The 57,134-nt window shown below is 72.4% G+C and carries 50 protein-coding genes (2 of these 50 cut by a window edge); 8 read left to right on the top strand and 42 right to left on the bottom strand.

Features of this window, described 5'->3' with window-relative positions; translation table 11 throughout:
* Positions 1–125 carry the beginning of a helix-turn-helix transcriptional regulator gene (locus CD790_RS08920; protein ID WP_144382487.1) on the bottom strand. Its footprint begins 715 nt before the window's first position, so 125 of the gene's 840 nt are visible here — the first part of the coding sequence; its start codon is at positions 123–125; its stop codon lies beyond the left edge, outside the window.
* 560 nt (positions 126–685) lie between these two features.
* Between CD790_RS08920 and CD790_RS08915 the strand changes: the two genes are divergently transcribed.
* A complete protein-coding gene (locus CD790_RS08915) occupies positions 686–1,375 on the top strand; it encodes a DUF5995 family protein (protein ID WP_144382486.1) in 690 nt (229 codons plus the stop codon).
* Positions 1,376–1,497: 122 nt separating this feature from the next.
* On the opposite strand, the gene CD790_RS08910 is transcribed toward CD790_RS08915, so the two are convergent.
* From CD790_RS08910 to CD790_RS08900, 3 genes are all read right to left on the bottom strand, one after another.
* Positions 1,498–3,204, bottom strand: a complete 1,707-nt coding sequence (locus CD790_RS08910) for an NAD(P)/FAD-dependent oxidoreductase (RefSeq protein WP_144382485.1) — start codon at positions 3,202–3,204, stop codon at positions 1,498–1,500.
* Between the two features lie 58 nt (positions 3,205–3,262).
* Entirely contained in the window at positions 3,263–4,060 is a 798-nt protein-coding gene (locus tag CD790_RS08905) for a carbon-nitrogen hydrolase family protein (protein WP_144382484.1), read from the bottom strand.
* A gap of 147 nt (positions 4,061–4,207) precedes the next feature.
* A complete protein-coding gene (locus CD790_RS08900; RefSeq protein WP_144382483.1) occupies positions 4,208–5,155 on the bottom strand; it encodes a LysR family transcriptional regulator in 948 nt (315 codons plus the stop codon).
* A 121-nt stretch (positions 5,156–5,276) separates the two neighbouring features.
* On the opposite strand from CD790_RS08900, the gene CD790_RS08895 reads away from it, so the two are divergent.
* A complete protein-coding gene (locus CD790_RS08895; protein WP_144382482.1) occupies positions 5,277–6,794 on the top strand; it encodes an MFS transporter in 1,518 nt (505 codons plus the stop codon).
* 62 nt (positions 6,795–6,856) lie between these two features.
* On the opposite strand, the gene CD790_RS08890 is transcribed toward CD790_RS08895, so the two are convergent.
* Positions 6,857–7,834 (bottom strand): antibiotic biosynthesis monooxygenase, encoded by a 978-nt coding sequence (locus tag CD790_RS08890; protein ID WP_144382481.1) that lies wholly within the window; start codon positions 7,832–7,834, stop codon positions 6,857–6,859.
* Between the two features lie 251 nt (positions 7,835–8,085).
* Here CD790_RS08890 and CD790_RS08885 point away from each other — a divergent pair, with 251 nt between their 5' ends.
* Positions 8,086–8,652 carry a nucleoside deaminase gene (locus CD790_RS08885; protein ID WP_144382480.1) on the top strand — a complete coding sequence of 189 codons (567 nt, stop codon included), beginning with the start codon at positions 8,086–8,088 and terminating at the stop codon, positions 8,650–8,652.
* Between the two features lie 182 nt (positions 8,653–8,834).
* On the opposite strand, the gene CD790_RS08880 is transcribed toward CD790_RS08885, so the two are convergent.
* Both CD790_RS08880 and CD790_RS08875 read right to left on the bottom strand, forming a co-directional pair.
* Positions 8,835–9,290: an Lrp/AsnC family transcriptional regulator gene (locus tag CD790_RS08880; protein ID WP_144382479.1), complete on the bottom strand. Its 456-nt coding sequence runs from the start codon at positions 9,288–9,290 to the stop codon at positions 8,835–8,837.
* A 300-nt stretch (positions 9,291–9,590) separates the two neighbouring features.
* On the bottom strand, positions 9,591–11,099 hold the full coding sequence (locus CD790_RS08875) for an amino acid permease (protein WP_186318932.1): 1,509 nt from the start codon (positions 11,097–11,099) through the stop codon (positions 9,591–9,593).
* Between the two features lie 377 nt (positions 11,100–11,476).
* Here CD790_RS08875 and CD790_RS08870 point away from each other — a divergent pair, with 377 nt between their 5' ends.
* Entirely contained in the window at positions 11,477–12,526 is a 1,050-nt protein-coding gene (locus tag CD790_RS08870; protein WP_260867433.1) for a DUF2637 domain-containing protein, read from the top strand.
* A gap of 222 nt (positions 12,527–12,748) precedes the next feature.
* Here the strand turns inward: CD790_RS08870 and CD790_RS08865 are convergent, their stop codons facing one another.
* From CD790_RS08865 to fmt, 5 genes are all read right to left on the bottom strand, one after another.
* On the bottom strand, positions 12,749–14,197 hold the full coding sequence (locus CD790_RS08865) for a GuaB1 family IMP dehydrogenase-related protein (protein ID WP_186318931.1): 1,449 nt from the start codon (positions 14,195–14,197) through the stop codon (positions 12,749–12,751).
* 389 nt (positions 14,198–14,586) lie between these two features.
* Entirely contained in the window at positions 14,587–15,576 is a 990-nt protein-coding gene (locus tag CD790_RS08860; RefSeq protein ID WP_144382777.1) for a sugar-binding transcriptional regulator, read from the bottom strand.
* Positions 15,577–15,705: 129 nt separating this feature from the next.
* Positions 15,706–16,392, bottom strand: coding sequence for a ribulose-phosphate 3-epimerase (rpe, locus tag CD790_RS08855; RefSeq protein ID WP_144382477.1), 687 nt, complete (start codon positions 16,390–16,392; stop codon positions 15,706–15,708).
* Positions 16,393–16,529: 137 nt separating this feature from the next.
* Positions 16,530–17,966: an RsmB/NOP family class I SAM-dependent RNA methyltransferase gene (locus CD790_RS08850; protein ID WP_144382476.1), complete on the bottom strand. Its 1,437-nt coding sequence runs from the start codon at positions 17,964–17,966 to the stop codon at positions 16,530–16,532.
* Between the two features lie 256 nt (positions 17,967–18,222).
* On the bottom strand, positions 18,223–19,155 hold the full coding sequence (fmt, locus tag CD790_RS08845) for a methionyl-tRNA formyltransferase (protein ID WP_144382475.1): 933 nt from the start codon (positions 19,153–19,155) through the stop codon (positions 18,223–18,225).
* Between the two features lie 310 nt (positions 19,156–19,465).
* Here fmt and CD790_RS08840 point away from each other — a divergent pair, with 310 nt between their 5' ends.
* Entirely contained in the window at positions 19,466–20,017 is a 552-nt protein-coding gene (locus CD790_RS08840; RefSeq protein ID WP_144382474.1) for a hypothetical protein, read from the top strand.
* Between the two features lie 539 nt (positions 20,018–20,556).
* Here CD790_RS08840 and CD790_RS08835 read toward each other — a convergent pair.
* The 14 genes from CD790_RS08835 to pyrR all read right to left on the bottom strand — a co-directional run bounded on the left by CD790_RS08835 (position 20,557) and on the right by pyrR (position 37,369).
* The gene (locus tag CD790_RS08835) at positions 20,557–22,710 is read right to left on the bottom strand and encodes a primosomal protein N' (protein WP_144382473.1); all 2,154 of its coding nucleotides are present in this window, start codon (positions 22,708–22,710) and stop codon (positions 20,557–20,559) included.
* A gap of 181 nt (positions 22,711–22,891) precedes the next feature.
* Positions 22,892–24,115 (bottom strand): methionine adenosyltransferase, encoded by a 1,224-nt coding sequence (gene metK / locus CD790_RS08830; RefSeq protein ID WP_144382472.1) that lies wholly within the window; start codon positions 24,113–24,115, stop codon positions 22,892–22,894.
* A 366-nt stretch (positions 24,116–24,481) separates the two neighbouring features.
* Positions 24,482–25,723 carry a bifunctional phosphopantothenoylcysteine decarboxylase/phosphopantothenate--cysteine ligase CoaBC gene (gene coaBC / locus CD790_RS08825; RefSeq protein WP_260867430.1) on the bottom strand — a complete coding sequence of 414 codons (1,242 nt, stop codon included), beginning with the start codon at positions 25,721–25,723 and terminating at the stop codon, positions 24,482–24,484.
* 128 nt (positions 25,724–25,851) lie between these two features.
* Positions 25,852–26,124, bottom strand: a complete 273-nt coding sequence (rpoZ, locus tag CD790_RS08820; RefSeq protein ID WP_030360466.1) for a DNA-directed RNA polymerase subunit omega — start codon at positions 26,122–26,124, stop codon at positions 25,852–25,854.
* Positions 26,125–26,162: 38 nt separating this feature from the next.
* Entirely contained in the window at positions 26,163–26,759 is a 597-nt protein-coding gene (gene gmk / locus CD790_RS08815; RefSeq protein WP_144382471.1) for a guanylate kinase, read from the bottom strand.
* A gap of 38 nt (positions 26,760–26,797) precedes the next feature.
* Complete coding sequence (locus CD790_RS08810; RefSeq protein ID WP_026246651.1) at positions 26,798–27,121, bottom strand: integration host factor; 324 nt, start codon at positions 27,119–27,121, stop codon at positions 26,798–26,800.
* Positions 27,122–27,325: 204 nt separating this feature from the next.
* Positions 27,326–28,171 carry an orotidine-5'-phosphate decarboxylase gene (pyrF, locus tag CD790_RS08805; protein ID WP_144382470.1) on the bottom strand — a complete coding sequence of 282 codons (846 nt, stop codon included), beginning with the start codon at positions 28,169–28,171 and terminating at the stop codon, positions 27,326–27,328.
* A complete protein-coding gene (locus tag CD790_RS08800) occupies positions 28,168–29,277 on the bottom strand; it encodes a quinone-dependent dihydroorotate dehydrogenase (protein WP_144382469.1) in 1,110 nt (369 codons plus the stop codon). The genes pyrF and CD790_RS08800 overlap by 4 nt, the downstream gene beginning before the upstream one ends.
* A gap of 84 nt (positions 29,278–29,361) precedes the next feature.
* On the bottom strand, positions 29,362–32,670 hold the full coding sequence (gene carB, locus CD790_RS08795) for a carbamoyl-phosphate synthase large subunit (protein ID WP_144382468.1): 3,309 nt from the start codon (positions 32,668–32,670) through the stop codon (positions 29,362–29,364).
* Positions 32,663–33,802 (bottom strand): glutamine-hydrolyzing carbamoyl-phosphate synthase small subunit, encoded by a 1,140-nt coding sequence (gene carA / locus CD790_RS08790; RefSeq protein ID WP_144382467.1) that lies wholly within the window; start codon positions 33,800–33,802, stop codon positions 32,663–32,665. Before carA ends, carB begins: the two co-directional genes overlap by 8 nt.
* Entirely contained in the window at positions 33,799–34,386 is a 588-nt protein-coding gene (locus tag CD790_RS08785) for a hypothetical protein (protein WP_186318930.1), read from the bottom strand. Before CD790_RS08785 ends, carA begins: the two co-directional genes overlap by 4 nt.
* Entirely contained in the window at positions 34,383–35,669 is a 1,287-nt protein-coding gene (locus tag CD790_RS08780) for a dihydroorotase (protein ID WP_144382466.1), read from the bottom strand. The genes CD790_RS08785 and CD790_RS08780 overlap by 4 nt, the downstream gene beginning before the upstream one ends.
* A 2-nt stretch (positions 35,670–35,671) precedes the next feature.
* Positions 35,672–36,664, bottom strand: coding sequence for an aspartate carbamoyltransferase catalytic subunit (locus tag CD790_RS08775; protein ID WP_144382465.1), 993 nt, complete (start codon positions 36,662–36,664; stop codon positions 35,672–35,674).
* Between the two features lie 93 nt (positions 36,665–36,757).
* On the bottom strand, positions 36,758–37,369 hold the full coding sequence (pyrR, locus tag CD790_RS08770; RefSeq protein ID WP_144382464.1) for a bifunctional pyr operon transcriptional regulator/uracil phosphoribosyltransferase PyrR: 612 nt from the start codon (positions 37,367–37,369) through the stop codon (positions 36,758–36,760).
* Positions 37,370–37,590: 221 nt separating this feature from the next.
* Between pyrR and bldD the strand changes: the two genes are divergently transcribed.
* Positions 37,591–38,091 carry a transcriptional regulator BldD gene (gene bldD / locus CD790_RS08765; protein ID WP_135337455.1) on the top strand — a complete coding sequence of 167 codons (501 nt, stop codon included), beginning with the start codon at positions 37,591–37,593 and terminating at the stop codon, positions 38,089–38,091.
* A gap of 561 nt (positions 38,092–38,652) precedes the next feature.
* Here the strand turns inward: bldD and nusB are convergent.
* The 14 genes from nusB to CD790_RS08695 all read right to left on the bottom strand — a co-directional run bounded on the left by nusB (position 38,653) and on the right by CD790_RS08695 (position 52,251).
* A complete protein-coding gene (nusB, locus tag CD790_RS08760) occupies positions 38,653–39,087 on the bottom strand; it encodes a transcription antitermination factor NusB (protein ID WP_144382463.1) in 435 nt (144 codons plus the stop codon).
* Between the two features lie 2 nt (positions 39,088–39,089).
* Positions 39,090–39,656 (bottom strand): elongation factor P, encoded by a 567-nt coding sequence (gene efp, locus CD790_RS08755; RefSeq protein WP_144382462.1) that lies wholly within the window; start codon positions 39,654–39,656, stop codon positions 39,090–39,092.
* A gap of 65 nt (positions 39,657–39,721) precedes the next feature.
* Entirely contained in the window at positions 39,722–40,849 is a 1,128-nt protein-coding gene (locus CD790_RS08750) for an aminopeptidase P family protein (protein WP_144382461.1), read from the bottom strand.
* A 202-nt stretch (positions 40,850–41,051) separates the two neighbouring features.
* The gene (locus CD790_RS08745) at positions 41,052–41,924 is read right to left on the bottom strand and encodes an AAA family ATPase (protein ID WP_144382460.1); all 873 of its coding nucleotides are present in this window, start codon (positions 41,922–41,924) and stop codon (positions 41,052–41,054) included.
* A gap of 160 nt (positions 41,925–42,084) precedes the next feature.
* On the bottom strand, positions 42,085–42,567 hold the full coding sequence (gene aroQ, locus CD790_RS08740; protein ID WP_144382459.1) for a type II 3-dehydroquinate dehydratase: 483 nt from the start codon (positions 42,565–42,567) through the stop codon (positions 42,085–42,087).
* Complete coding sequence (gene aroB, locus CD790_RS08735; protein WP_144382458.1) at positions 42,564–43,661, bottom strand: 3-dehydroquinate synthase; 1,098 nt, start codon at positions 43,659–43,661, stop codon at positions 42,564–42,566. The genes aroQ and aroB overlap by 4 nt, the downstream gene beginning before the upstream one ends.
* On the bottom strand, positions 43,658–44,140 hold the full coding sequence (locus CD790_RS08730; RefSeq protein WP_144382773.1) for a shikimate kinase: 483 nt from the start codon (positions 44,138–44,140) through the stop codon (positions 43,658–43,660). The genes aroB and CD790_RS08730 overlap by 4 nt, the downstream gene beginning before the upstream one ends.
* 41 nt (positions 44,141–44,181) lie before the next feature.
* Positions 44,182–45,366 carry a chorismate synthase gene (gene aroC / locus CD790_RS08725; protein WP_144382457.1) on the bottom strand — a complete coding sequence of 395 codons (1,185 nt, stop codon included), beginning with the start codon at positions 45,364–45,366 and terminating at the stop codon, positions 44,182–44,184.
* Between the two features lie 217 nt (positions 45,367–45,583).
* Positions 45,584–46,435 (bottom strand): shikimate dehydrogenase, encoded by an 852-nt coding sequence (locus CD790_RS08720; RefSeq protein ID WP_144382456.1) that lies wholly within the window; start codon positions 46,433–46,435, stop codon positions 45,584–45,586.
* A gap of 20 nt (positions 46,436–46,455) precedes the next feature.
* Positions 46,456–48,030, bottom strand: coding sequence for an endolytic transglycosylase MltG (gene mltG, locus CD790_RS08715; RefSeq protein ID WP_313956486.1), 1,575 nt, complete (start codon positions 48,028–48,030; stop codon positions 46,456–46,458).
* A gap of 268 nt (positions 48,031–48,298) precedes the next feature.
* Positions 48,299–48,763 (bottom strand): Holliday junction resolvase RuvX, encoded by a 465-nt coding sequence (gene ruvX, locus CD790_RS08710; RefSeq protein ID WP_144382771.1) that lies wholly within the window; start codon positions 48,761–48,763, stop codon positions 48,299–48,301.
* Positions 48,764–48,776: 13 nt separating this feature from the next.
* Positions 48,777–51,446 carry an alanine--tRNA ligase gene (gene alaS, locus CD790_RS08705; RefSeq protein ID WP_144382454.1) on the bottom strand — a complete coding sequence of 890 codons (2,670 nt, stop codon included), beginning with the start codon at positions 51,444–51,446 and terminating at the stop codon, positions 48,777–48,779.
* Positions 51,446–51,772, bottom strand: a complete 327-nt coding sequence (locus tag CD790_RS08700) for a DUF6167 family protein (protein WP_144382453.1) — start codon at positions 51,770–51,772, stop codon at positions 51,446–51,448. The genes alaS and CD790_RS08700 overlap by 1 nt, the downstream gene beginning before the upstream one ends.
* Positions 51,773–51,780: 8 nt before the next feature.
* Entirely contained in the window at positions 51,781–52,251 is a 471-nt protein-coding gene (locus CD790_RS08695; RefSeq protein WP_144382452.1) for a DUF948 domain-containing protein, read from the bottom strand.
* Positions 52,252–52,401: 150 nt separating this feature from the next.
* Here CD790_RS08695 and CD790_RS08690 point away from each other — a divergent pair, with 150 nt between their 5' ends.
* Positions 52,402–54,579, top strand: a complete 2,178-nt coding sequence (locus CD790_RS08690) for an AAA family ATPase (RefSeq protein ID WP_144382451.1) — start codon at positions 52,402–52,404, stop codon at positions 54,577–54,579.
* Here the strand turns inward: CD790_RS08690 and rpsD are convergent.
* Positions 54,567–55,178 carry a 30S ribosomal protein S4 gene (rpsD, locus tag CD790_RS08685; protein WP_144382450.1) on the bottom strand — a complete coding sequence of 204 codons (612 nt, stop codon included), beginning with the start codon at positions 55,176–55,178 and terminating at the stop codon, positions 54,567–54,569. The genes CD790_RS08690 and rpsD overlap by 13 nt on opposite strands.
* Before the next feature lie 193 nt (positions 55,179–55,371).
* Between rpsD and CD790_RS08680 the strand changes: the two genes are divergently transcribed.
* A complete protein-coding gene (locus CD790_RS08680) occupies positions 55,372–56,115 on the top strand; it encodes a DUF2470 domain-containing protein (RefSeq protein ID WP_186318929.1) in 744 nt (247 codons plus the stop codon).
* 559 nt (positions 56,116–56,674) lie between these two features.
* Here CD790_RS08680 and CD790_RS08675 read toward each other — a convergent pair.
* Positions 56,675–57,134: the 3' end of a replication-associated recombination protein A gene (locus tag CD790_RS08675; RefSeq protein WP_144382448.1), read on the bottom strand. It continues 893 nt past the right edge of the window; only the last 460 of its 1,353 coding nucleotides appear in the window; its start codon lies beyond the right edge, outside the window; its stop codon occupies positions 56,675–56,677.

Raw genomic sequence — 57,134 nt, 5'->3', positions numbered from 1 at the left:
TGGGCCACCTCCTCTCGGCGGAGGCCGGGCGTGCGGCGCCGCGCGCCCGGCCCCAGTCCGACGTCGGTGGGTGCGAGGCGTGCGCGGCAGCGGCGAAGGAAGTCGGCGAACTCGTTGCGATCCACGCGTTCATGGTCCCCTCGCTGACGCAGAGTAACCAGGGTCTGCGAATCCCCGGATCGGTAGACCCCTGATGCCACATCCTGTGATCTCGCGTCCCCTGATCCGTTGTCCGCTGATCTGCCGTCCGCTGATCTGCCGTCCCTTGATGCGGCATCTCCCGGCTGACGGTCCGCGGATCGGCGAGCCCCGGACCGAGGAGACCCGGATCGGTGAACCCTGGACCGAGGAGACCCGGATCGCTGAACCCCGGACCGGCGACACCCGGACCGGCGACACCCGGATCGGTGAACCCTGGACTAGCGAATCCCGGACCGGCGAGCCGGGGATTCGGGATCCGCCGATCGCCAGGTCTCTCCTCCGGCCGGGCCGGACCGTTCACGCTGGTGGTGCAACGGACCGCCGACGGAAGGTAGTTGCCATGCATCTCAGGCGAGCTCGACACGAGGGCGAGGGGTACGTCTCATGACGTGGGTGCGATTCCGCTTCCCGCCTGTTAGCCCGTTATGGGGAAACCGCCGCGCACGAGCGCCCGGCGGACCGGGCGGCTGGGACCCTGAGCCCCATGACAGAGGCCGACCAGCCGTGCGCCCCGCGGACCTTCGACCACGTGGTGGCACGGATGCGGACGATCGATACCGTGTTGCCGCCGCACGACGGGGTGGCGATCTTCAATCGGGTGTACCTCTCGGTCACCGAGGAGGTCGGGCAGCGACTGATCACCGGCCATTTCCACAACCCGGCAGCGACCGAGGAGCTGGCCGTGCGGTTCGGCGGACGCTATCTGGCCGCCCTCGACGCGGTGGCGGCCGGGCGGCGACCGCCCGCCTGTTGGCGGCCGCTGTTCCAACTGCGCCGCCACCCCGCGGTGCGTCCGCTCCAGTTCGCCCTGGCGGGCATCAACGCGCATATCGGCTACGACCTGGCGCTGGCGCTCATCAGCACCTGTCACGGACGGGAGTTGGAACCGGCGGCGCTGGAAGGGGACTTCGACCGGGTCGGCGAGGTGTTGGTCAGGATGGAGGAGCGCATCCGCGAGGAGTTGATGCCGGGTCCCGACCTGCTGGATGTGGCCGACCCCTTCACCCACCTGGTGGGTGCCTGGAGTCTGGAGCGCGCACGGGACGCGGCGTGGGCCACCTTTCGCACCCTGTGGGGCCTGCGTGGGCTTCCGGAGGTGGCGGAGGAGTTCTCCGATCGGGTGGACGCCGGCGTGGGGCTCGTCGGCCGCTGCCTCCTCACGCCGCTGGGCTGACCGCCCGGCGGACCGCGCTCCGGTGCCCGGACATGGATGCGGGCCGCCGCCACGCGTGTCGCGGCGTGGCGGCGGCCCGGGTCTCGGGGAGGGGGAGAGCGGCCCGAACGACGCTGGGAGCGTCAGTCCTCCGGCAGCTCCACCGGGGCGATCTCGTCGTAGAGGTCTCCGGGGCCCGGGTTGGTCGGGTCGGTCTCGCCGCCGAACTGCTTCATGACACCCCAGACCGCGTTGAGCGCGGTCTGCACGGCGCCCTCGGCCCAGCCCGCCGTCCAGGAGATGTCGTCACCCGCGAGGAAGATGCCGCGCTTGTCCTCGGGCAGGCGGTCCTGCATGAAGTGGGTGAACAGACGGCGCTGGTAGCGGTAGTGGCCGGGCAGGTTGGCCTTGAACGCGCCCATGAAGTAGGGCTCGTTCTCCCAGGAGACGGTCACCGGGTTGCCGATGATGTGCTTCCGGATGTCGACCTTCGGGTAGATCTCGCCAAGCGACTTGAGCATGACCTCCATGCGCTCGCTCGCGGACAGCGGCAGCCACTTGAGGCTGTCGTCGCACCAGGTGTAGGAGAGGCAGATGACGGCGGGCTGGTCCGGCCCGTTGTCCAGCAGGTAGGTGCCGCGGGTCATCCGGTCGGTGAGCGTCATGCTCATCGTGTCCCGGCCGGTCTCCTCGTCCTTGTCCAGCCAGAACGGGCGGTCGACCGGCACGAACAGCTTGGAGGACTCCATATAGTGGGTGCGCTCCATCGCCGTCCAGTGGTCGATGGGGAACAGCGCGTCATCACACTCGATCTTCGACAGCAGCATCCAGGACTGCGCGGTGAAGATGGCGGCGCGGTAGGTGCGGATGTCGCCGGAGGCGTCGGTGACGGTGATGCGGTTGCCCGCCGTGCGGTGCAGCCGGGTCACGGCCGGGCGCGGCGTGCCGTCGTGCAGGCTGGCCAGCGAGGTGCCCTGGGGCCAGTGCACGAGCTTCTGGGGCTCGCGCTCCCACAGCCGCAGCGGAAGCTGCTGGCTACCGCCGACGATGCCGCGGTGGTGGTCGTCCGCCTCGGTGTAGACGACGCGGAGGATCTCCAGGATGGAGTTCGGAAAGTCGGTGTCCCAGCCACCGGTGCCGAAGCCGACCTGTCCGAAGATCTCCCGGTGACGGAAGGACTTGAAGGCCGGGGAGTCGCAGAGGAAGCCGTAGAAGGTCTGGTTGTCGAGCTTCTCGACGAGCTGCGCCCAGATCTCGCGGATGCGCGGGATGTCCCGCTCACGGATGGCGCGGTTCATGTCGGAGAAGTTCGCGCCCTCCTCCAGGCAGGCGTTCCAGGCGTCCATGACCTGGCGGTAGACCTCGGGAAGGTCGTCGATGGTCTCGGCGTAGTGCGACTCACCCTTGAGGTCTACGACGGTGGAGGGGGTGTCCGGGGCCAGGGGGTTGGGGAACGGCTTGGTCTCCAGACCCACCAGGTCGATGTAGTGCTGAAGGGCGGTGGAGCACGGCGGGAACCGCATCGCGCCCATCTCGGCGTTCAGCGAGTCGTCACAGCCCTCGAAGCCGACGGTGCGCAGCCGGCCGCCGATCTGGTCGGCCTCGTAGACGACGGGCTTGAGGCCCATCTTCATCAGCTCGTACGCGGCGACGATGCCGGAGAGGCCACCGCCGATGACCGCCACCTCGCCGCCGTGCTCGGTGGCGGGTATCTGGCCCAGGCCGGCCGGGTGCGCCAGGTAGTCGTCGTAGGCGTAGGGGAAGTCCGGGCCGAACATGGTGACGGGCGGAAGGGGGGACTGCTGCGGGTCCTGGTCGTCATGGACGGCGGTGGGCACCGTGGACGTCATCGGCTGGACTCTCCTACTTGCGGGGTGATCGGAACGATCGAGGGGGTGGTGCGATGGTTCAGGCGAGCGAGGCGTACAGCTCGGGGCGGCGATCGCTCAGATAGGTGTTCTCGGCCCGGGACGCCTTCAGCGAATCGGTGTCCACATCGGCGGTGACCAGGTCCTCCGCCGCGCCGGCGCGGGCGCGGGCGGTGCCGTCGGGAGCGGCGAGGCAGCTGAGCCCGGCGAAGTGGAACTCGCCCTCGAGGCCGCAGCGGTTGGCGTACGCGATGTAGAGCTGGCTCTCCCAGGCGCGGGCCGGGAGGAGGGTCTGCGGGACGATCTCGTACGGGCGCATCAGTGCGGTGGGGACCGCCAGCAGCTCGGTACCGGCGAGGGCGTGGGCCCTCACGGTCTCCGGGAACTCGACGTCATAGCAGATCAGAAGGCCGATCCTGACGCCGTCCAGCTCTGCCTGGACGACCGGCTCGTCGCCGGGAGTGAAGTGGGCGGTCTCGAAATCGCCGAAGAGGTGGGTCTTGCGGTAGTTGGCGAGGCGGCTGCCGTCGGCCCCGAAGAGCTGGACGGAGTTGTAGAGGGTGTCGCCGTCGCGCTCGGGGTAGCCGCAGGCGATCGCGATGCCGTGCTCGGCCGCGATCCGGGCCAGGGCCGTGGCCCCGGGGCCGTCGGCGGGCTCCGCCAGCTCCGGTACCGCGTCGCCGATGGCGTAGCCGGTGAGGAAGAGCTCCGAGGTGACGAGCAGCCCCGCTCCGGCCGCCGCGGCCCGGCCGGCGGCGTCGCCGAGGACCTGGAGGTTGGCCGACACGTCGCCGGGGTGACCGGAGCTCTGGAGCAGGGCGGTGCGCAGCGACGGCATGGCAGACCTCGGGCGGGGGCGGGTACGGGACGTACAACCAGCAGGGGGACGTAAAGAACCGTACGGTTCTCGGCCGAGCACGAACAAGGCTTGACCATTGCGGACAGGGCGTCGATTCGAAACGGGAACCCGCCCCGACGCGTCGATTCATTGCGCGGGGCCGGCCAGTGTGTCGGCGACCACGTCCCGGACGAGGCCACGAAGCCAGATATGGCCACCGTCCGCCTCGTGGCGGGGGTGCCAGGCCATGGCGAAGGGCAGCGGAGGCAGCTCAAGCGGCACCTCGAAGGTGCGCAGGCCCAGCGCTGCCACGGCCGGCGCGTCGACCCGCTCCAGGGCGAGTCCGATGGCGTCGCCGCGCAGCAGAAGGAAGAGGGAGGCGGCGAAGGTGGGTGAGGAGGCGACCACGCGGCGACGCAGGCCATGGGCGGCGAGGGCGGTGTCGATGGGGCCGGACAGCCGGCCGCGCCGGGAGACCACGAGGTGGTTGGCGGCAGCGAAGCCACGGAGGGTGACGCTTCCCTCGGCGAGGGGGTGCCCGGGGCGGACCACACCGACCATGCGGTCCTCCAGCAGCGGCTCGACGCGGACCTCCGGCTCATTGCGGTCGATGACGCCGATCTCGAGGTCGACGGTGCCGTCGCGGAGGGAGGGCACGCCGGTGCTGGGCTCGGCGAGGAAGCGCAGGGTCACCCCTGGCGCGGTGCCGGCGACGCGGTCCAGCAGGCCGGCGCCGAACGCCATGACATGGGCGTCGTGCGCGCTGAGGGTGAAGGCGCGGCGGAGGGTGGCGGGGTCGGCGGGCGAGCCGGCGGCGAACAGTGCGCGGGCGTCGTCCACGAGCCGGCCCACCTCGGCCCGGATGGCCAGCGCGCGGGGGGTGGGGACCATATGACGCCCGGCTCGGACCAGCACCGGGTCACCGAGGGCACGCCGGATGCGGCCGAGGGTGCGGCTCATGGCCGGGCCGGAGAGTCCGAGCCGGTCGGCGGCCCCGGTCACGCTCTCCTCCTCGAGCAGGGCGTCCAGCGCGACCAGCAGGTTCAGATCGACACGGTGGGCCGGTAGACCGCTCTCACCAGGTTCAATGCGCATGACGCAAGTATTCCTTGCTGACGTTGCATTTGAAAGCAATAGGGGGCGTCCCTACCGTCGTCGAGGTCAGTCCCAGACAGCAGTACTCATCAGTGCTCTTCACTTCGGGGGTCTCTTCGTCATGTCGGCAACCCTGTCCGCCAAGGCGCCGCCGCGCTCCGCGGCGAGCGGGCGCCATCGCGCGGTGCTCATCGCGATGTGCGCCTGTGTGCTCGTCGCGCAGTCGCTTGTCGCCGCCATCAACCTCGCCATCCCGCAGCTGTCGGCGAGCGATCTCCGGCCGTCACCGTCGCAGCTGCTGTGGATCGTCGACACCTACGTCATCGTCTTCGCCGGACTGCTGATCCCGGCGGGGGCGCTCGGCGACCGGCTGGGCCGCAAGGGCGTGCTGCTCGCCGGTCTGTCCCTGTTCACCGGCGGCGCCGCGCTGTGCGCACTGGCGACGACCGTGCCGTTGTTGCTGGCCGGGCGGGGGGTGTCGGGCGCGGGGGCCGCCCTGATGATGCCCGCCACCATGTCGCTCCTGCTCCAGGTCACCGCCCCCGAGCGACGCGCGGCGGCCATCGCCGGCTGGAGTTCGGCGCTGGCCGTGGGAGGCATCCTCGGCAACACCGGCGGCGCGTTGATCATCGAGTATCTACCGTGGCAGGGACTCTTCTGGGCCTACGTACCGCTGGGCGCCGCCCTGTTGCTGTGGGCGGCCCGGGTCGCTCCGCGCGCCCCCCGAGGCACCGCGAACCTCGACGCCCCCGGCTCCGCCCTGCTCATCCTGGGCCTCTTCGCCCTGCTCTACGGGATCATCGAGGCCCCGGGGCACGGCTGGGGCTCGACCCCCGTCCTGGGCGCTTTCGGTCTGGCCGCGTTGCTCCTCGCGCTCTTCACCTGGCATGGGCTGCGCGCCGCACAGCCGGTGCTCGACCCGCGGGTCTTCCGGCTGCCCGCCGTGCGGGCCGGGGCGCTCGGCATCGCCGCCGCCTTCTTCGGGATGTTCGCCCTCTTCTATGTGAACGCGCAGTTCCTGCAGTACGTGAAGGGCTTCAGTGCGTTGCAGGCCGGTATCGGCGTGCTCCCGGCGGCCGTCGGCATGATGCTGGTGACCCAGCGAAGCATCGGCTGGGCGCGCCGGCTGGGCACCCGCCCCACGGTCGTCACCGGGCTGCTGCTCCTCGCCGCCGGGCTGACGGCCATGTCGACGGCCGACTCCGGCACGCCGTACCCGCTGTATGCGGCGTACATGTTGATCACGGCCACGGGTTGCGGGATGACGATGCCGTCGCTCTCCCACTCGGTGATCACCGCCCTGCCGCAGACGAAGGCGGGGGTGGGCTCCGGCCTGAACGCCGCCGCCCGCGAGCTGGGGGCCGCCCTGGGGATCGCCGTCATCGGCACCGCCCTGTCCATACGCTTCTCCGACCGGCTCCCGGCCGCGCTGGGCGATAATTCCGACTCGGCCGCGCAGGCACTGGCCGCCGCGTCCCGACTCGGAGACGGGGTGCGTAGGGAGGTGGTGTCGGCATACACGGACGCGGTCGGGGTGGGCTATCGCATAGCGGCCGTGGTGCTGGTCGTCCTCGCGACGGTGGTGGCGGCATGGCTTCGACCGCCGGCCACAGAGGCAGGCGGAGGAGCGAGGCCGTAACGGAGCAGGAGAGGCCGGGGCGGGGCGCGGCGGGGGCGTGGGGCGGCGGGGCGCGGCCGGGGCTATCCGGTGGTCAGCCCGAAGACGACGATGAACACCAGCCAGCACAGCGCCACCAGTGCGGCGCCCACGACATGGACGCGGAGGGAGTTCGCCCGATCGGGCACCAGCCAGAAGGCGAACGCCCGGTTGACCAAGGGCATCAGCAGCCAGGTCAGCACGCTGACACTGAGCACATTGCCGATGAACAGCCCCACGTACCCGGGCACGCCGAGCTCGTCGAGGTCATGACCCACCGTCAGATTCAGGATCATGACGGTCGGATAGAGCGCCAGGACGACGGACATGGCCTGCTTCCAGTTGGGTGGAATGCCCTTGTCCGCCCCTTCGCCGAACCGGAACCAGCCGCTGAACGCCGATGCGATCTTCCGCACGTCATAAGCGGAGAAGTACTGACGCCCCTCCTCCAGCAGCTTCTTGCGCGCCTCGGAGTCGAGCCACCGGTCGAGGTGCTCACGGGTGTCGTAGCGGAAGACGACCACCCAGCGGTCCTGGACTCCCTGGACGGGCTTGAACAACTCCGACCCCATGAAGCCCGATTGCTTCTCCTGCTCGGCGAGGACCTTGTCCTGCCACCGCATGAAATCCCGCTCCCGCCCGGGCCGCACCTCGTGCGAGATGACCGCCGTCACCACATCGCGGGCCGGCGTGCCGCCGGCGAGGATCTCCTGGGTCGGGGAGCCATCGAACAGAGGGCGGCCCTCGTCGAGGAGTTCCCGGCGGGCGGAGGACTCCAGCCAGGCGGTCAACTGGTCGACACGGGAGAAGCGAAAGACGACGACCCACTCGTTGGCTTCACCGGGGGTCGGCGGATACAGCTCCGTTCCCTCGAACCCGTCGAATTCACGCACGACTTGGTTCGTCTTCTCCTGCCAGCGGCGGTAGTCGTCGTCACGCCCCGGTCGCACACGCTGGGAGGTCACCACCGTGGCGTTGTCCCCGCCGACACCGCCGAGGTCACGGCTTGCACCAGCACCCATACCGAGTAGTCTAGATCGAAAGGGAGTTATCCACCAATTCGGACAAATTACGAGGTGGGAGGAGGTGAAAGGGAGGGACGACGAGACCGGGCACCGAGACCGGGCACGTCGAGTGAACAGCAGGGCGACGCGGACAAGGTGACGTCGGAGAACGGACAGACGAGCGACAGACGAGCAGCGTCGAGACACAGGGCAGCGGAGAGACCGCAGCGGAGAGACAGAGAGACGGGCAAGAGACGGGCAGGGTTCTCATGGATCACAAAGAGTGTCTGACCGAGGCCGTGCGACTGGCCACCGAGTCCGTGGTGAACGGCTGGGGCGGCCCGTTCGGCGCGGTGATCGCCCGAGACGGGGAGATCATCGCCCGGGGCCAGAACCGGGTGCTACTCACCGGCGATCCCACCGCACACGCCGAGGTGGAGACGATCCGCAAGGCGATCCAGCGTCTCAACCCGGAGGCTCCTTCGATCGCCGAGGACTACCAGAACGAGAGCACGCTGCAGTACGTGCCACGCCCCGACGGGTCCCCCGATCCCGTACCGGAACGCGCCCGCATGCTCCAGGGGTGCTCGATCTACATCAGCGGCGCCCCGTGCCCGATGTGCATGAGCGCCATCTACTGGGCGCGGATCGACGCCGTCTACTTCAGCTGCGACCTGGACGCCACCCGGGCGATCGGCTTCGACGACGCCTATCAGTACGAGGACTTCCAGCGGTCGTTGGACCAGCGGCGGATCAAGATCGAGCAGATCCACCCCGAGCTGGGCGCCGAGGCGTACAAGGCGTGGAGCGACAAGAGCGACCGCCACCCGTACTGACGCGCCGTGGGCGCCACCCGTTACTCATGCAAAACGGCCCCCTCCCATCGAAACGGCCCACTTCGAAGGAAACAGCCCCCGAACGAAAACGGGCCCGCCCCCGGATGAACGGGGGTGGGCCCACCTCTGACGGGTCGAGCTCTGACGGGGCGCGCTCTGACGGGTCGAGATCGGGAAGCGCTTCAGGCGGGCGAGCCCGAGGTGTAGCGCCGCAGCAGGGGCGAGAGGACCAGCACCGACTTGGTGCGTTCCACGAACGGTTCGCCCGCGATCCGCTCCAGCACCCGCTCGAAGTGGCGCATGTCGGAGGCGAAGACCTGGACGATGGCGTCGGCCTCCCCCGTGACGGTGGAGGCGGACGCCACTTCCGGATAGCGCGAGAGCCCGCGGTGGATGTCCTGCGGCGAGGTGTTGTGACGGCAGTAGAGCTCGATGAACCCCTCGGTCTCCCAGCCGAGCGCCGCCGGGTCCACCCGAACCGTGAATCCGGTGATGGCACCCTCCGCCCGCAGCCGGTCCACGCGCCGCTTCACGGCGGGCGCGGACAGGCCGACCTCCGCGCCGATGTCGGCGTACGAGCGGCGGGCATCCTCGGCGAGGGCGTGGACGATGCGTTCGTCCAGGTCGTTCAGTCGCACTGCGGGGGAATCACTTCTCTGCGGTGGCCAATGGGAGCGGCGCTTGCCGTTGCCCGAAGTAGATCACAGCGGGGTCGCTGTCACGGGCGTCGCCAACGGCTCGCCCCTACCTGCTGCTTCATGTCTTCCCACATCTTCTCGTGGCTCTCCTGACCTTGCCAAACCGGCCGCGGTGGCCGGTCGTCACGGCGGCGCCCCGGAGGGAGGAGACGAAGAAGAGAGGCCTGAGGCGGCTTCGCGGGACCGCGTGGTGCGATCCCAAGCCCCTCAGGCCCCTCGTGGAGCGTCTCAGGAGGTGGGCTACTCGGCGTCCGCGACGCCGGCGGCCGCGAGGGCGTCCGACGTGCCGGAGGTCGCCAGCCGGGAGCGGCGCATGCCGTAGCCGAAATAGATCACGAAGCCGACGGCCATCCAGACGCCGAAGACGATCCAGGTGATGGTGTCCAGGCTGCCCATCATCCACACGCAGAAGCCGAAGCCGATCAGCGGGAAGAGCGGGGAGAGCGGCACCCGGAAGGTGCGGGGCATCTCGGGGCGGGTGCGGCGCAGCACGATCACCGCGATGTTGACGAGGGCGAAGGCGAACAGGGTGCCGATGCTGGTGGCGTTGGCGAGCTCGCCGAGCGGGATCAGCGCGGCCAGGATGCCGCAGAACAGCGAGACGATCACGGTGTTGGCGCGCGGGGTGCCGGTGCGCGGGTTGACCTTGGCGAACACCTTGGGCACCAGGCCGTCGCGGGACATCGCGAACATGATGCGGGTCTGGCCGTAGAGCACGGTCAGCACGACGGAGGCGATGGCGATGACGGCGCCGGCCGCAAGCAGCACGGCCCAGAAGTTCTGGCCGGTGACGTCCTCCATGATCCCGGCCAGGTCGGCCTCGGAGCCGCTGAAGTTCTTCCACGGCCGGGCACCGACGGCGACGAAGGCGACCAGGACGTACAGCGCGGTGACGATGCCCAGCGACAGCATGATCGCGCGGGGCAGGTCACGCTGCGGGTTCTTCGCCTCCTCGCCGGCCGTGGACGCGGCGTCGAAGCCGATGTACGAGAAGAAGAGGGTGGCGCCGGCGGCGCTCACGCCCGCCATGCCCAGCGGCATGAAGTTCTCGTAGTTGCCGGACTTGAAGCCCATGAAGCCGATGGCGCAGAAGAGCAGCAGGGCGGCGATCTTCACCACGACCATGATGGTGTTGGCGCGGGCGGACTCCTTGGCCCCGCCGAGCAGGAACACCATGGCCAGCAGGACCACGATCAGCGCGGGCAGGTTGAACAGCGCGCCGTCGACCTCACCGGGCGCCGCGGAGAGCGCGGCCGGGATGGTGACCCCGATGGTGCCGTCGAGCAGCTCGTTGACGTACTCGCCCCAGCCGACGGCGACCGCCGCGACCGATACGCCGTACTCCAGGATCAGGCACCAGCCGCAGACCCAGGCGACGAGCTCGCCCATCGTGGCGTAGGCGTAGGAGTACGAGGATCCGGAGACCGGGATGGTGCCGGCCAGCTCCGCGTAGGAGAGCGCCGAGAAGAGCGCGGTGAGTCCGGCGATGACGAACGAGAGGGTGACCGCGGGGCCGGCCTTGGGGACCGCCTCGCCGAGCACGACGAAGATGCCGGTGCCCAGCGTCGCACCGATGCTGATCATGGTCAGCTGCCACATACCGAGGGAGCGGCGCAGCGTGCCACCCTCGCCGTGACCGCCCTCCGCGACAAGCCGCTCGACGGGCTTGCGCCGCATCAGGGCGCCGAAACCCCCGGCAGCAGGGGTCGGCTTGTCGCTGACGGGCGAGGGTACGCCTTGGTCCAACACAGGGGTGGCTCCTTTATCGCTGCCGGTCAGATGAGCTCGATGGGCGGTGACCAGCGGCGGACGTGCGGGTGCGCAGACATGCGCGGGAGACCCGCAAGTGAGGAACCGCCGAGCTGACGGTTCCCGCCACTCCACGTACAGCGCAAGACCATACGAGCTGGATGGCTGCGCTCGTAATGCATCATTATTGCGTATACGCGTGCGAACGTTGCGCCTCGATGGTTCGTACAGGGAATTGTTGCACGCGCCACGCATGACAAGATCATTGGCTACTTTCACCCGATTGCTGCGATACGGCGTATTTGCGGAATCGTTGGTCGGGGCGTGACCAGACACAGCCCGCGGCCCCACGGCAGCACGGAACCGGATGGACGGCCATGACCTACCCGGACCCGGAAACCGCCGGCCAGACGGCTGGCTACAGCCCCGGTCATTACCCCGGCCACCACACCGGTCATACGACGCACAGCGGCCACGCGGCCGGCCACCAGGTCGGCTACGGGGGCTACTCCATGGGCTCCGTCGACCCCTCGATCGGGGCCTTCGACTCCTCGATCGGAGGCTTCGACCCCTCGGTCGGGGCCTTCGACCCGTCGGTCCGGACCTTCGACCCGTCGGTCGGAGCCTTCGACCCCTCGGTCGGGACCTTCGACCCGTCGGTGCGGACCTTCGACCCGTCGGTCGGAGCCTTCGACTCCTCGGTCGGGGCCTGGAACGAGCCGCTCGACACCACCCTCAGCGGCAGCTACCCGGGGTACGCGGGGCCGCTACCGGCCGCCGAGACCTTCGACGACCGCTGGGACCTGGACGGCGACCTCGCGCGCCTTCTGCAGTCGGCCTCCGCCGAGGAGTCGCCGCCGCCCCCCGAGGACCCGACCCCGGCCCCGGCGCCGCCGACCCCGACCGCCTTCGTGCGCGGCCGGGGACGACGCCGCCGGGTCCGCTTCCGCCGGCCCAACATGCCCTGGCTGCGGCTCTTCAGCCTGGTCTTCGCCGCGCTGACCACGGTGATCGTCGCCATACTGAGCGTCCTGAGTGGGATGATCTCCTACGGCCCGCTGCGCTTCGTGGCCTCCCCCAGCACCTCCCGGGAGCTGGTCGACTGGTGGCCGGTGCTGGTGTACGGGCCCTGGCTGGTCGCCTCGCTCTCGGTGCTGCGGGCCGCGCTGCACCGCAGGCGTCCGGGGAGCTCCTGGGCGGTCGTGGTGCTCTTCTCCGCCATCGCGGTCTTCCTGTGCATCGCCCACGCGCCGCGGACGGTGCCCGGCATCGCCGTCGCCGCCCTGCCGGCCGTCGCCGCGCTGCTCTCGTTCCACCAGCTGGTACGGCAGATCACCCTGACCAGCCCGCCGCGCCACGCCCTCCCCCGGCAGCGTGGCCCCGAGTCGCACTCGTCGGGGCAACACGCCGCCACATCGCGCGGCTGACATCGGGCCCGGCGCCGGCGCGCCGGACCGCGCCCCCGGCGAGCCGCTCCCCGTGGCTCCACCACCTCATGCCCAAGTATCAGAGCCCACGCCCGGATCTCAGAGCTCATGCCCGGATCTCAGAGCCCGGATGTCGGAGACGCCGTCGGCCCCGGTCACCATGTGACCGGGGCCGACGGAAGAGGGGTCACCCCGAGGGGTGCCCGAGGGGGCGACGGCGCGTCAGTTCCAGCTGGCGTGCAGCGGCTTGCCCTCGGCGTAGCCCGCGGCGCTCTGCACGCCGACGACGGCACGCTGGTGGAACTCCTCCAGCGAGCCCGCGCCCGCGTAGGTGCAGGAGCTGCGGACACCCGCGATGATCGAGTCGATCAGGTCCTCCACGCCCGGGCGGGCCGTGTCCAGGAACATCCGCGAGGTGGAGATGCCCTCCTCGAAGAGCGCCTTGCGGGCCCGGTCGTAGGCCGACTCCTCCGCGGTGCGGTTGCGCACCGCGCGGGCGGAGGCCATGCCGAAGCTCTCCTTGTACGGACGGCCGTCGGCGGTGTGCTGGAGGTCGCCCGGCGACTCGTAGGTGCCGGCGAACCACGAACCGATCATGACATTGGACGCGCCCGCGGCCAGGGCCATGGCGACGTCACGCGGGTGCCGGACGCCGCCGTCCGCCCACACGTGCTTGCCCAGCCGGCGCGCCTCGGCGGCGCACTCCAGCACCGCGGAGAACTGCGGGCGGCCCACCCCGGTCATCATCCGGGTGGTGCACATGGCGCCCGGGCCGACACCGACCTTGATGATGTCCGCGCCGGCCTCGACCAGGTCGCGCACGCCCTCGGCGGCGACGATGTTGCCCGCCACGATCGGCACCTGCGGGTCGAGCGCCCGCACCGCCTTCAGCGCGCTGATCATCGACTCCTGGTGGCCGTGCGCGGTGTCCACCACCAGGGTGTCCACGCCGGCGTCCAGCAGCGCCTTGGCACGGCCGGCCACATCGCCGTTGATGCCGACGGCGGCGGCGATCCGCAGCTTGCCGGTGGCATCGGTGGCCGGGGTGTACAGGGTGGCGCGCAGCGCGCCCTTGCGGGTCAGGATGCCCGCGAGCCGGCCGTCCGCGTCCACGGCGGGGGCGAGCTTGCGGTGGGCGGTGTCGAGGCGGGTGAAGGCCTCGCGGGGGTCGATGTCCGCGTCGAGGAGCAGCAGCTCCCTGGACATGACCTCGGACAGCTGGGTGAAGCGGTCCACGCCGGTCAGGTCGTGCTCGGTGACGATGCCCACGGGGCGGTCGTCCTCGACCACGACACCCGCGCCGTGGGCGCGCTTGGGCAGCAGGGCGAGCGCGTCGGCGACGGTGGAGGAGGGGTTGAGCACGATCGGGGTGTCGAGCACCAGATGACGGCTCTTGACCCAGGTGATGACGTCGGTGACGACGTCGAGCGGAATGTCCTGCGGGATGACGACGAGGCCGCCGCGGCGGGCGACCGTCTCGGCCATCCGGCGTCCGGCAATCGCGGTCATGTTGGCGACCACGAGGGGGATGGTGGTACCGGTGCCATCGGGGGCGGAGAGGTCCACGCCCTGGCGGGAACCGACCGCGGAGCGGCTCGGAACCATGAACACATCGTCGTACGTCAGGTCGTACGGCGGCTTCGAGTCATTGAGAAAACGCACGTACTTCATTCTCACACGGCCAGGGCCTGGAACCCCCTGGGCCGAAGCTCCCAAGCCTGGGAAAGCGCCTGGTCGATTCATCCAAACCGGGCGGGGTTCCGCGCCGCGGAGCGGTCCGCGGGCGACTCGGGGACGGCCTCGCCGGGCGCCGGCCGCCTTCAGATCCCGTAGCTACGCTCACCCGGGCCCCCGCCACGACCGCACGCCGCGCGAGGATCGCCCACCGCGCGGGATCGTCCGGCGCACGAGGATCGCGCACCGCGCGAGGATCGTCCGGCGTACGCGGATCGCCGGGACGGTGGACGAGGCCGGGGCGCGGCAGGAGATCCCGCCGCGCCCCGAACCATCTCTTCGAGCCTTGTGCGCCGTCCGGGCCCGCGCCTACGCGCCGTCCGCGCCTACGCGCCGTCCGGGTCCGCGCGGTCCAGGGCGGGGCGCGGCCCCGGGCCGGTCTCCAGCAGCAGGTGGTCGGCGGCGGCGGTGTCCGTCACCAGGCTGGTCACCAGCCCGGAGCGGAGCACCGCGCCGATCGCCGCCGCCTTGCGGCGCCCGCCGGCGATGGCGACGACCTCGGGGATCCGGCGCAGCCGGTCCGCCTCCACCGTGATGCACCGTTCGCCCAGGTCACGGCCGATGCGGCGGCCGTCCGCGTCGAAGAGGTGGGCGGACATCTCGGCCGCGGCCCCGAGGGAGGCGTAGTGCGCCCGCTCCTCCTCCGTGAGCATGTCGTAGACGGTCGAGATGCCCGCCTCCCAGGAGCCGATGGAGACGGCGGCCACCGTGACCTTGTCGAAGTACTCGAAGGCGCGGGCGATGCCGGTCTGCCCGCGCAGCGCCGCCGCGGTGGCCGGGTCGGGCAGCAGCATCGGCGCGTAGATCGGGTGTGCCTCGCCGCCCGAGACCGCGGCGGCGCGACGCACCGCCTCCACCGAGCCGCGCTCCGCGGTGCCCGCGTCGTACACGCCGGTGAGCTGCACGACGGTGCACGGCGGCAGCCGGTGCAGGGCGGCCGCCATGTGGATGGTGGACCGGCCCCAGGCCAGACCCAGCACGTCCCCCTCGGTGACCAGCTCGCCCAGCAGGTCCGCGGCGACCTCGCCCAGGTTCTCCGGGTCCGGGGCGTCGTCCTCGGCGTCGGCCGGTGACTCCACGACGACGGCGTGCCGCAGTCCGTAACGGGCCCGCAGCGCGTCGGAGCGCTCCGCGTCCAGCTCCGCCGGGACGCGGATCTCGATGCGCACCAGGTCGCGCTCCAACGCCGTCTCCAGCACCCGCGCGACCTTGAAGCGGCTGACGCCGAACTCCTCGGCGATCTGGATCTTGGACTTGCCCTCAAGGTAGAAGCGGCGCGCCATGGCCGCCGCCTGCACCAGTTCGGCGGGTCCCATCCGCGTGGCTGAACGGCCGCCCGTCGACACCGCGGTCTCCTCACTGTTCACGTTCTGGACTCACCGTCATCCTGTCAGAAACGGCGGTCTTTGAATTGTCCTTGAGCCGGGAGTTCACCAAGCGGTGGCTCAATGGCCGCATGCCCAGGACGCGGAGGCGGTCGCGCCCTGCGCCTGCGCGCGCAGGTTCCGCACGGCCTCGGCCGGATCCTGGGCGCCGTACACGGCGGAGCCGGCGACGAAGACGTCCGCCCCAGCCTCAGCACACCGCTCGATGGTGTCCGCGGAAACCCCGCCGTCCACTTGTAGCCACATCTCCAGGCCGTGCTTGGCGATGAGCTCCCGGGTGCGCCGGATTTTCGGCAGCATGATGTCGAGGAACGCCTGGCCGCCGAAGCCGGGCTCGACGGTCATGATCAGCACCATGTCGAGCTCGGGCAGCAGATCCTCGAACGGTTCTATGGGGGTGGCCGGCTTGAGCGCCATCGACGCCCGCGCCCCCTTGGCCCGGATCTCCCGCGCCAGCCGTACCGGGGCGGCGGCCGCCTCCCCATGGAAGGTGACCGAGCCCGCGCCCGCCTCGACGTACTGCGGGGCCCAGCGGTCCGGGTCCTCGATCATGAGGTGGCAGTCGAGCGGGGTGTCGGTCGCCCGGCTGAGCGACTCCACCACCGGCACGCCGAGCGTCAGATTCGGGACGAAATGGTTGTCCATCACGTCGACGTGCAGCCAGTCTGCGCCTTCGACGGCCTTGGCCTCGTCCGCCAGGCGGGCGAAGTCGGCGGAGAGGATGCTGGGATTGATCTGTACGGCCATGGCGCCAAGCCTGCCACGCCCGCCGCCCGGGTGTACCGCCGGGACCGGTCTCACCTGCGCCGGCGGCCCGACGGCCGTCCCGGGGGAACGGTCGTCGGGCCGTGGCGCGGACCTCTCGGAGCCGGTGGCGGGCGCCGTCAGGCGGTGCGCCGCAGCAGGGCCAGGTACATCGCGTCGGTGCCGTGCAGGTGGGGCCAGAGCTGCACGTCCGGCCCGTCGCCGAGGGCCAGCACGCCGGGCATCAGCGGCCGGGCGTCGATCCACTCGGCGGAGGCGGCAGCCGCGCCACGCCCCTTGAGCACGTCGTCGACGACGGCCCGGGTCTCGGCGAGGTGCGGCGAGCAGGTCGCGTACCCCACCACGCCGCCGACCCGCACCGCGTTCAGCGCCTCGCGCAGCAGACCGCGCTGGAGCGGCGCGAAGCCCTCCAGGTCCTCCGGGCGCCGTCGCCAGCGCGCCTCCGGCCGCCGCCGCAACGCGCCCAGACCGCTGCACGGCACGTCCACCAGCACCCGGTCGAAGATGCCGGGGCGCCAGGCGGGCCGCGTCCCGTCGGCGGTGATCACCTGGTACGGGCCGGGGTTGCCGCGCAGCGCCCGCTCGACCAACCGGGCACGGTGCTGCTGCCTCTCCGACGCCAGCAGCATGGCGCCGCGCTCCGCGGCCAGCGCGCCCAGCAGCGCCGCCTTGCCGCCGGGCCCGGCACAGCCGTCCAGCCAGCGGGCGTCGGAGCCCTCCAGCGGGGCGTTGGCCAGCGCGATCGCCACCAGCTGGCTGCCCTCGTCCTGAACGCCGGCGCGCCCCTCGCGGACCGCGTCCAGCGCGCCCGGCTCGCCGCCCTCGGCCAGCCGCACGGCATACGGCGACCAGCGCCCCGGCACCCCGCCCTCGCTGCCCAGCGCGTCCAGCAACTCGGCCCGCTCGGCCCGGCCCGGCCGGGCGACCAGGGTCACCTCGGGCCGCTCGTTGTCGGCGGCCAGCAGGTCCTCGATCCCGGCGCGCCCGCCGCCGAGGGCGTCCCACAGCGCGGAGACGACCCAGCGCGGGTGCGCGTGCACGACCGCCAGGTGGTCCTCGGGGTCCTCGTCGTACGGGGGCGCGACCCGCGCCAGCCAACCGTCCAGGTCGTCGGCGGCGATCCGGCGCAGCACGGCGTTGACGAACTTCGCCCGCCCGTCGCCGAGCACCACGCGCGCCAGCTCCACGCTCGCCGACACGGCGGCGTGCGGCGGGATACGGGTACCGAGCAGTTGGTGCGCGCCCAGGCTGAGCACGTCCAGCACCGGCGGGTCGACCTCCCGCAGCGGCCGGTCCACGCACTCCGCGATGATCGCGTCGTAGGTGCCCTGCCAGCGGAGCGTCCCGTAGACCAGCTCGGTGGCGAGCGCGGCGTCCCGCCCGTCGAAGTCGCCGGCCTCGCGCGCCTTCCGCAGCAGCGGCGGCAGCACCAGGTTGGCGTACGCGTCCCGCTCGTCGACGGCCCGCAGCGCCTCGAAGGCGAGGATCCGCACGGGGTCCTTCTGGGGACGACGGTAGGTCTTGGCGGGCCGGTGACGGCGCGGCTGATCAGTCACGAAAGGTGCTCCGGATCGATATCGACGTACCGCCCCACCCTACGTCGGGCGGGCGCGGCGGGTCGGCCCGGCGGAACCCCTCCGACGCGGGGGCGCGGGGCTGCGGGGCGTCCCGGGCTCGTACGCGCCCGGGACGCACGGTGCCGCCGCGCCGCGCGCGCCCCGGGCCCCACGTGGGCGGGGTACTGCCCCGCGTGCGGCGGCGTACGGACGAACGGTGTCGGTTCCGCGCGCACGGCGGGGAACCGCGTCGGGCCTACGCCCCCAGGTGCTCCCCGCCCGCGATGCGCACCCCGCGCGCCCAGTCGGCGGCCTTCATCGGCTTCTTGCCCTGGGGCTGGACCCAGAGCAGCTCGACCGCGTGGCTGCCGGTGCCGGCGTACACGGCGTTCTTGGTGACGGCGAGCTCGCCCGGGGCCAGGTCGGTGCGGTCGGGCAGCAGGGCCACGGACATGACCTTGAGCCGCTCGCCGCGGAAGACGGTCCAGGCACCGGGAGCCGGGGCGCAGCCGCGCACGACGCGGTCGACCCGCAGTGCGGGCGTCGTCCAGTCGAGCCGGGCGTCCTCCACGGTGAGCTTCGGCGCGAGCGAGACGCCGTCAGAGGGCTGCGGCACGGCGTTCAGGGTGCCGTCCTCGATGCCGTCCATGGTCGCGGCCAGCAGCCCGGCGCCGGCGAACGCCAGCCGGGTCAACAGGTCGCCGCTGGTGTCGGTGGGGCGTACCCGCTCGGTCAGCACACCGAAGACGGGGCCCGAGTCCAGCCCCTCCTCGATAAGGAAGGTGGAGGCGCCGGTCACCTCGTCGCCGGCGAGCACCGCGTGCTGCACCGGCGCGGCGCCGCGCCATGCGGGCAGCAGCGAGAAGTGCAGGTTGACCCAGCCGCGGGCCGGGATGTCCAGCGCCACCTTGGGCAGCAGCGCCCCGTACGCCACCACCGGGCAGCAGTCCGGGCCGATCTCGCGCAGCCGGGCCAGGAACTCCTCGTCGCGCGGCTTCGCGGGCTTCAGGACCTCGATCCCCGCCTCCTCCGCGCGCTGCGCGACCGGGCTGGCGACCAGCCGCCGTCCGCGCCCGGCGGGCGCGTCGGGCCGGGTGACGACGGCCACGACCTCGTGCCGGTCCGAGGCGAGCAGGGCGTCCAGGGCGGGTACGGCGACCTCGGGGGTGCCGGCGAAGACGAGCCTCATGGGTGGCGAACTACCTCTCACACGCAGCGGAACGACGCATCAGTCTATGGCGCCGCCACCCCGGGGGCCCGGGCCCGGGGGTCACCGACCGGGAACGGCCGGTCGCGGACGGTGCGGCCCACCGGCTCGCGGGGGCGGGCGACCGGCTGGCGGGGGGCGTACGCGAGCCCCCGCGCACGCCCCGGACCGTGACCAAGACGGTGGGTGCGGCGTTGGGTCAAGCGAGATTGACCGTATCGGGCCGCCGCCGCGGCCCGATCGTCTTCCTTCACTCCCGTCCCCTTCCAACGCCGGTTCGAGAGGCTTGTTCATGGCCGACCATGCAACCCACGACGCCCAGGCACGGGCCAGCCTGCACCTGCTGGTCCGGGACATTGAGCGGGTCCGCCGCCAGGTGGACGCGCTGCGCACGCTCACCGCGCAGCTCGGCAATGTCTACCGCCCACGGCGCACCGGCCCGTCCGCGGGCTTCGTCGTGTACGGGCGCGCCCCCGCTCCCACGGTGCGCCTCGCCCAGGAGCTGCGGGACAGCGTCGAAACGCTCGTCACGGCGGCGGTCGACTTCGACCGCTCGCTCGGCTTCTCGTGGGACGCGGTGGGCTCGGCGCTCGGGGTGACCAAGCAGGCGGTGCACCGCCGCTACGGCGCCCGCCGGACCGCCGCGCAGACGGTCGCCGACCCGGTGGCCGAGGCGTCGGCGCGCACCGTCACCGCGACGGCGGAGCCGCCGTGCGTCCCCGCCGTGGCCACCGTTCCCTCGGTGCCCGCCGCCCGCTCGGTCCCGATGTCGGGGCAGTCCGCCGTCGCGGCGCTGCGCGAGGAGGCCCGCCACGGTGCCCTCCCGGGCCCGCGCAACGGCTGATCCCCATCGCCCCCGTGTGCCCGCTCCGACGGCTGGCGGACGGGGGCGGCGCCCGTCCCCGTCCCCGGCCCGACGTCCCTCCCCCGTCGCCGGCTCCGCCGCCCCACGGCGGGTCTGGCCGATCCCGGGCCACCGCCCTCGACGCCCTCGCGCCCTCGGCCGCGCCGTCCGGGCCGCCCCCGGCGGCGCGTGCTCCGCGGCGCTCTGACCTCGGCCCCGCCGACAGGGCCGGGGCATCGCGGGCGCGTGCTCCACGGCATCCCCCGAATACCCTCTGCCATCGCGGCGGCCCGCCTCGGCCACGCCCTCGCGACGGCCACGCCGCCGCCCCGCCACCGGTCCGTGCACCCGCGGGCGCCTGCTCGGTGGCCTCGCGCCGGCGCTCTGGGCCATGCCCTCCGCGCCGCCCGTGACCGCTTACCCCACGGCGCCGACGCCACCGCCCTCGGCCACGCCCGCCGCGGCGCCCGCGGCCGCCCGGCACCCCCGTCGCCGTTCGGCGCGCGCGCCGACGTTCCTCCGTGGCGTCGGCGCCCGCGTCACCCGATGTCCGGCGGATCGATCCGCACCCGCACCGGCGGCCCCTCCCGCCGCACCAGGCGGGCCGCGTGCGCGGCCTTGAGCGCGGCGGCCAGGGCCGCCCCGTTCCCCGGGCGTACGCGCAGCAGGGCCCGCTCCCAGGTCTCGCCGGGCGGTGGGGCGCCGGGGCGGCGGGGACCGCCGAAGTCGCCCCCCGGCACCGGGACCGGGCCGAGCACCTCGGCACCGTCGGGAAGACGAAGCGTCTCCAGGAGGTCGGCGACGGCCTCCGGCGGGCCGGAGACGGAGGCCATCCGGGAGACCGGTGGAAAGCCGAGCTGGGCGCGTTCGGCCAGCTCGCGTGCGGCGTGTCCGGCGGGGTCCCAGCGGACCAGCGCCTGGACGGGGCGCAGCGTGGGCTCCGCTATGACGACGACGGTGCCGTCCTCGCCCTGGGGTCGGACCAGCGCGGCGGCGGTCAGCCAGCGGTGCAGGCTGTCCTCTCCGGCGCGCAGGTCGGGGCGGCCGAGCAGGGCCCAGCCGTCGAGCAGCAGGGCCGCCGCGTAGCCGCCCTCGGCGACGGGCTCGGCGCCGGGCGTGCTGACCACCAGGGCCGGCTGCCCGGGCACGGTCTCCAGCACATGGTCGCGCCCGGAGGTGCGGACCGGGACCGAGGGGAAGGCCCGGCCCAGCTCCTCGGCGGTGCGCCGGGCGCCGACGATCCGGGCCCGCAGCCGCGTCCCGCCGCAGGCGGAGCAGTGCCAGGCCCGCTCGCCGCGCCCGCACCAGCCGCAGCACAGGGTGTCCGCGTCGGTGGCCTCCAGCGGGCCGGAGCAGTGCCCGCAGCGGGCCGGCTCCCGGCAGCGCTCGCAGGCCAGCCGCGGCACATACCCGCGGCGCGGCACCTGGACCAGCACGGGTCCGCGCGACAGCCCGTCGCGCACCGTCTGCCAGGCGAGGCTGGGCAGCCGGGCGGCGCGGGCGGCCGGGTCCCGTGCCTGTTCGGTGTCGGAGACCGTGCGGATCAGGGGCGCGGCGGCGCGGACCTGCTCGCGGTCGGCCTCCAGGGGCAGCGCCCAGCCGTTGTCGACGAGCTGGGCCGCCTCCACGGTGCGTCCCAGGTCTCCGGCGAGGAAGCCGGCGCGCTCGTGGACCGCGCGCAGCAGCAGCACGTCGCGGGCGTGCGGCTGCGGGGCGTTGGTGTCGCTGTGGCTGGAGCTGCCGTCGTCCCAGATGGCGACCAGCCCGAGGTCGCGGACGGGGGCGAACATCGCCGCGCGGGTGCCCACGACGGCCCGCACCGACCCTCGGCTGACCGCCAGCCAGCGTCGGTAGCGCTCCTGCGGCCCGGAGTCGGCGACCAGCAGCGTGTGGTGCCCCTCTCCCAGCAGCGCGGTCAGGGCGGCGTCCACCCGGGCGGCGGACCGGCCGTCGGGGAGCACCGCCAAGGCGCCGCGCCCGGAGGCGAGCGTCGTGGCGATGGCGGTGGCGAGCTCGTGCGGCCAGTGCGGGCCGGGCAGCGCGGTCCACACGGCCCGTGGCGCGCCGTCCCGCGCGAGCGCGTCCAGGAAGCCCGGACCGGCCGGGTACCGCGACCAGCTGCCCACCGGAGGTCGCGACGGCGGCGCGGCGGGCGGCGGGGAGGGCTGGGACTCGGCCTTGCCGTTGCGCGGCGGTATCGCCAGCTGCAGGACGTCCGCCAGCGATCCGGCGTAGCGGTCGGCGACCGCCCGGCAGAGCGCGAACAGCTCCGGGCTGAGGACCGGCTCCGGTGACAGCACCTGGGCGAGCGCGGCCAGGGGGCCGCGGTAGTCGGACTCCGCGACGCGCTCGATGATGTAGCCGTCGAGCAGTCCGCCGCCCTCTCGGCGGCCCTGCCGCACGTTCCCGGTGCCGGCGCCGAACCGCACCCGCACCCGCACCCCCGGCTGCGCCTGAGCGTCCAGGTCCGCCGGGACCGCGTAGTCCCACAGCTTGTCCAGGTGGACCGGGCCCTTGTCCACGAGCACCCGAGCCACCGGCCGCTCGGCCGCCAGCGCCGCCCCCCGCCAGGTCCGCGGCCTGGCCTTCGGCACCTTGGCCGCCTGCCGCACCGTCTCCCGGATGAGCGCGAGCTGCTCACCCCCGGGCGGCACCGCCGCCGGGTCCGGGGACTGCTCGTTCTCGCTGCTCACAGCTTCAGTCTTAGCAGAGACCACCGACAGTGACGCGACCACCGACGGGGTGTGCGCCCCGGCGGCCGACCGGCCCCGACGGCGGTGTCTCGATCACCGGGACGCCGCCGGGCACGCGTACGGCCCCGGGCACCCTCCACGGGCGTCCGGGGCCGTACGGCGAACGGCGTCTGTCCGGTGGTTACAGACCCACGGCCGCGCGGAGCGCGTCCACGCGGTCGGTGCGCTCCCAGGTGAAGTCCGGCAGCTCACGGCCGAAGTGGCCGTAGGCGGCGGTCTGGGCGTAGATCGGGCGCAGCAGGTCGAGGTCGCGGATGATCGCGGCCGGGCGGAGGTCGAAGACCTCGCCGATCGCCTGCTCGATCTTCTCGGCGTCGACGGTGGCGGTGCCGAAGGTCTCCACGAAGAGACCGACCGGCTCGGCCTTGCCGATGGCGTAGGCGACCTGGACCTCGCAGCGCGAGGCGAGGCCGGCGGCGACCACGTTCTTGGCGACCCAGCGCATGGCGTAGGCGGCCGAGCGGTCGACCTTGGACGGGTCCTTGCCGGAGAAGGCGCCGCCACCGTGGCGGGCCATGCCGCCGTAGGTGTCGATGATGATCTTCCGGCCGGTGAGGCCCGCGTCACCCATGGGGCCGCCGATCTCGAAGCGACCGGTCGGGTTCACCAGCAGGCGGTAGCCGTCGGTGTCCAGCTTGATGCCGTCCTCGACGAGCTCCTTGAGCACGTGCTCGACGACGAACTCCCGGACGTCCGGAGCCAGCAGCGAGTCCAGGTCGATGTCGGAGGCGTGCTGCGAGGAGACGACGACGGTGTCGAGGCGGACGGCCTTGTTGCCGTCGTACTCGATGGTCACCTGGGTCTTGCCGTCGGGGCGCAGGTAGGGGATGGTCCCGTTCTTGCGGACCTCGGTGAGGCGGCGGGAGAGCCGGTGCGCGAGGTTGATCGGCAGCGGCATCAGCTCGGGCGTCTCGTCGCACGCGTAGCCGAACATCAGGCCCTGGTCGCCGGCGCCCTGCCGGTCCAGCTCGTCGCTCTCGTCACCCTCGGCGGAACCCTCGACGCGGGCCTCGTACGCCGTGTCGACACCCTGGGCGATGTCCGGGGACTGCGCGCCGATCGAGACCGACACCCCGCAGGAGGCGCCGTCGAAGCCCTTCTTCGACGAGTCGTAGCCGATCTCCAGGATCTTGTTCCGCACGAGCGTGGCGATCGGCGCGTACGCCTTGGTCGTGACCTCACCGGCCACGTGCACCAGACCGGTGGTGATCAGGGTCTCGACGGCGACCCGGGACGTGGGGTCGTCCTTCAGCAGAGCGTCGAGGATCGTGTCGCTGATCTGGTCAGCGATCTTGTCAGGGTGGCCCTCGGTGACAGATTCCGAGGTGAACAGGCGGCGGGACACATCGCTCCCTGGGGTTGCAGCGGCTGCTGGCTGATCATTGGTAGAACCGCCCGGGAGCTGCGCCCGTCGCGGTTCCTCCGCCAGTTTATCCGGCGTTTGTGCTGGTTGGGCATTCGGTATCGAAGAACGGGCGTGCCGTGACCGGGAACATACCTGTTCCCCGACGGAAAAGGGTCTTGGCAGAGCGGCGAGAACGTGCCATCTGCACCGGTTGGCCGGGAGCGGTACCTCCGCCTCCGCCGGAACAGTCTCTTCCGTCGCACCCGCCACACCTGACGCATGCCTCTTCCGCTGTACGGGACCCCGTTCCCCCTGGGATCCGTTCCGCCGCCGGGGTCCCGGCCGGCTCAGCCGTCCAGTCGGGCGTCAGCCCTCCAGCCGCTCCGCGACCAGATCCCACACCGTGTCCGCCAGCGCCTCCTTCGGGCCGTACGGCACCGGCGTCTCGGTGCCGTCGGCGCCCAGCACCACGGCCTCGTTCTGCTCCGAACCGAAGGTCTTGCGCTCGCCGACCTCGTTGACGACCAGCAGGTCACAGCCCTTGCGGGCGAGCTTGGCGCGGCCGTTGGCGAGGACGTCGTCGGTCTCGGCGGCGAAGCCGACGACCAGCTGGTCGGGGCGCGCGCGGTCGGCGGAGAGTTCGGCGAGGACGTCGGGGTTGCGCACCAGCGCCACGGGCTCGGGGTCCTGGCCGTCGCGCTTCTTGATCTTTCCGGTGGCGTAGTGGGCCGGGCGGAAGTCGGCGACGGCGGCCGCCATGACCACCACATCCGCGTCAGCGGCCGCCTTCAGGGCCGCCTCCCGCAGCTGCACGGCGGTGCCCACCCGCACCACGTCGACCCCGGCGGGGTCGGGCAGCTCGGTGTTGGCGGCGAGCAGCGTCACCCGGGCGCCGCGGGCCACGGCGGCGCGCGCCAGGGCGTAGCCCTGCTTCCCGGAGGATCGGTTCCCCAGGAACCGCACCGGGTCGAGCGGCTCGCGGGTGCCGCCGGCGCTGACCACCACATGGCGGCCGGCGAGATCCGGCCGCACGCCCTCCGCGCCGCGCGCCAGCACCCGACGGCAGACCTCGAAGATGTCGGCGGGCTCCGGGAGGCGCCCCTTGCCGGTGTCGACGCCGGTGAGTCGACCGACGGCCGGCTCGATGACCACGGCGCCGCGACGGCGCAGGGTGGCGACGTTCTCCTGGGTGGCCGGGTGCTCCCACATCTCGGTGTGCATGGCCGGGGCGAAGACCACCGGGCAGCGGGCGGTGAGCAGGGTGTTGGTGAGCAGGTCGTCGGCGAGGCCGTGGGCCGCCTTGGCGAGCATGTCCGCGGTGGCGGGGGCGACGACCACCAGGTCGGCCTCCTGGCCGATGCGGACGTGTGGCACCTCGTGGACCGTCTCCCAGACCTCGGCCCCGGCGGGGTTCCCGGACAGGGCGGCCCAGGTGGCCTCGCCCACGAAGTGCAGCGCCGAGGCCGTGGGCACCACCCGGACGTCGTGCCCCGACTCGCTGAGCCGGCGCAGCAGCTCACACGCCTTGTAGGCGGCGATCCCGCCGCTGACCCCCAGAACGACCTTGGGCTTGTCCGTCATGACCGCCTTCTCCGCCGCCTTCTCCATGGTTCGCGCTCCCCGCACTGCCACTACGTGGTGTGCACCGGTGGTGTGCACACATGAGGTGTACCTCTCCCATGACACACCACGGGCCCGGCAGCGGTGCTGCCGGGCCCGTGGTGTGAGCGGAACGACTACTGCGCCGGGGCCTCGACGGCCTCGGAGGTCAGCAGACCCGCGTTGATCTCGCGCAGCGCGATGGAGAGCGGCTTCTCGTGGACGTGGGTGTCCACCAGCGGGCCGACGTACTCCAGCAGGCCCTCGCCGAGCTGCGAGTAGTACGCGTTGATCTGGCGCGCACGCTTGGCGGCGTAGATCACCAGGCTGTACTTCGAGTCGGTGGCCTCAAGCAGCTCATCAATCGGCGGGTTGATGATGCCCTCGGGCGCGGTGATGGAAGAGGACACGCTCTGCCTTCCGATGGGGTGTGTTACACGAGTGAAGCTCAAACAACGCTCATCAAGGCTAGCAGCTCAGCCGCTACGTCCTTGACCGAGGTGTTGACCAGGGTGGTGTCGAACTCCGCCTCCGCGGCGAGCTCGACCTTCGCGGCCTCCAGCCGCCGCTCGATGACCTCCGGCGCCTCCGTGCCGCGGCCGGTGAGCCGGCGGACCAGCTCCTCCCAGCTCGGCGGGGCGAGGAAGACCAGCTGCGCCTCCGGCATGGACTCGCGGACCTGCCGGGCCCCCTGGAGGTCGATCTCCAACAGCACCGGCTCGCCCGCCTCCAGGTGGTCCAGGACCGCCTGCCGGGGCGTGCCGTAGCGGTTGCCCGCGAACTCCGCCCACTCCAGCAGCTCGCCGTTGGCGATCAGCTTGTCGAACTCCCCGTCGTCCACGAAGAAGTACTGGACGCCGTGGCGCTCGCCGGGGCGCGGCTTGCGGGTGGTGGCCGAGACCGAGAGCCAGACCTCGGGGTGCTCGTTGCGCATATGAGCGACGACCGTGCTCTTACCGACCCCGGAGGGGCCGGAGAGCACGGTCAGCCGCGGATGTCTGACCGGGGGGACGGGGGCCGTCCCCCGGGAGACCGTAGTACTCATGCAGCGATTATCCAGGTTCCCGGGAGTGCCTGGAAACGTCAGGCGCCGGTGGAGCCGAACTCTCGCTCAAGAGAGGCGATCTGGTTGGAGCCGAGACCGCGCACCCGGCGGCTCTCGGAGATCCCCAGTCGCTCCATGATCTGCTTGGCGCGGACCTTGCCGACGCCGGGCAGCGATTCGAGCAGTGCGCTCACCTTCATCTTGCCGATGACATCGTTCTCCTGGCCCTGCTTGATGACCTCGTGCAGAGAGGCGCCGGAGTGCTTGAGCCGATTCTTGACCTCGGCGCGCTCCCGGCGAGCCGCGGCGGCCTTTTCGAGCGCGGCTGCGCGCTGTTCAGGGGTAAGGGGCGGAAGAGCCACGCCTACGTCACCTCGGATGTCGAACTGTCGGATACGGACCGGTGAGGAACCTAGTCGCCCCTCACCTGGGGAGCAACGCGCAACGCGCTTGCGCGTTCGCTCTCGACGGAGACTAGCGGCCGACGCCGCTCCAGTCAGCGAGAACAGAGGAAAAGTCCTGGTCAGACTCGATCGACCAGGACTTTTCGCACCAAAACGGATGGCTTATTCGGCCACAGCGCGCACTTCGTCGGCGAATCGCGTTGCGGCTTCAACCAAACCGGCGTGACCTGGGCCGTGACGTAGGACACCCCGACTCACGCTCGGCACCACGTTGCCGACCGCGGCGCCGAAGACCGCGGGCAGATCGGCGGGGGTCGCCCCCTGGGCGCCGATGCCCGGAGCCAGCAGCGGCCCGTTGATCGCCAGATCGTACGAGGAGAGGTCGCCCAGCGTCGCGCCGACCACCGCGCCGAAGGAGCCGAGCGGAGCCGCGTCCGCGTTCTCGGCCCGCAGGTGGTCCAGCATGGTCGCGCCCACCGTCGTGCCGTCGGGCCGCACCGCGTGCTGCACCTCCGCGCCCTCGGGGTTCGAGGTGAGCGCGAGCACGAAGAGGCCGCAGCCGTTCTCGCGCGCCAGCTCCACCGCCGGGCGCAGCGAACCGAAGCCCAGGTAGGGGCTGACGGTCACCGCGTCCGAGAACAGCGGCGAGGCGGGGTCCAGATACGTGGCGGCGTACGCGGCCATCGTCGAGCCGATGTCGCCGCGCTTGGCGTCCATGAGCACCAGCGCGCCGGCCTCGCGGGCGTCGGCCACCGTCCGCTCCAGCACGGCGACGCCCCGCGAGCCGAAGCGCTCGAAGAACGCGGACTGCGGCTTGAAGACGGCGACCCGCTCGGCGAGCGCCTCGACCACGGTGCCGGCGAACCGCTCCAGGCCGTCGACGTCGTCGTCGAGCCCCCAGTCGGCCAGCAACGAGGCGTGCGGGTCGATGCCCACGCACAGCGGACCGCGGGTGTCCATGGCGCGGCGCAGGCGCGCGCCGAAGGGCTCCAGGGGGGTCGGGCTCATGCGGTCACCTTCCGGTTGTCGGCGCCGACCGCCTCGGCGAGGGTGGCGTACGGGCTGGCCGCGAGGCGCGCCGCCAGCCCCTTGTGGATCGAGCGGCACCAGAACGGGCCCTGGTAGATGAAGGCGCTGTAGCCCTGGATCAGGGTGGCGCCGGCCAGGATCCGCTCCCAGGCGTCGTCCGCGGTCTCGATGCCGCCGACCCCCACCAGGGTGATCCGGTCGCCCACGCGCGCGTACAGGCGGCGCAGCACCTCCAGGGAGCGCTGCTTGACGGGCGCGCCGGACAGCCCGCCGACCTGCTTGACCAGCTCCGGGTCGGAGGTGAGGCCGAGGCCGTCCCGGGCGATGGTGGTGTTGGTGGCGATGATGCCGTCCAGGCCGAGCTCCACCGCCAGGTCGGCGACGGCGTCCACGTCCTCGTCGGCGAGGTCGGGGGCGATCTTCACCAGGAGCGGCACGCGCCGGTGGGTGACGGCACGGTCGGCGGCCTCGCGCACCGCGCTCAGCAGCGGCCGCAGGTGGTCCACGGCCTGGAGGTCGCGCAGGCCCGGGGTGTTCGGCGAGCTCACGTTCACGACCAGGTAGTCGGCGTGGGCGGCGAGCCGCTCGGTGGAGGTGACGTAGTCGGCGACCGCCTCGGCCTCCGGGACGACCTTGGTCTTGCCGATGTTCACGCCGAGCGCGGTCTTGAACACGGGCCTGCGGGCGGCCAGCCGGGCGGCCACCGCGGCCGAGCCCTCGTTGTTGAAGCCCATGCGGTTGATCAGCGCGCGGTCCGGCACCAGCCGGAAGAGGCGCTTCTTGGGGTTGCCGGGCTGCGGCTGAGCGGTGACCGTGCCGATCTCGACGTGGTCGAAGCCGAGCATCGCCATGCCGTCGATGGCGACGGCGTTCTTGTCGAAGCCGGCCGCGAGCCCGAAGGGGCCGTGCATCCGCAGGCCGAGTGCCTCGGTGCGCAGCTCCTTGTGGCGGGGCGCGAGCACGGCGGCCACGAAGGTGCGCAGGCCGGGGACGCGGACCGCGAGGCGGATCCAGCGGAAGGCCAGGTAGTGGGCCTCCTCCGGGTCCATCCGCTTGAAGACCAGGTTGAAGAAGAACTTGTACATCGCAGTGGTGTCCTGTGGGGTGTCCGGCGAAAGGTGTCCTCACGACGAGGGGGACACCGCGTTCGGTGTCCCCCTCGTGGGCCGCTAGTCGCGGGCCGCCGTCAGGTGTTCCGCGTGCTCCTGGAGCGACCGGACGCCGATGTCGCCCCGGCTGAGCGCCTCGATGCCCTGTACGGCCGCCGCCAGCGCCTGCACGGTGGTCAGGCACGGCACCGCGCGGGCCACCGCCGCGGTGCGGATCTCGTAGCCGTCCAGCCGGCCGCCGGTGCCGTACGGGGTGTTGACGATCAGGTCGACCTCGCCGTCGTGGATCAGCTGGACGATGGTCTTCTCGCCGTTCGGCCCCTCGCCCTCGCTCTGCTTGCGCACCACGGTGGCGTTGATGCCGTTGCGCTTGAGCACCTCCGCGGTGCCCGAGGTGGCGAGCAGCTCGAAGCCGTGCGCCACCAGCTCGCGGGCCGGGAAGACCATCGAGCGCTTGTCGCGGTTGGCGACGGAGACGAAGGCACGGCCCTTGGTGGGCAGTGCGCCGTACGCGCCCGCCTGCGACTTGGCGTACGCGGTGCCGAAGACCGAGTCGATGCCCATGACCTCGCCCGTGGAGCGCATCTCCGGGCCGAGGACGGTGTCGACGCCGCGACCGTGGATGTCGCGGAAGCGCGACCACGGCATCACGGCCTCCTTGACGGAGATCGGCGCGTCCATCGGGAGCGTGCCGCCGTCGCCCTCGGCCGGCAGCAGGCCCTCGGCGCGCAGCTCGGCGATGGTGGCGCCCAGCGAGATCCGGGCCGCGGCCTTGGCCAGCGGCACGGCGGTCGCCTTGGAGGTGAACGGGACCGTGCGGGAGGCGCGCGGGTTGGCTTCGAGGACGTACAGGATGTCCCCGGCCATGGCGAACTGGATGTTGATCAGTCCGCGCACCCCGACGCCGCGCGCGATGGCCTCGGTGGAGGCCCGCAGCCGCTTGATGTCGAAGCCGCCGAGGGTGATCGGGGGCAGCGCGCAGGCGGAGTCACCGGAGTGGATGCCGGCCTCCTCGATGTGCTCCATGACGCCGCCGAGGTAGAGCTCGGTGCCGTCGTAGAGCGCGTCGACGTCGATCTCGATCGCGTCGTCCAGGAACCGGTCGACGAGGACCGGCCGGTCGGGGCTGATCTCGGTGGACTCGGCGATGTACGAGGCGAGTCGGGTCTCGTCGTAGACGATCTCCATGCCGCGTCCACCGAGCACGTACGACGGGCGGACCAGCACCGGGTAGCCGATCTCGTCGGCGATGGCCTTCGCTTCCGCGAACGTGGTGGCGGTGCCGTGCTTGGGGGCCGGCAGGCCGGCCTCCTTCAGCACCCGGCCGAAGGCGCCGCGGTCCTCGGCGGCGTGGATGGCCTCGGGCGAGGTGCCCACCACCGGAACGCCGTTGTCCTTGAGCGCCTGCGACAGACCGAGCGGGGTCTGGCCGCCGAGCTGCACGATGACGCCGGCGACGGGTCCGGCCTGCTGCTCCGCGTGCACGATCTCCAGGACGTCCTCCAGGGTGAGCGGCTCGAAGTAGAGCCGGTCGGAGGTGTCGTAGTCGGTGGAGACGGTCTCGGGGTTGCAGTTGACCATGACGGTCTCGTAGCCCGCGTCGTGCAGCGCGAAGGAGGCGTGCACACAGGAGTAGTCGAACTCGATGCCCTGGCCGATCCGGTTCGGGCCGGAGCCCAGGATGATCACGGCGGGCTTCTCGCGCGACGCGACCTCGTTCTCCTCGTCGTAGGAGGAGTAGAAGTACGGCGTGCGGGCGGCGAACTCGGCGGCGCAGGTGTCCACCGTCTTGTAGACGGGGCGGATCCCGAGCGCGTGCCGGACCTCGCGCACCACGTCCTCACGCAGCGAGCGGATGCCGGCGATCTGGGCGTCGGAGAAGCCGTGCCGCTTGGCCTCGGCGAGCAGCTCGGGGTCGAGCTTCGGGGCGGCGGCGAGCTCGTCCGCGATCTCCTTGATCAGGAAGAGCTGGTCCACGAACCACGGGTCGATCCTGGTGGACTCGAAGACCTCCTCCGGGGTGGCGCCGGCCCGGATCGCCTGCATGACGGTGTTGATCCGGCCGTCGGTGGGGCGCACGGCGGCGGCCAGCAGCTCCGCCTTGTCGCCCGGCTCCCCGGTGAAGTCGAACTGGCTGCCCTTCTTCTCCAGCGAGCGCAGCGCCTTCTGCAGGGCCTCGGTGAAGTTGCGGCCGATGGCCATGGCCTCGCCCACCGACTTCATGGTGGTGGTGAGGGTGGAGTCGGCGGAGGGGAACTTCTCGAACGCGAAGCGCGGGGCCTTGACCACGACGTAGTCGAGCGTCGGCTCGAAGGAGGCCGGGGTCTGCTCGGTGATGTCGTTGGGGATCTCGTCCAGGGTGTAGCCCACGGCCAGCTTGGCGGCGATCTTCGCGATCGGGAAGCCGGTGGCCTTGGAGGCGAGCGCCGAGGAGCGGGAGACGCGCGGGTTCATCTCGATCACGATGACCCGGCCGTCCTCCGGGTCGACCGCGAACTGGATGTTGCAGCCGCCGGTGTCCACACCGACCTCGCGGATCACCGCGATGCCGATGTCGCGCAGCACCTGGTACTCGCGGTCGGTCAGCGTCATCGCCGGGGCGACGGTGATCGAGTCGCCGGTGTGCACGCCCATCGGGTCGAAGTTCTCGATGGAGCAGACGACCACGACGTTGTCGTGCTTGTCGCGCATCAGCTCCAGCTCGTACTCCTTCCAGCCGAGGATGGACTCCTCCAGGAGCACCTCGGTGGTGGGCGAGAGGGTGAGGCCCTGGCCGGCGATGCGGCGCAGCTCCTCCTCGTCGTGCGCGAAGCCGGAGCCGGCGCCGCCCATGGTGAAGGAGGGGCGGACCACGACCGGGTAGCCGCCGAGCTGCTCGACGCCCGCGAGGACGTCCTCCATGGAGTGGCAGATGACCGAGCGGGCGGACTCGCCGTGGCCGATCTTGGCGTTGACCGCCTCCACGACCTCCTTGAACAGGTCGCGGTCCTCGCCCTTGTTGATGGCCTCGACGTTGGCGCCGATCAGCTCGACGCCGTACTTCTCCAGGGTGCCGGCCGCGTGCAGCGAGATCGCGGTGTTGAGCGCGGTCTGGCCGCCGAGGGTGGGCAGCAGCGCGTCGGGGCGCTCCTTGGCGATGATCTTCTCGACGTACTCCGGGGTGATCGGCTCGACGTAGGTGGCGTCGGCGATCTCCGGGTCGGTCATGATCGTGGCCGGGTTGGAGTTCACCAGGATGACCCGCAGGCCCTCGGCCTTGAGGACGCGGCACGCCTGGGTGCCGGAGTAGTCGAACTCGGCGGCCTGGCCGATGACGATCGGGCCGGAGCCGATGACCAGGACGGACTGGATATCGGTGCGCTTAGGCACGCTCGGCCTCCATCAGGGATACGAAGCGGTCGAACAGGTACGCGGCGTCGTGCGGGCCCGCGGCCGCCTCGGGGTGGTACTGGACGCTGAAGGCCGGCTGGTCGATCAGCTGGAGGCCCTCCACCACGTTGTCGTTGAGGCAGACGTGGGAGACCTCGGCGCGGCCGTAGGGGGTGTCGGAGACCTTGTCGAGCGGGGCGTCGACGGCGAACCCGTGGTTGTGGGCGGTGACCTCGACCTTGCCGGTGGTGCGGTCCTGCACCGGCTGGTTGATGCCGCGGTGGCCGTACTTCAGCTTGTAGGTGCCGAAGCCGAGGGCGCGGCCGAGGATCTGGTTGCCGAAGCAGATGCCGAAGAGCGGGGTCCTGCGCTCCAGCACCGCCTTCATGACGGAGACCGGGTGGTCGGCGGTGGCGGGGTCGCCGGGGCCGTTGGAGAAGAAGACGCCGTCGGGGTTGACGGCGTAGACGTCCTCGGCCGTCGCGGTGGCGGGCAGCACGTGCACCTCGATGCCGCGCTCGGCCATGCGGTGCGGAGTCATGCCCTTGATGCCGAGGTCGACGGCGGCGACGGTGAAGCGCTTCTCGCCGATCGCGGGGACGACGTACGCCTCCTTGGTGGCGACCTCGGCGGCGAGGTCGGCGCCCTTCATCTGGGGCTGCTCCTGGACCTTGGCCAGCAGCGCGGCGTCGTCGGCGATCGCTTCGCCGGAGAAGATGCCCACGCGCATGGCGCCGCGCTCGCGCAGGTGGCGGGTGAGCGCGCGGGTGTCGATGCCGCTGATGCCGACCACGCCCTGGGTGGCGAGCTCCTCGTCCAGGGAGCGGCGGGAGCGCCAGTTGGAGGGGGTGCGTGCGGGGTCGCGGACCACATAGCCGGAGACCCAGATCCGCCCGGACTCGGGGTCCTCGTCGTTGACGCCGGTGTTGCCGACGTGCGGGGCGGTCATGACGACCACCTGGCGGTGGTAGGAGGGGTCGGTGAGCGTCTCCTGGTAGCCGGTCATGCCGGTGGAGAACACCGCTTCGCCGAAGGTCTCCCCCACGGCCCCGTAGGCACGACCGCGGAAGGTACGGCCGTCCTCCAAGACGAGTACGGCGGGGGCCTTGGCCCCCCTGGTGGAGGTCGTCATCGTGCGCCTTCCTGCTGTGCGTTCATGGTGCTGAGGGCTTCGAGGGCCGTGGTCCAGTCGGCGTGCTCGACCGCGTGGTCGGAGCGGAAGCCGGAGTCGATCAGTCGCTCGCCATGGGCCCAGGTGATCACCAGGAGCCCGCCCTCGGCGAGGACCTTGCCCGCGATGCCCTTGTCGAGCCGGGCGCCGCGGATCGCGCCGGTCGGGATGAAGAAGTCGCGCGCCCCCGGCCGGACCACGGCCAGCCCCTGGTCGGTCAGGGTGAGCTCGGCGCGGCTGCGGGTGCCCAGGCCGTGGGCGACGATCCGGTCCAGCCACTGCCCGGCGGTGGTGGAGCCGTGGTAGCGGCCGCTCATCCGGAGCGTGGGGGCGCCGGGGTCGGCGGGCAGGTCGGGCAGCTCGGGCAGGTCGCCCTGGAGCGTGCCGCGCCACTTCCAGCCCTCGCGCATCAGCCAGTAGGCGAGCGCCACCACGAGGACCAGGCCGACGACCCAGCCGATGCGCGCCGCCCAGTCGGTGACCTGCTCGGACCGCTGTTCGGCCATCACCAGGTCGGCCGCCGCCAGATGGATGAGAGGTGTCACGTCAGCTTTCCGTTCACGACCGTCGCCCGGCCCCGCAGGAAGGTGTGCGTCACCCGTCCCGGCAGCTCACGGCCCTCGTACGGGGTGTTGCGGCTGCGGGAGGCGAAGCCCGCGGGGTTCACCACACCACGGTATGCCGGATCGAGGAGCGTGAGGTTGGCGGGCTCGCCGGCGGCGACGGGGCGGCCGTGGCCGGCGAGTCGGCCGATGACGGCGGGGCGGAAGGACATCCGGTCGGCCACCCCGGCCCAGTCCAGCAGCCCGGTGTCGACCATCGTGTGCTGGACGACGGAGAGCGCGGTCTCCAGGCCGACCATGCCCATGGCGGCCGCGCCCCACTCGCAGTCCTTGTCCTCGTGCGGGTGCGGGGCGTGGTCGGTGGCGACGCAGTCGATGGTGCCGTCGGCCAGCGCCTCGCGCAGCGCCAGCACGTCGGCCTCGGTGCGCAGCGGCGGGTTCACCTTGTAGACCGGGTTGTAGGAGCGCACCAGCTCGTCGGTGAGGAGCAGGTGGTGCGGGGTGACCTCGGCGGTGACGTTCCACCCCTTGGACTTGGCCCAGCGCACGATCTCCACGGAGCCGGCGGTCGAGAGGTGGCAGATGTGCACTCGGGAGCCGACGTGGGCGGCGAGCAGCACATCGCGGGCGATGATCGACTCCTCGGCGACGGCGGGCCAGCCGGCCAGCCCGAGCTCCGCGGAGACGATGCCCTCGTTCATCTGGGCGCCCTCGGTCAGCCGGGGCTCCTGGGCGTGCTGGGCGATCACGCCGTCGAACGCCTTCACGTACTCCAGCGCGCGGCGCATGATCACGGCGTCGTCGACGCACTTGCCGTCGTCGGAGAAGACCCGCACCCCGGCCGCGGACTCGTGCATGGCGCCGAGCTCGGCGAGCTTCTTGCCCTCCAGCCCGACGGTGACGGCGCCGACCGGCTGGACGTCGCAGTAGCCGGACTCCCTGCCGAGCCGCCAGACCTGCTCCACGACGCCCGCGGTGTCGGCGACCGGGAAGGTGTTGGCCATCGCGTGCACGGCGGTGTAGCCGCCGACCGCGGCGGCCTTGGTGCCGGTCAGCACGGTCTCGGAGTCCTCGCGGCCCGGCTCGCGCAGATGGGTGTGGAGGTCGACCAGGCCGGGCAGCAGGATCTGGCCCGCGGCGTCGACGACGGTGGCCTCGCCGGCCTCCAGGTCGGTGCCGACGCGCGCGATGGTCTCGCCCTCGATCAGGACGTCCTGCGGTTCGCCGCCGAGGACCCGCGCACCGCGGATAAGGATCGTGCTCATGGTTACTTGTTCTCCTCGGTGCGGGCGATGGGGGCGGCGGGGGCGGTCGGCTCGCCGTCGAGGACGGCGCCGCCGAGCAGCAGGTAGAGCACGGCCATGCGGATCGAGACGCCGTTGGCGACCTGTTCGACGGCGGTGCAGCGGGGCGAGTCGGCGACCTCGGCCGTGATCTCCATGCCCCGGTTCATCGGGCCGGGGTGCATCACGATGGCGTGCTCCGGCATCCGGGCCATGCGGTCGCCGTCCAGGCCGTAGCGGCGGGCGTACTCGCGCTCGGTCGGGAAGAAGGCGGCGTTCATGCGTTCGCGCTGGACGCGCAGCATCATCACGGCGTCGGACTTGGGCAGCACCGCGTCCAGGTCGTAGGAGACCTCGCAGGGCCAGGTGTGCACGCCGACCGGCACCAGGGTGGGCGGGGCGACCAGGGTCACCTCGGCGCCGAGGGTGTTCAGCAGGTGCACGTTGGAGCGGGCGACCCGGCTGTGCAGCACGTCGCCGACGATGGTGATCCGGCGGCCGGAGAGGTCGTGGCCGACGCCGCCGGCCAGGTGGCGGCGCATGGTGAAGGCGTCCAGCAGCGCCTGGGTGGGGTGCTCGTGGGTGCCGTCGCCGGCGTTGACGACCGAGCCGCCGATCCAGCCGGAGGTGGCGAGCCGGTGCGGGGCGCCGGAGTCGTGGTGCCGGATGACGACGGCGTCGGCGCCCATCGCCTCCAGGGTCAGCGCGGTGTCCTTCAGGGACTCGCCCTTGGAGACCGAGGAGCCCTTGGCGGAGAAGTTGATGACGTCCGCGGAGAGCCGCTTGGCGGCGGCCTCGAAGGAGATGCGGGTGCGGGTCGAGTCCTCGAAGAAGAGGTTGACGACGGTGCGGCCGCGCAGGGTGGGCAGCTTCTTGATCGGCCGGTCGGCGACCCGGGCCAGCTCCTCGGCGGTGTCGAGGATCAGGACGGCGTCGTCGCGGGTGAGATCGGCTGCCGAGATGAGGTGACGCTTCATCCGGTTGCTCCGTATGTGAGGCGGTTTGTCAGGCGTGCGGACGGGCAGGCGTGGGCGGCGTCCCGGGGATCGCCCGGGCGCCGCGCCGGCGCGCTACTGCCCGTCGGCCGGGGAGGTCTCGGGAAGCTGGCCGAGGAGCACGCTGTCGCGCCCGTCCTCCTCGGTGAGCTGCACCCTGACCGTCTCCCGCAGCGACGTGGGGAGGTTCTTGCCGACGTAGTCGGCGCGGATCGGGAGCTCGCGGTGGCCCCGGTCCACGAGGACGGCGAGCTGGACGGCGCGAGGGCGGCCGATGTCACCGAGCGCGTCGAGCGCGGCGCGGATGGTGCGGCCGGAGAAGAGCACGTCGTCGACGAGGACGACCAGGCGACCCTCGATGCCCTCGGCGGGGATCTCCGTACGGGCCAGCGCCCGGGCCGGGCGCAGCCGCAGGTCGTCGCGGTACATGGTGATGTCGAGCGAGCCGACCGGAATCTCGCGGCCGGTGATGTCGGCGAGCTTGGCCGCCAGTCGACGGGCGAGGGAGACGCCGCGCGTGGGAATGCCGAGAAGCACCACGTCGTCCGCGCCCTTGGCGCGCTCGACGATCTCGTGGGCGATGCGGGTGAGCACCCGCCCGATGTCCGGCCCCTCCAGAACGGGGCGCGCGGACGCGGTCCGAGCGGTCTGCGCGGGCCGCTCAGCGTCGGGGCTGATTGCGTCCATACGAAACGGACCTCCTTCTCCGCCTCACGGGACGGATCTTAAAGGACGTCTAAATTGCGCCATTCACAGTAGCAGGCTCGGGCGGCGCGCCAGACATCACCCCTGACGGGGGAGCCCGTGGTTCATTCGGCTTGACGAATGGAGATTACGCTGCGTAACCTCACAGTGAGTTACCAGCCGCGCGGCGGAGCCGCACGTCGATACAGCGTCCGGGGAGCTTTATGTCCAGCGAATACGCCAAACAGCTCGGGGCCAAGCTCCGCGCTATCCGCACCCAGCAGGGCCTCTCCCTCCACGGCGTCGAAGAGAAGTCCCAGGGCCGCTGGAAGGCCGTGGTGGTGGGCTCGTACGAGCGCGGCGACCGTGCCGTGACCGTGCAGCGCCTCGCCGAGCTGGCCGACTTCTACGGCGTCCCGGTGCAGGAGCTGCTGCCGGGCACCACGCCGGGCGGGGCCGCCGAGCCGCCGCCGAAGCTGGTGCTGGACCTGGAGCGCCTGGCCCATGTGCCGGCCGAGAAGGCGGGCCCGCTGCAGCGGTACGCCGCGACGATCCAGAGCCAGCGCGGCGACTACAACGGCAAGGTGCTGTCGATCCGCCAGGACGACCTGCGCACCCTCGCCGTGATCTACGACCAGTCGCCCTCGGTGCTGACCGAGCAGCTGATCAGCTGGGGCGTGCTCGGCGCGGACGCGCGTCGCGCGGTCCAGCACGAGGACGTCTGACGCTCACGCGTCGACGTTCGACGTTCGACGTCGGAGTGCCGATCCCCGGTGCCGTCGTCGGCCGACGAGCCGGCGAAACCAGGGTCCGGGAGATCTGCAGAAACGTGCCGCCGGGGGCGGTGGAGGCCAGCACGGGCCTCCACCGCCCCCGGCGGCTTTTCCACGCCCCGGAAGTCACCGCCCGAGCACCGGAGGCCACCCGGGTCCCACGAGCCCCGGAGGGCCCGCCCAGGAGCCGGAACGAGGCCACGCCCGCCCAGGGGCGGGACGGGCCCCCGCCGGCCCTGGGCGCGGCCCCGAGACCCGGCTACGGCCGGTGCGACCGACCGGCCGTAGCCGACGACGCCGGCGATCGCGGCGACGGAGCCGCGTGCGCACATCATGCGAGGGCACTCGGCCGGCGCGCCCGCTCGATCGGCCCAACGCTCCCGGCCTGTCTCTTCGCGGGCCCCGGCCCGCGAAGTCCCCGCGGAAACACGAGCGGGCCCGGCGCCTCCACCCGTGGGTGGGGGCACCGGGCCCGCTCGACTGCCATCGGTCGCCGTGCGCCGCGAGCGGCGGCTACTGCTCCTCGCGACGGAGGCTGGGCTTGAGCTCCTTGAGCCGACCGAGGAGGCCGTTCACGAAGGACGGGGAGTCGTCCGTGGAGAACTCCTTGGCGAGCTGCACCGCCTCGTCGATCACCACGGCGTCCGGGGTCTCGTCTTCCCAGATCAGCTCGTACGCTCCGAGCCGGAGGATGTTGCGGTCGACGACCGGCATCCGGTCCAGCGTCCAGCCCACCGCATAGGTGGCGATCAGCTCGTCGATCCGGGAGACGTGCTCCGCGTACCCCTCGACCAGCCGCATCGTGTACTCGGTGACCGGCGGCTGCCGGTCGTCGGTCCGGGAATGGCGGATCCAGTCGGCGAGGACGTTCCGCACGGAGCTGCCGCGCTGGTCGGCCTCGAAGAGGATCTGGAAGGCACGCTTCCGGGCCTTGTTACGGGCGGCCACGGTTAGCTGCTCACCCGGCCGAGGTACTCGCCGGAACGGGTGTCGACCTTGATCTTCTCGCCGGTCGTGATGAACAGCGGGACCTGGATCTCGTAGCCGGTCTCCAGCGTGGCCGGCTTGGAGCCGCCGGTGGAGCGGTCGCCCTGGACGCCCGGCTCGGTGTGCTGGATGGTGAGCTCGACGGCGGCCGGGAGCTCGACGTAGAGCACCTGGCCCTCGTTCTGCGCCACGACGGCCTCGAAGCCCTCGATGAGGAAGTTGGCGGCCTCACCGACGGTCTTGCGGTCGATGTGCAGCTGGTCGTAGGTGTCCATGTCCATGAAGACGAAGTACTCGCCGTCCATGTACGAGAACTGCATACCGCGCTTGTCGACGTTGGCCGTCTCGACCTTCACGCCGGCGTTGAAGGTCTTGTCGACGACCTTGCCGGAAAGCACGTTCTTGAGCTTGGTACGGACAAAGGCGGGGCCCTTGCCGGGCTTGACGTGCTGGAACTCGACGACGGACCAGAGCTGGCCGCCTTCGAGCTTGAGCACCATGCCGTTCTTGAGGTCGTTCGTGGATGCCACGGTTGCGGAATCTCCTGGACTGCAGCTGATGGGACCAGAAGATGCCGCGCGCGGCGGCCCGTAGGCTACAGCGCGAGCAGCTCCTTGGTCGTGATGGTGAGTAGCTCGGGTCCGCCATCCGCCTCGGGGCGGACGACGAGTGTGTCATCGATCCGGACACCGCCCCGCCCGGGGAGGTGGACCCCCGGTTCGACGGTGACCGGCACGCAAGCGTCCAGTTTACCCATGGCTGACGGTGCGAGCCTCGGCTCCTCGTCTCTTTCGAGGCCCACGCCGTGCCCGGTGCGCGCGCCGAACCCCTCGCCGTGGCCCGCGGCCTCCAGCACCTGGCGCGCCGCGCGGTCCACCTCGCGGTACTCCACCCCGGGCAGCAGCGTCTCCCGCCCGGCCCGCTGGGCTGCGAAGACCAGCTCGTACAGCTCGATCTGCCAGTCGGCCGGCGAGGTGCCGATGACGAACGTACGGCCCACCTCACAGCGGTAGCCCCGGTAGTTCGCCCCCAGACAGATGCACAGGAAGTCGCCCTCCTCGACCCGTCGGTCGGTGGGTATGTGCCCGGCGCGCCCGGCGTGCGGACCCGAACCGACGATGGTGGGGAAGGCCGGACCGGTCGCCCCGTGGTCGATCAGTCGACGGTCCAGCTCCAGCGCCAGATGGCGCTCCGTGCGGCCCACCAGGATCGACTCCAACAGCTCGCCGAGGGCCTGGTCGGAGATCTCGGCGGCGATCCGCAGCGCGGCGATCTCCGACTCGTCCTTGACCACGCGTTGCTGCTCCACCGCGCAGTCCAGATCGGTGAGGCGCAGCCGTGGGGCGGCCGCGGCGAGGGCCCGGTGCCGGGCCACGCTCAGATCGTGCTCCTCCACGGCGAGTGAGCCCGCGCCGGCCTCCGCCGCCATGCCGGCCCCGGCCACCGCCGCGTCGCCACCCGCCGCGGGCACCGCGACGACGCGCACCTCCTCGTCGGGGCGGTCGCCCACCAGCTCCGCCGCCGGGTCCGGCGGGCAGAGCAACAGGTCGACCGCATCCCGCCCCGGCCCCGGCTCCGGCATCAGCAGCAGCGCCGACCCGTGCGGGGCGGCCCCGCACAGATAGCGCACATTCGCCGACCGGGAGACCAGGGCGGCCTCACTGCCCGCCGCGGCGAACCGCTCGCGGAGGCGCGTACGTCGGGCCGCGTACACCTCGGACATGCTTCCGAGCGTACGGTTCACCGCGCGACACGGCTGGTTGGAGTCGGCCGTACGGGCGCATCCCGGCTCCGGTGCGGATGCCAGCCCCGGTCGGGGGGCGGATGCCGGCTCCGGTCGGGGGCGGGCGCCGGCTCCGGTCGGGGGCGGGCGCCGGCCGCGGGTGGGGCCGCACCGTCCTCCCCGTCCGCGCCCGCGTTTTCGGCTACCAGCTCGGCGGGCTGGCTATCGAGCGGGTGATCACGTCGTCGAGGACGCGGGCGGTGGTGGCCACGTCATAGCCGGAGTTGTCGATGATGGGCAGGCCGGAGCTGTACCAGCCGGCCATCCGGCCGTGGATGCGGGCGACCTCCTCGTCGCTGAGCCGCCGGTTGCCGCTGCGCGCCGCGTTCCGCTCCAGGACGATCTCCAGGCCGGGCAGGAGCACCACCGGCAGCAGCCCGGGGCCGACGTGCCGCTTCCAGCCGCCGAGGCCGACGACCGGGCGGTCCGGGAAGACGGCGTCGTCGAGGATGCAGGAGATGCCGTTGGCCAGGAAGTTCCGGGCGGCGAAACCGCAGGTGCGGCGCGCCAGCCGGTACTGCGCCTCGGAGTTGTCGTTCCACCCCGACTGCGGGTTGGCGAAGCCGGACCGCACCCACTCGCGGACGTCGTCCAGGCTGACGTGGGCGGTCGGCACCCGCCGGCGGTCCGCCCAGTGCCGGGCGACGGTCGTCTTGCCGGCTCCCGCCGGGCCGATGAGGAGCACCGCGACCGCCGCCTGGGAGGGGTCGGCCACCGCGGTGGCGGCCGGGGCGGCGGCGCCCACCGGAGGGTGCGGCTGAGGCGGGGCGGGCTGCACCGGCCCGCCGGGCGGCAGCGGGACGTGTCCCGTCATCATCGCGGGGTCGGTGGGCGGCCCGGACGGATGGGCGGGCGGCGGCACGGGATGGTGTCCCGCGCCCTGGCCGGTGCCCTGGGGGGCACCATGCGTCGCACCGTGGCCGGCGCCCTGGGGCGCGCCCTGGTTCCAGCCGACACCGGGTGGCTGCCCTGGCCCGTGGGGCGGTGGCAGCGGGGCCCCCACTGCGTGCTGCATCCGGTGGCACTCCGTCTCGTACAGGCGGGTCTTGTCAGGCGGTTCTCGCGTGGTGAACACGGCCCTCCGGCCGGTCTCCACCGAACGGTACCCGCCCCGACCGCCGCTGTGTGCACGGCCGGAGCGACCACCTGCTGCCCGTACTGACCCGCCTACACCGTCAACCAGGCAATTCGCCCGCCAAGGCGCGCAGCGCCAGCCGATACGACCCGATTCCGAAGCCGGCGATCGTGCCCGTGGCCACCGCGGCGATGACGGAGTTGTGACGGAACTCCTCCCGCGCGTGCGGGTTGGAGATGTGCACCTCGATCAGCGGCGCGGTGCGCTGCGCGGCGGCGTCCCGCATGGCGTACGAGTAGTGGGTGAAGGCGCCCGGGTTGATCACCACGGGGATCCGTCCGTCCGCCGCCTCGTGCAGCCAGCGGACCAGCTCTCCCTCGTCGTTGGTCTCCCGCACCTCGACGTCGAACCCGAGCTCCTCGCCGAGCGCGGTGCACTCGGCGACCAGCCCGGCGTAGGAGGTCGCGCCGTACACATCGGGCTCCCGGCTGCCGAGCCGGCCGAGGTTGGGGCCGTTGAGGACGAGGACCCTGCGGTGCTCCCCCTCCCGCTCCGGCTCTCCGACCGCGCCTTCGGCGGTCACGCGGAGACCTCCCCGTACGCCGCCAGCAGCACCGCCGGGTCCGGGCCCTCCAGGACCGTGGGCCTGGCCAGACCGTCCAGCACGATGAAGCGCAGCAGGTCGCCGCGGGACTTCTTGTCGACCTTCATGGTCTCCAGCAGCCGGGGCCACTGGTCGCCGCGGTAGGTCAGCGGCAGGCCCACGGACTCCAGCACGGCGCGGTGCCGGTCCGCGGTGGCGTCGTCCAACCTCCCGGCGAGGCGGCCGAGCTCGGCGGCGAAGACCATGCCGACGGAGACGGCCGCGCCGTGCCGCCACTTGTAGCGCTCGTTCTTCTCGATGGCGTGGGCGAGGGTGTGGCCGTAGTTGAGGATCTCGCGCAGCCCGGCCTCCTTCAGGTCGGAGGAGACGACCTCCGCCTTGACCCGGATGGCGCGCTCGATGAGCTCGGAGGTGTGCGGGCCGGCGGGGGTGCGGGCCGCCGCCGGGTCGGCCTCGATCAGCTCCAGGATCACCGGGTCGGCGATGAAGCCCGCCTTGATGATCTCGGCGAGACCGCTGACGTAGTCGTTGACCGGCAACGACTCCAGCGCGGCCAGGTCGCACAGCACCCCGGCCGGCGGGTGGAACGCGCCGACGAGGTTCTTGCCCTCGGCGGTGTTGATGCCGGTCTTGCCGCCGACCGCCGCGTCCACCATGCCCAGCACGGTGGTGGGCACCGCGATCCAGCGCACGCCGCGCAGCCAGGTGGCGGCGACGAAGCCCGCCACATCGGTGGTCGCGCCGCCCCCGACGCCGACGATCACGTCGCTGCGGGTGAAGCCGGTCTGGCCGAGCGCCTTCCAGCAGTAGGCCGCGACCTCGACGGTCTTGGCCTCCTCCGCGTTGGGCAGCTGGATCGCGATGGCCTCGTAGCCCTGTCCGGCCAGGTCCTGGCGGATCGCCTCGCCGGTCTCGGCCAGCGCCTCCGGGTGCAGCACCGCCACCCGCTTGGCGGCCGTGCCGATGATCCCGGGCAGCTCGCCGAGGAGCTGGCGGCCGACCAGCACCTCGTACGGATCGCTGCCCGCGTTGCCGCCCACCTGGATCCGGGTGGGAGCCTCCGTGCCGCTCATACCTTCCTCAACTCCAAAGCGTCCATGATCGCGTCGGCCACCTCGGCGGGGGTGCGGTCCTCGGTGGAGACCACGGCCCGCGCGACCTCGGTGTACAGCGGGCGGCGCTGCTCCATCAGCTCGCGCCAGCGCTGCCGGGGGTTGACGGCCAGCAGCGGGCGCGGCGCGTCGAGGCCGGTGCGCCGGACGGCCTCGGCCACGCCCATCTCCAGGAAGACGACGGGCAGTCGGGCCAGCAGCGCCCGCGTGCCCTCGTCCATGACGGCGCCGCCGCCGAGCGCCAGCACGCCGGTGTGCTCGGCGACCGCGGCGCGCACCGCCTGCCGCTCCAGCTCGCGGAAGTGCGGCTCGCCCTCGTCGACGAAGATGTCGGCGATCTCCTTGCCGGCCGTCGCGACGATGTCCGCGTCGGTGTCCCGGAAGGCGGTGCCGAGCCGCTCGGCGAGCAGCCGGCCCACGGTGGTCTTGCCGACGCCCATGGGCCCGACGAGGACGACCGCCGGGCCGCTCCCGGTGTCGGTCACCGGATGGCCAGGTTGTCGAGGAAGCCCTGGACGTTGCGGCGGGTCTCGCCGACCGAGTCGCCACCGAACTTCTCCGCGACGGCGTCGGCCAGCACCAGCGCCACCATGGCCTCCGCGACGATGCCGGCGGCCGGCACCGCGCAGACGTCGGAGCGCTGGTGGTGCGCCTGGGCGGGCTCGCCGGTGGTGACGTCGACGGTGGCCAGGGCGCGCGGCACGGTGGCGATGGGCTTCATCGCGGCCCGCACCCGCAGCAGCTCGCCGGTGGTCAGGCCGCCCTCGGTGCCGCCGGAGCGACCGGAGGCGCGCTTGATCCCGTCGGCCGTCGGCAGGATCTCGTCGTGCGCCTTCGAGCCGGGCACGCGGGCCAGGTCGAAGCCGTCGCCGACCTCCACGCCCTTGATCGCCTGGATGCCCATCAGGGCGGCGGCCAGCCGCGCGTCGAGGCGGCGGTCCCAGTGCACATGGGAGCCCAGGCCGACCGGGACGCCGTAGGCCAGCACCTCGACGACGCCGCCGAGGGTGTCGCCGTCCTTGTGGGCCTGGTCGATCTCGGCGACCATCGCCTTGCTCGCGTCCGCGTCCAGGCAGCGCACCGGGTCGGCGTCGAGCTTGGCCACGTCGGCGGGGGTCGGGTAGACCCCGTACGGCGCCTTGGCGGCGGCCAGCTCCACGACGTGCGAGACGATCTCGATGCCGGCCGTCTCCTTGAGGTAGGAGCGGGCGACGGCGCCGAGCGCGACGCGGGCCGCGGTCTCCCGGGCGCTGGCGCGCTCCAGGATCGGCCGGGCCTCGTCGAAGTCGTACTTCTGCATGCCGGCGAGGTCGGCGTGGCCGGGGCGCGGGCGGGTCAGCGGGGCGTTGCGGGCCAGCCCGGCGAGGATCTCGGGATCGACCGGGTCGGCCGCCATGACCTGCTCCCACTTGGGCCACTCGGTGTTGCCGACCATGACGGCCACCGGGCTGCCGAGGGTCAGGCCGTGCCGGACGCCGCCGAGGAAGGTGACCTCGTCCCGCTCGAACTTCATCCGCGCGCCGCGCCCATAGCCGAGCCGCCGCCGCGCGAGCGCGTCCGCCACCATGTCGGTGGTGATCGGCACGCCGGCGGGCAGACCCTCCAGCGTCGCGACGAGTGCGGGGCCGTGCGACTCCCCCGCGGTCAGCCAGCGCAACCTGCTCAACGGTGCTCCTCTTGCTCGCGCCTCGGCATACGGCGGCGCGACCCGGGGGCACCTCCCGGCCTCCGCCGGGGGCGCGCGGCCCTGGTCCGCCACCTCGATCCTCCCACGTCCGGCCTGTCACACCGGCACACGGTCCAGTCAGTGGACGCGAACGTGGACGCCTCCGGCCGCGCCTGGCGGCCTGACGCGCCCCACCGGGCGCCGGGGCGCGGGGTCGTCAGGAAGCGCGCGCCGCCAGCGCGGCCTCGCCCGCCGCGCGCATCGCGGCCAGCGGCGCCGGCCCGCGGCCGGTCATCTGCTCGACCTGGAGCACGGCCTGGTGCACCAGCAGGTCGAGCCCGCCGACGACGGCGCCGCCACGCGCCGACCAGGCGGCGGCGAGCGGGGTGGGCCACGGGTCGTAGAGCACGTCGAAGAGCGCACCCGGGCGCTCGGGGACGGCGGCGGCCAGGGCGTCGGTGGCGCCCGCCGGGGTGGTCGCGATGGTCAGGGGGGCGTCGAACGCCTCGGCTGCCCGCTCCCAGTCGGCGGTGCGCACCGCCACTCCGAGCCGCTCCCCCCACTGCCGCATCTCGGCGGCGCGCTCCGCGGAGCGGACGTACGCGGTGACCTCCCCGTCGCAGACCAGGGCCAGCGCGGCGAGGGCGGAGGAGGCGGTGGCGCCGGCGCCCAGCACGGCGGCGCGCTCCACCCGCTCGACGCCGCGCTCGCGCAGCGCGGCCACCATGCCGGGGATGTCGGTGTTGTCGCCGAGCCGGCGCCCGTCCGGGGTGAACACCACGGTGTTGACCGCCTCGACGGAGGCCGCGGTCTCGCTGACGGCGTCGAGCAGGGGTATGACGGTCCGCTTGAGCGGCATGGTCAGCGACAGCCCCGCCCACGCGCCGGCGAGCTCACCGGGCGTGCCGAGCCGCTCGAAGAAGCCCGGCAGCGCGGCCTCGTCGACCTCGAAGCGGCCGTAGGTCCAGCCGCTCAGGCCGAGTTCGGCGTAGGCGGCGCGGTGCAGCACCGGCGAGAGGGAGTGGGCGATCGGGGAGCCGAGCACCGCCGCCCTGCGGTCGTCAGACATCTGCTCTCTCTGTCCGGCCTCTAGTCGGCGCGCTGTCGGTTGAACTCGTCGACCAGCTTCTTGTGGTCGGCGTAGGTCTTGGTGAACTTCGAGGTCTTGCCGTCGAACGAGATGAAGTAGTACCAGCCCTCGTCGGTCGGGTCCACCGCGGCGTTCAGGGCCTCGGCGCCGGGGTTGCCGATCGGGCCGGGCGGCAGGCCCTTGTAGAAGTACGTGTTGTACGGGTTGTCGTAGTTCTTGATCTCTTCGAGGGTGATGTCGATCTTGCTCTGGTTCTTGATGTAGTTGTAGGTCGAGTCGAATTCCAGCTTGCCGTTGGTCTCGGTGTTGGTGGGCTTGAGCCGGTTGTAGACGACCTCGGCCATCTTCCGGAAGTCCTCGTGGGTGACGCCCTCGGCCTGCACCAGGCTGGCGACCGTGACCAGTTGCAGCGGGGACTTCAGCCCCAGCTTCTTGGACTTGCCCTCCAGATCGACCTTCGCGTACTGCTGCTTGGCCTGGGAGACCATCTGCCGCAGCACCTCGGCCGGCTTGGCGCCCTTGCCCACGCTGTAGCGGGACGGGAAGAGGAAGCCCTCCAGCGGGTCCTTGATCTGCGGGTTGTCGTCGGCCCAGGCGGGCAGCCCGAGGTTCTTGGCCTCGTTCTCGGCGATGCCCGCGGTGGTGCCCGCCTTCAGGCCGATCTTCTTGTCGATCGCCGCGTACACCTGGACGTTGCGCATGCCCTCGGTGACGATCAGCCCGTTCTGGCTGGCCGGGTCGGTCATCAACTGGACCGCGGACGCCGCGGACATCTCCTTGCGCAGCGTGTACGTGCCGGGCTGGATGGCCTTGCCGCTGCTCTCCACGGCCTCGACGAAGGCGCCGGTGCTCTTCACCACACCCTCGCGCTGGAGGATGTTGCCGATCTCGCTGCCGACCGCGCCCTGGGGCACCTCGATCTGGACCTCTCCGGTGCCCTGGCCGGAGTAGTCGGGGGGCGAGCCGAAGCGGCTCTTCCAGAAGTCGTAGGCGAAGTAGCCGCCGCCGGCGACGAAGCCGCCGAGGACGACGGTGACCACCAGACAGGCCATGCCGTTGCGCCGCTTGGACTTCTTGCCGCGTCGCTCGGGGGCCGGGGCGTCGTCCTCGTCCGCGTCGTCCTCGTCCGTGGCCACGAAGCGGCCGCGTCCGCCCTCGGGGAAGAAGGAGTCGTCCCCGTCGTCGCCGTCGGCCAGGTCGCCCCGCTCGCCCTCCCGCGCCGGGGCCGGGGGTTCCGCGACCGCCTGCGGTGCCTGCTGTCCCTGTGCCGCGTGGTCGGCCTGCCGGGGGCCCTGCCCCCGGGCGTAGGGCGGCTCGGGCGGCGGGTAGGCGTTCGGGGTGGCGTAGTAGTCGGGCTGCGCGCCGGCGTAGGGGTCGACGGGCCGGGCGTACGGATCGGCGGGGTCGGGCCCGCCCCCGTAGGGACCGCCCTGCCCATCGCCGTACCCCGCCTGCGCCTGCTGCGGGTAGCCGCCGCCCTGCTGGCCGTTCCACTGCTGCTGGTGGGGATCCTGCGGCTGGTCGGGGTACTGCTGCGGCTGACCGTAGGGATCGTTCGGGAAGGCACCCTGCATGTACGCATCCTGCCCATAGGGACCCTGGGTATACGGATCGTGGGCAAAAGGAGCCTGGGTGTACGCGTCGTGTCCCGCCCCGGCCGGCTGACCCTGCCATCCCGCGTCCGCGGACAGGGGATCCTCGGCGGGCCACGGTTGCGAGCCCTGGCCCCGGTGGTACTCAGTCATCGATCCCCTAGTGCCGCGCTGAGGCAGCCGGGCCGGGCGCTCGTGACGCGAACGGCAAACGGTTGCCTTGAACGCGCGGAACGTTACCGTATCGCGATCACATGACCACCTCGACGCCCTCACCCGGAGGACGCCCCGACGTTCGTTCGGACTCCAACGCGTTCTGCAGGATCACCACGGCGGCCGCCTGATCGACGGCTGATCTGCCCTTCTTGGAGCTCACTCCGGAAGCGCGCATTCCCTGGGTCGCCGTGACGGTTGTCATACGCTCGTCAACCAGCCGCACCGGCACCGGCGCGATGCGCCGGGCCAGCGTCTGCGCGAAGGCCCGCACCTTGGCCGCGGCCGGGCCCTCCCGCCCGCTGAGCGAGCGGGGCAGCCCGACCACGACCTCGATCGGCTCGTACTCCTCGACGATCGCCACCAGGCGCCGGTGGGCGGCCGGGACGTCGCGTCCCGGCACGGTCTCCACCGGCGTGGCGAGGATCCCGTCGGGGTCGCACGAGGCGACCCCGATCCGGGCGTCCCCGACGTCGATCGCGAGGCGTCGGCCGCGTCGCATCAGTGTCACGACCTCACGCCTGTCCGGCCACGAGCCGCTCGACCGCCTCGACGGCCTCGCCGATGGCGGCCGGGTTCTGGCCGCCGCCCTGAGCCACGTCAGGCTTGCCGCCGCCTCCGCCGCCCAGCGTCTTGGCGGCGACGCGCACCAGGTCGCCGGCCTTCAGGCCGCGCTCGCGGGCGGCCTCGTTGGTGGCGATGACGGTGAGCGGACGGCCGTTGGCCGTGGTGAAGAGCGCCACCACGACCGGGCGGTCACCCGGGATCCGGCCGCGCACGTCCAACACCAGCCTGCGCAGGTCGTCGGCGCCGGTGCCGTCCGGCACCTGGCCGGTGACGACCGCCACGCCGGCCACGTCCTTGGCGCCCTGGGCCAGCCCGGCGGCGGCCTGGAGCACCTTCTCGGCGCGGAACCTCTCGATCTCCTTCTCGGCGTCCTTGAGCTTGGCGAGCATTCCGGAGATCCGCTCCGGCAGCTCCTCCGGGCGGCCCTTGACCAGCTCGGTCAGCTGGGCCACCACGGTGTGCTCACGGGCCAGGAAGTTGTAGGCGTCCACGCCGACCAGGGCCTCGATGCGGCGCACACCGGAGCCGATGGAGGACTCGCCGAGCAGCTTCACCAGACCCAGCTGGGCGGTGTTGTGCACATGCGTACCGCCGCACAGCTCCTTGGAGAAGTCGCCGATGGTCACCACACGGACCCGCTCGCCGTACTTCTCGCCGAACTCGGCGATGGCGCCCTGCTTCTTGGCCTCGTCGATGCCCATGACCTCGGCGTGCACGTCGAGTTCGCGGGAGAGCACCTCGTTGATCTTCTGCTCGACGTCGGTGAGGACGGCGCCCGGCACGGCGGCCGGGGAGCCGAAGTCGAAGCGGAAGCGACCGGGCTGGTTCTCGGAGCCGGCCTGGGCGGCCGTGGGGCCGAGCGCGTCGCGCAGCGCCTGGTGGGTGAGGTGGGTGGCGCTGTGGGCGCGGGCGATGGCGCGCCGCCGGGTGCCGTCGATGGCCGCGTGGCCGGTGGCGCCCACGGTCACCTCGCCGACCTGGACCACGCCCTTGTGGACGTAGACGCCGGGCACCGGCTTCTGGCAGTCGCGGACCTCGACCACGGCGCCGTTGTCCAGCTTGATGCGGCCGGTGTCGCCGATCTGGCCACCGCCCTCGGCGTAGAACGGGGTGCGGTCGAGGACGATCTCGACCTCGTCGCCCTCGCTGGCGGCGGGCGAGGGCACGCCGTCGACGAGGATGCCCATGACCGTGGACTCGCCCTCGGTGCTGGTGTAGCCGATGAAGTCGGTCTCACCGGCGCTGTCGGCGATCTCGCGGTAGCCGGACATGTCGGCGTGGCCGTGCTTCTTGGCCTGGGCGTCGGCCTTGGCGCGCTCCCGCTGCTCCTTCATCAGGCGCCGGAAGCCGTCCTCGTCCACGGTCAGGCCCTGCTCGGCGGCCATCTCCAGGGTGAGGTCGATCGGGAAGCCCCAGGTGTCGTGGAGCAGGAACGCCTTGTCGCCGGCGAGCACCGTGCCGCCGGCGGCCCGGGTGTCGGAGACGGCGGTGTCGAGGATGTTGGTGCCGGCCTTGAGGGTCTTGAGGAAGGCGGCCTCCTCGGCGAGCGCGACGGTCTCGATGCGCTTGCGGTCGGTGACCAGCTCCGGGTACTGCTGCCCCATGGTCTCGATGACCACGTCGAGCAGCTCGCCGACGACCGGGCCGGTGGCGCCCAGCAGCCGCATGTTGCGGATGGCGCGGCGCATGATGCGGCGCAGCACGTAGCCGCGGCCCTCGTTGCCGGGGGTGACGCCGTCGCCGATGAGCATCGTGGAGGTGCGGAGGTGGTCGGCGACCACGCGCAGCGACACGTCCGAGCCGGCCTCGGCGCCGTAGGCGACGCCGGTCAGCTCGGTGGCCTTGTCCATCACGACGCGCAGGGTGTCGGTCTCGTACATGTTGTGGACGCCCTGCAGGATCATCGCGAGGCGCTCGAGACCGAGACCGGTGTCGATGTTCTTGCTGGGCAGGTCGCCCAGGATCGGGAAGTCGTCCTTGCCGGTGCCCGCGCCCCGCTCGTACTGCATGAAGACCAGGTTCCAGATCTCCACGTAGCGCTCGTCGTTGACGGCCGGGCCGCCCTCCACGCCGAACTCCGGGCCCCGGTCGTAGTTGATCTCGGAGCAGGGGCCGCAGGGGCCGGGGACGCCCATGGACCAGAAGTTGTCCTTCTTGCCCAGGCGCTGGATGCGCTCGGCGGGGACGCCGATGACGTCCCGCCAGATCTGCTCGGCCTCGTCGTCGTCCTGGTAGACGGTGATCCACAGCTTCTCCGGCTCCAGCCCGTAGCCGCCGTCGGCCACCGAGGTGGTCAGCAGCTCCCAGGCGAGCTTGATGGCGCCTTCCTTGAAGTAGTCGCCGAAGGAGAAGTTGCCGCACATCTGGAAGAACGTGCCGTGCCGGGTGGTCTTCCCGACCTCTTCGATGTCGGGGGTGCGCACGCACTTCTGCACGCTGGTGGCGCGCGGGAAGGGCGGCTTGACCTCGCCCAGGAAGTAGGGCTTGAACGGAACCATGCCCGCCGGGACCAGCAGCAGGGTCGGGTCGTCGGCGATGAGCGACGCCGACGGCACGACGGTGTGCCCGCGCTCTTCGAAGAAGCGCAGCCAGCGGCGGCGGATTTCAGCCGACTCCATCAGTGGTCCTCATTTCCGGTGTTGCGGGTGGGGTGGGGGTGGGTGAGCTGGGCGCGGTTCCGCGGCGCGGGCAGTTGCGGTGCCCCGGCCGGGTCGTCCACCGCGGACAGGCCGAGCGCCTCCTTGAGCGCCGCCTCGCGGTCCGCCATGCCGTCGCGCACGTCGAGCGCGAACAGCTTGACCCGTCGGCCGGCGAGCGCGGCGCGGTCGACGGCCTGCGCGGCCAGGCTCTCCGGCTTGAGCGCGTTCAGCTTGCGGTTGACCTTGTTGGTGGCCCACACGCCGGCTGCGACGCCGGTGGTGAACCAGAACGTGCGGCGGAACATCCGGTCTCTCAGCCCTTCGATCCACGGTTGCGGCGGCCGCCCCCACGCGCGGACGGCACGGTCTTGCCGACGATGACGGTGCGCCGGGGCCTCGGCTCGGGCGCGGGCTCGGGCGCGGGCTCGGGCGCGGCCGGGGCCGTGCGGCCCATCGCCCGGCGCACCCCGTAGCCGAAGGCGGCGACCTTCACCAGCGGCCCGCCGAAGGCCGAGGAGACCGTCGAGGAGAGCGCGGAGGCGTTGGCGGTGACCTCCTGGACGTCGGCGGCGATCGAGTCCACCCGGGCGAGCTGGGTGTTGGCGGAGCGCACGGTCGCGGACGCCTCGCTGAGCAGCGGGACCGCCTGTTCGGTCACGTCCGCCACCAGCTTGGTGGTCGCCTTGAGCGTCTGCGCGAGCCGCACCAGCGCGAGCGCGAGGAACGACACGAGAATCGCCCAGAAGACGGCCACGAGAATCCCGGCCACCTCACCACCGGACACGTTGCACCGCTCCCTGCTGCCTCGTCGTTTGACAGGTATCGACCTTATCGCGCCGAGGGTACGCGCCCGTACCAGATAAAGGGCGCCACGCGCAGGCACGGCCCCGCGGGATTGTACGGTGCGCAAACCGTTCAGTACGCTCCGTGTTCCATGCGAAGCCCTCGCCCTCCGCACCCGGCCGTTCCGGGCAACCTCCCCGCCCCGGTCGACCGGTTCGTCGGCCGCGCGGCCGAACTGGCAGCGCTGGAGCGGCTGCTCGGCGAGGCCCGGTTGGTCACCGTGACGGGCATCGGCGGGGTCGGAAAGTCACGCCTGGCACTGCGTGTGGCCGAGCGGTCGCAGGATCGCTTCTGCGGGGGCGTCTGGCTGGTCGAACTGTCCGCGCAGCGCGTCGGGAAGCGGCTGGCACCCGCCGTGGTGGCCGCGCTCGGGCTCCCCGACTCGTCCGCGCGGACGCCGAGCGCGGCGCTGGCCCGGCACTTCAACGAGCCGACGGAGGCCGCGGCGCTGCTGGTGCTGGACGGCTGCGAGCACCTGGTGGACGAGTGCGCGGAGCTGGTGGGGGCGCTGCTCAGCCGGGCGCCACGGCTGCGGGTGCTGGTCACCAGCCGGCGACCGCTGGAGGCGGCGGGCGAGCACTGCTTCCCGCTGTCCCCGATGGTCGCCGAGACGGAGGCGGCGGAGCTGTTCACCGAGCGGGCCGCGGCCGTGCTGCCCGGATTCGCGGCGACCGCGCGCCGGCAGCGGGAGGCCGTAGCGGCGCTGTGCCGTCGACTGGACTGTCTGCCGCTGGCGCTGGAGCTGGCGGCCGGGGCGCTGCGCGCGCTCTCGGTGGAGCAGCTGCTGCACCGGCTGGACGACCGGTTCCGGGTGCTGGCCGGGTCGGGCCGCGGCACACTGCCCCGCCATCAGTCGATGCGCACCGCGATCGGCTGGAGCCATGAGCTGTGCTCGCCCGAGGAGCGACTGCTGTGGGCGCGGCTGTCGGTCTTCGGCGGGGACTTCGACCTGGACGCGGTGGAGTATCTGTGCTCCGGGTCGGGGCTGGCCGGCGACGAGGTGCTGACGGCGCTGACCGGCCTGGTGGCCCAGTCGGTGGTGATCCGCGAGGAGGAGGCCGGCCAGGCCCGCTACCGGCTGCTGGCGACGGTGCGGGAGTACGGCGCCTACTGGCTGGCGGAGCTGGGCGAGACGGAGTGGCTGCGCCGCCGGCACCGGGACTGGTACCTGGGGCTGGCCACCTGGTGCGAACTGGACTGGTTCGGCCCGCGGCAGACCGAGGTGGCGGCGCGGTTGGACCGGGAGCTGCCGAACCTCCGGCTGGCCCTGGAGTACTCCCTGGAGACGCCGGGCGACGCGCACGTCGGCCAGTATCTGAGCGGTGCGCTGTGGTTCTACTGGGTCGGCTGCGGACGGCTCGCCGAGGGCCAGGCGTGGCTGGACCGGGCGCTGGCGCTGGACGGTGAGCAGCCGGAGGCGCGGGCCAAGGCGCTGTGGGTGGCGGGACTGGCCGCGGTGGCGCGCGGCGAGCCGGTGCCGGCCCTGAGCCTGCTGCACGAGTGCGTCGGGCTCGCCGAGGAGTGCGGAGACCACGCCGCGGCGGCGTACGCCACCCAGATGCTGGGCGCGGCGGCCATGGTCAGCGACGATCTGCCACGGGCGGAGCGGCTGCTGCGCGAGAGCCTGGAGCGCTTCGGGACGCTGGGCGAGCTGAACGCCATGGTGCTCCTCGCCCAGGTGCAGCTGGGTCTGGTGCTGGCCTTCGCGGGCGACCTGGCGGGCGGGGAGGCGCTGTGCGAGGAGGTGCGGGAGATCGCGGCCGATGCGGGCGAGCACTGGGCCCGCTCGTACGCGCTGTACGTGCTGGCGTATGTGCGGTGGTCACGCGGCGAGGAGGAGCCGGCGCGCGAGCTGCTGCGGGAGTGCCTCGCCCTCAAGCGCGAGCTGCACGACGTGGTCGGTCAGACCATGGCGCTGGAGCTTCTGGCGCCGCTGATGGTGGGCGAGGAGCCGGAGCTGGCGGCGCGGCTGCTGGGGGCGGCGCGCACCGGCTGGAGCAGCTTCGGCGAGGAGCGGTTCGGCTGGCGGCGGCTGGACCCGCCGCACGACGCCTGCGCCGAGCGGGCGCGCGGGGCGCTGGGCGAGGCGGGGTACGAGGAGGCGCTGCGGCTCGGCCGGGGCGACGGCCTGGAGACGGCGGTGACGCAGGCGCTCAGCGACGAGGACGAAGACGCGGACGGCCCGCCGGGGCCCCGCCATCCGAAGACGGCGGAGGACCAGCGGGCCGAGCACGATGAGTTGTACGTGCCGCCAGGTCAGCGGGCGTAGTACTCGACGACGAGCTGCTCGTCGCAGATCACCGGGATCTCCTTGCGGTTCGGGTCCCGGTCGAGGCGGAACGCGAGCGCCTTCAGGTTCACCTGGAGGTAGCGCGGGGTCTCGCCCTCGCCGGCGTAGCCACCCTCACGGGCGACCTGGAACGGGTGCTTCTCGCGGCTGCGCTCGCGAACGGTCACCACGTCGTCCGGGGAGACCCGGAAGGACGGCTTGTCGACCTTCTGGCCGTTGACCTGGATGTGGCCGTGGACGACCATCTGGCGGGCCTGGTAGATCGTGCGGGCGATGCCCGAGCGCAGAACGAGCGCGTCCAGACGGCGCTCCAGCTCGACGATCAGGGCCTCACCGGTCTTGCCGGTGACCTTGCGGGCGCGGTCGTAGGCACGGGCCAGCTGGCGCTCGCTGATGTCGTACTGGGCGCGAAGGCGCTGCTTCTCCAGCAGACGAACCTTGTAGTCACTGTTCTGCTTGCGGCCACGGCCGTGCTCGCCCGGCGGGTACGGACGGGCCTCGAAGTACTTGACGGCCTTCGGGGTCAGCGCAATGCCGAGGGCACGCGACTTCTTGACCTTGGGACGCGACTGGTTCACGTGAACCGATCCTCCATGTAAGTTAGGTGAGCCTTACCTTAGTCGAGGAGAGCGCATGATTCTTCCTGGGATCCCCCTGCCCAACGCTCGTCAAAGCATCGAGAAGGGTCAGCCGCGTCCCGTGGAAGGAACCCCACGACCAACGGCCGCGGAGCGTGTACGCACCCTCGTGGAGTCCAAGGCTACGGGGTCTTTGTCGATTCCCGGAATCGAGGAGGTCGACGAGCTCGGCGGCAGCGAACCCGCCGCACGCGCCGTCACCCTGAACGGAGACATCCTACTGCTTGTTCCGGGGCGCTCTGCCGCGGCCCGGGCAGCCGCGCACGCCCAGGCCGACGACGTGGTGTGCGTGATGGAGATCACGGACGTCGCCCCCGTCTCCGTCCCGCACCGGATCCGCGGCCGCGCCTGGGTGGCGGGCTGGCTCACCACCGTCCGGGACGAGGAGCGGGCCGCGTGCGCGATGCTCCTCGCCGAGCAGCACCCGGTCGGGGAGGTCCTCGCCCTGGCACCGGAGGACGCCCCCGCCCCGGGCCACCCGGGTCCGGCCCGGCCCACGTGGACGCTGCTGCGGCTCGAGGTGAGCGAGGCGTGCGTGGACGACCTGTGGGGTGCGGAGCACGCCGACCCCGAGGAGCTCGCCGAGGCGGCGCCCGATCCGCTCGCGGCGCATGAGGCGGAGCTCCTCCAGCACCTGCACGCCGCCCACAGCGAGCAGGTGAGCGGTCTGACGGCCCTGCTCGGCCCCCGGGCGGCGCGCTCGGCACACGGTCGTCCGCCCGTCCCCGTCGCGCTCGACCGCTTCGGCCTGCGCGTCCGCTTCACGGGGGCCGACGGGCGCCCCTTCGACGCCCGCTTCGACTTCCCCGAGCCGGTGCGCGACATCTGCGAACTCCGCCGGGCCATGCACATGCTGTTCGCCGGCGTGAGGGGCTGACGCGGGATCGGCATCGCGAACGCGCCTGCGGTCCCGGCCCGGCCCCCCGTTCCGCCGTCGCGCCCCGTTCCGCCGTCGCGCCCCGTTCCGCCGTCGCGGCAGCCAACCCGTACGGCCCGCCCGGCGGTGCCGCGCCGCACGAGGCCGACCCGTACGGCCCGCCCGGCGGTGCCGCGCCGCACGAGGCCGATGCCGGCTCGGCACCGCCGGGCTCGCACGTTTCACCTCTCGCCGTCGCGGCGGAACGGAGTGCCCGCCCCCGGCGTTCCAGGCCCATGGCCGGCAGACCCCCGCCGTCCCGGCGCGGCCCCGCGTCAGCTCTGCGCCCCGTTCCACCGTCGCGCCCCGTTCCGCCGTCGCGGCAGCCAGCCCGTACGGCCCCCGGCGGCGCCGCCCCGCACGAGGCCGATGCCGGCTCGGCGCCGCCGGGCTCGCACGTCTCACCTCTCGCCGTCGCGGCGGAAGGGAGTACCCCGCTTCGGGGTTCGGCCTGGGTGGCGCGGGTCGGCGGGGCCGGGGCGGGGTCAAGCTCTCGCGGGGGACGCGAGGCCCGGGGGGGTTACTCCGTGCCGCGTAGGCGCTGCCGCACCCGCTCCACGATGTCCGCGTAGCGGGCCTCCGCGCCGTAGCGGGTCGGCTCGTAGTAGCGCTTGCCGTGGATGGCGTCGGGCGCGTACTGCTGGGCGGCGATGCCGCCCGGGAGGTCATGGGGGTAGACATAGCCCTGGGCGTGGCCCAGCTTCTTGGCGCCCTGGTAGTGACCGTCGCGCAGATGGGGCGGCACCGGACCGGCGAGGCCCGCGCGGACGTCCTGGAGCGCCGCGCCGATGGCGGTGGTGGCGGAGTTGGACTTGGGTGCCAGCGCCAGCGCGATGGTGGCGTGGCTGAGGGTGAGCGCCGCCTCCGGGAAGCCGATCATCGCGACCGCCTGGGCGGCGGCCACCGCCGTGGGCAGGGCGGTGGGGTCGGCGAGCCCGATGTCCTCGCTGGCGGAGATCATCAGCCGCCGCGCGATGAAC

Origin of the sequence: Streptomyces sp. SAJ15, from assembly GCF_007595705.1 — a bacterium.
GTDB lineage: Bacteria > Actinomycetota > Actinomycetes > Streptomycetales > Streptomycetaceae > Streptomyces.
The sequence above is the reverse complement of the archived record's forward strand: the minus strand, read 5'-3'. Positions and strand labels throughout refer to the sequence as shown.

Excerpts from the sequence above, each read along its gene's own strand:
- CD790_RS08885 (WP_144382480.1), top strand. The coding sequence starts at position 8,086 with ATGGATCACAAAGAGTGTCTGACCGAGGCCGTGCGACTGGCCACCGAG.
- CD790_RS08750 (WP_144382461.1), bottom strand. The coding sequence starts at position 40,849 with ATGTCCGAGGTGTACGCGGCCCGACGTACGCGCCTCCGCGAGCGGTTC.
- rpe (WP_144382477.1), bottom strand. The coding sequence starts at position 16,392 with ATGGCCGTACAGATCAATCCCAGCATCCTCTCCGCCGACTTCGCCCGC.
- CD790_RS08800 (WP_144382469.1), bottom strand. The coding sequence starts at position 29,277 with ATGTACAAGTTCTTCTTCAACCTGGTCTTCAAGCGGATGGACCCGGAG.
- bldD (WP_135337455.1), top strand. The coding sequence starts at position 37,591 with ATGTCCAGCGAATACGCCAAACAGCTCGGGGCCAAGCTCCGCGCTATC.
- CD790_RS08840 (WP_144382474.1), top strand. The coding sequence starts at position 19,466 with ATGGCCGACCATGCAACCCACGACGCCCAGGCACGGGCCAGCCTGCAC.
- coaBC (WP_260867430.1), bottom strand. The coding sequence starts at position 25,723 with ATGGAGAAGGCGGCGGAGAAGGCGGTCATGACGGACAAGCCCAAGGTC.
- pyrR (WP_144382464.1), bottom strand. The coding sequence starts at position 37,369 with ATGGACGCAATCAGCCCCGACGCTGAGCGGCCCGCGCAGACCGCTCGG.
- CD790_RS08890 (WP_144382481.1), bottom strand. The coding sequence starts at position 7,834 with ATGGGTGCTGGTGCAAGCCGTGACCTCGGCGGTGTCGGCGGGGACAAC.
- gmk (WP_144382471.1), bottom strand. The coding sequence starts at position 26,759 with ATGAGTACTACGGTCTCCCGGGGGACGGCCCCCGTCCCCCCGGTCAGA.
- CD790_RS08720 (WP_144382456.1), bottom strand. The coding sequence starts at position 46,435 with ATGTCTGACGACCGCAGGGCGGCGGTGCTCGGCTCCCCGATCGCCCAC.
- CD790_RS08780 (WP_144382466.1), bottom strand. The coding sequence starts at position 35,669 with ATGAGCACGATCCTTATCCGCGGTGCGCGGGTCCTCGGCGGCGAACCG.
- aroB (WP_144382458.1), bottom strand. The coding sequence starts at position 43,661 with ATGAGCGGCACGGAGGCTCCCACCCGGATCCAGGTGGGCGGCAACGCG.
- pyrF (WP_144382470.1), bottom strand. The coding sequence starts at position 28,171 with ATGAGCCCGACCCCCCTGGAGCCCTTCGGCGCGCGCCTGCGCCGCGCC.
- CD790_RS08910 (WP_144382485.1), bottom strand. The coding sequence starts at position 3,204 with ATGACGTCCACGGTGCCCACCGCCGTCCATGACGACCAGGACCCGCAG.
- CD790_RS08895 (WP_144382482.1), top strand. The coding sequence starts at position 5,277 with ATGTCGGCAACCCTGTCCGCCAAGGCGCCGCCGCGCTCCGCGGCGAGC.
- fmt (WP_144382475.1), bottom strand. The coding sequence starts at position 19,155 with ATGAGGCTCGTCTTCGCCGGCACCCCCGAGGTCGCCGTACCCGCCCTG.
- alaS (WP_144382454.1), bottom strand. The coding sequence starts at position 51,446 with ATGGAGTCGGCTGAAATCCGCCGCCGCTGGCTGCGCTTCTTCGAAGAG.
- ruvX (WP_144382771.1), bottom strand. The coding sequence starts at position 48,763 with ATGCGACGCGGCCGACGCCTCGCGATCGACGTCGGGGACGCCCGGATC.
- CD790_RS08870 (WP_260867433.1), top strand. The coding sequence starts at position 11,477 with ATGACCTACCCGGACCCGGAAACCGCCGGCCAGACGGCTGGCTACAGC.
- CD790_RS08775 (WP_144382465.1), bottom strand. The coding sequence starts at position 36,664 with ATGAAGCGTCACCTCATCTCGGCAGCCGATCTCACCCGCGACGACGCC.
- CD790_RS08860 (WP_144382777.1), bottom strand. The coding sequence starts at position 15,576 with ATGGGACCCGCCGAACTGGTGCAGGCGGCGGCCATGGCGCGCCGCTTC.
- CD790_RS08700 (WP_144382453.1), bottom strand. The coding sequence starts at position 51,772 with ATGTTCCGCCGCACGTTCTGGTTCACCACCGGCGTCGCAGCCGGCGTG.
- mltG (WP_313956486.1), bottom strand. The coding sequence starts at position 48,030 with ATGCAGGGTGCCTTCCCGAACGATCCCTACGGTCAGCCGCAGCAGTAC.
- CD790_RS08730 (WP_144382773.1), bottom strand. The coding sequence starts at position 44,140 with ATGGGCGTCGGCAAGACCACCGTGGGCCGGCTGCTCGCCGAGCGGCTC.
- carA (WP_144382467.1), bottom strand. The coding sequence starts at position 33,802 with ATGACGACCTCCACCAGGGGGGCCAAGGCCCCCGCCGTACTCGTCTTG.
- CD790_RS08915 (WP_144382486.1), top strand. The coding sequence starts at position 686 with ATGACAGAGGCCGACCAGCCGTGCGCCCCGCGGACCTTCGACCACGTG.
- CD790_RS08905 (WP_144382484.1), bottom strand. The coding sequence starts at position 4,060 with ATGCCGTCGCTGCGCACCGCCCTGCTCCAGAGCTCCGGTCACCCCGGC.
- CD790_RS08900 (WP_144382483.1), bottom strand. The coding sequence starts at position 5,155 with ATGCGCATTGAACCTGGTGAGAGCGGTCTACCGGCCCACCGTGTCGAT.
- CD790_RS08690 (WP_144382451.1), top strand. The coding sequence starts at position 52,402 with ATGCGAAGCCCTCGCCCTCCGCACCCGGCCGTTCCGGGCAACCTCCCC.
- CD790_RS08745 (WP_144382460.1), bottom strand. The coding sequence starts at position 41,924 with ATGCAGCACGCAGTGGGGGCCCCGCTGCCACCGCCCCACGGGCCAGGG.
- CD790_RS08865 (WP_186318931.1), bottom strand. The coding sequence starts at position 14,197 with ATGAAGTACGTGCGTTTTCTCAATGACTCGAAGCCGCCGTACGACCTG.